General features: G+C 64.6%; 44 protein-coding genes, 1 tRNA gene and 1 pseudogene (1 of these 46 only partly in view). 28 read left to right on the forward strand and 18 right to left on the reverse strand.

Features of this window, described 5'->3' with window-relative positions; translation table 11 throughout:
• Positions 1 to 237: the 3' portion of a formate dehydrogenase accessory sulfurtransferase FdhD gene (fdhD, locus tag AC5RVN_RS16670; protein ID WP_494138668.1), read on the forward strand. Its footprint begins 651 nt before the window's first position; only the last 237 of its 888 coding nucleotides appear in the window; its start codon lies off the left edge, out of view; its stop codon occupies positions 235 to 237.
• 144 nt (positions 238 to 381) lie between these two features.
• Entirely contained in the window at positions 382 to 3,441 is a 3,060-nt protein-coding gene (locus AC5RVN_RS16675) for an alpha-mannosidase (RefSeq protein WP_494138669.1), read from the forward strand.
• A gap of 179 nt (positions 3,442 to 3,620) precedes the next feature.
• Here AC5RVN_RS16675 and AC5RVN_RS16680 read toward each other — a convergent pair whose 3' ends face one another.
• On the reverse strand, positions 3,621 to 4,358 hold the full coding sequence (locus AC5RVN_RS16680; RefSeq protein ID WP_494138670.1) for a hypothetical protein: 738 nt from the start codon (positions 4,356 to 4,358) through the stop codon (positions 3,621 to 3,623).
• Complete coding sequence (locus tag AC5RVN_RS16685) at positions 4,355 to 5,092, reverse strand: hypothetical protein (RefSeq protein WP_494041294.1); 738 nt, start codon at positions 5,090 to 5,092, stop codon at positions 4,355 to 4,357. The genes AC5RVN_RS16680 and AC5RVN_RS16685 overlap by 4 nt, the downstream gene beginning before the upstream one ends.
• 244 nt (positions 5,093 to 5,336) lie before the next feature.
• Between AC5RVN_RS16685 and AC5RVN_RS16690 the strand changes: the two genes are divergently transcribed.
• Both AC5RVN_RS16690 and AC5RVN_RS16695 read left to right on the forward strand, forming a co-directional pair.
• Positions 5,337 to 6,980 (forward strand): ABC-F family ATP-binding cassette domain-containing protein, encoded by a 1,644-nt coding sequence (locus AC5RVN_RS16690; RefSeq protein ID WP_494138671.1) that lies wholly within the window; start codon positions 5,337 to 5,339, stop codon positions 6,978 to 6,980.
• Positions 6,977 to 8,890, forward strand: coding sequence for an ABC transporter ATP-binding protein (locus tag AC5RVN_RS16695; RefSeq protein WP_494138672.1), 1,914 nt, complete (start codon positions 6,977 to 6,979; stop codon positions 8,888 to 8,890). The genes AC5RVN_RS16690 and AC5RVN_RS16695 overlap by 4 nt, the downstream gene beginning before the upstream one ends.
• Here the strand turns inward: AC5RVN_RS16695 and AC5RVN_RS16700 are convergent.
• The 3 genes from AC5RVN_RS16700 to AC5RVN_RS16710 form a co-directional block, all read right to left on the reverse strand.
• Positions 8,887 to 9,324, reverse strand: a complete 438-nt coding sequence (locus tag AC5RVN_RS16700; RefSeq protein WP_494138673.1) for an NUDIX hydrolase — start codon at positions 9,322 to 9,324, stop codon at positions 8,887 to 8,889. The genes AC5RVN_RS16695 and AC5RVN_RS16700 overlap by 4 nt on opposite strands.
• A complete protein-coding gene (locus AC5RVN_RS16705) occupies positions 9,321 to 9,797 on the reverse strand; it encodes a DUF6314 family protein (RefSeq protein WP_494138674.1) in 477 nt (158 codons plus the stop codon). The genes AC5RVN_RS16700 and AC5RVN_RS16705 overlap by 4 nt, the downstream gene beginning before the upstream one ends.
• A gap of 1 nt (position 9,798) precedes the next feature.
• A tRNA-Arg gene (locus AC5RVN_RS16710) sits at positions 9,799 to 9,871 on the reverse strand.
• Between the two features lie 84 nt (positions 9,872 to 9,955).
• Here AC5RVN_RS16710 and AC5RVN_RS16715 point away from each other — a divergent pair.
• Positions 9,956 to 10,735: a DUF998 domain-containing protein gene (locus AC5RVN_RS16715; RefSeq protein ID WP_494041289.1), complete on the forward strand. Its 780-nt coding sequence runs from the start codon at positions 9,956 to 9,958 to the stop codon at positions 10,733 to 10,735.
• Here the strand turns inward: AC5RVN_RS16715 and AC5RVN_RS16720 are convergent.
• Entirely contained in the window at positions 10,732 to 11,364 is a 633-nt protein-coding gene (locus tag AC5RVN_RS16720) for a hypothetical protein (RefSeq protein ID WP_494138675.1), read from the reverse strand. The two genes, AC5RVN_RS16715 and AC5RVN_RS16720, sit on opposite strands and share 4 nt — an antisense overlap.
• 32 nt (positions 11,365 to 11,396) lie before the next feature.
• On the opposite strand from AC5RVN_RS16720, the gene AC5RVN_RS16725 reads away from it, so the two are divergent.
• The 4 genes from AC5RVN_RS16725 to sucD all read left to right on the forward strand — a co-directional run bounded on the left by AC5RVN_RS16725 (position 11,397) and on the right by sucD (position 17,233).
• Entirely contained in the window at positions 11,397 to 12,227 is an 831-nt protein-coding gene (locus tag AC5RVN_RS16725; protein WP_494041287.1) for an inositol monophosphatase family protein, read from the forward strand.
• A 77-nt stretch (positions 12,228 to 12,304) separates the two neighbouring features.
• Positions 12,305 to 14,809 (forward strand): DNA helicase PcrA, encoded by a 2,505-nt coding sequence (gene pcrA, locus AC5RVN_RS16730; protein WP_494138676.1) that lies wholly within the window; start codon positions 12,305 to 12,307, stop codon positions 14,807 to 14,809.
• A gap of 341 nt (positions 14,810 to 15,150) precedes the next feature.
• Positions 15,151 to 16,320, forward strand: coding sequence for an ADP-forming succinate--CoA ligase subunit beta (gene sucC / locus AC5RVN_RS16735; RefSeq protein ID WP_494106173.1), 1,170 nt, complete (start codon positions 15,151 to 15,153; stop codon positions 16,318 to 16,320).
• A 10-nt stretch (positions 16,321 to 16,330) separates the two neighbouring features.
• Positions 16,331 to 17,233, forward strand: a complete 903-nt coding sequence (gene sucD / locus AC5RVN_RS16740) for a succinate--CoA ligase subunit alpha (protein WP_494041284.1) — start codon at positions 16,331 to 16,333, stop codon at positions 17,231 to 17,233.
• 151 nt (positions 17,234 to 17,384) lie between these two features.
• Here the strand turns inward: sucD and AC5RVN_RS16745 are convergent, their stop codons facing one another.
• Both AC5RVN_RS16745 and AC5RVN_RS16750 read right to left on the reverse strand, forming a co-directional pair.
• Complete coding sequence (locus AC5RVN_RS16745; protein ID WP_494138677.1) at positions 17,385 to 17,867, reverse strand: SRPBCC family protein; 483 nt, start codon at positions 17,865 to 17,867, stop codon at positions 17,385 to 17,387.
• Positions 17,864 to 18,223: an ArsR/SmtB family transcription factor gene (locus tag AC5RVN_RS16750; protein ID WP_494041282.1), complete on the reverse strand. Its 360-nt coding sequence runs from the start codon at positions 18,221 to 18,223 to the stop codon at positions 17,864 to 17,866. Before AC5RVN_RS16750 ends, AC5RVN_RS16745 begins: the two co-directional genes overlap by 4 nt.
• Positions 18,224 to 18,381: 158 nt before the next feature.
• Here AC5RVN_RS16750 and AC5RVN_RS16755 point away from each other — a divergent pair, with 158 nt between their 5' ends.
• A complete protein-coding gene (locus AC5RVN_RS16755) occupies positions 18,382 to 19,515 on the forward strand; it encodes an LOG family protein (protein ID WP_494041281.1) in 1,134 nt (377 codons plus the stop codon).
• 29 nt (positions 19,516 to 19,544) lie between these two features.
• On the opposite strand, the gene AC5RVN_RS16760 is transcribed toward AC5RVN_RS16755, so the two are convergent.
• Together AC5RVN_RS16760 and AC5RVN_RS16765 are read right to left on the reverse strand one after the other, a co-directional pair.
• Entirely contained in the window at positions 19,545 to 20,462 is a 918-nt protein-coding gene (locus tag AC5RVN_RS16760) for a matrixin family metalloprotease (protein ID WP_494138678.1), read from the reverse strand.
• A gap of 97 nt (positions 20,463 to 20,559) precedes the next feature.
• Complete coding sequence (locus tag AC5RVN_RS16765; protein ID WP_494041279.1) at positions 20,560 to 21,759, reverse strand: VIT1/CCC1 transporter family protein; 1,200 nt, start codon at positions 21,757 to 21,759, stop codon at positions 20,560 to 20,562.
• Between the two features lie 253 nt (positions 21,760 to 22,012).
• Between AC5RVN_RS16765 and AC5RVN_RS16770 the strand changes: the two genes are divergently transcribed.
• Entirely contained in the window at positions 22,013 to 22,240 is a 228-nt protein-coding gene (locus AC5RVN_RS16770) for a hypothetical protein (protein WP_494138679.1), read from the forward strand.
• Between the two features lie 96 nt (positions 22,241 to 22,336).
• Here the strand turns inward: AC5RVN_RS16770 and AC5RVN_RS16775 are convergent, their stop codons facing one another.
• The gene (locus tag AC5RVN_RS16775) at positions 22,337 to 23,851 is read right to left on the reverse strand and encodes a sodium:solute symporter family protein (protein WP_494106168.1); all 1,515 of its coding nucleotides are present in this window, start codon (positions 23,849 to 23,851) and stop codon (positions 22,337 to 22,339) included.
• Between the two features lie 267 nt (positions 23,852 to 24,118).
• On the opposite strand from AC5RVN_RS16775, the gene AC5RVN_RS16780 reads away from it, so the two are divergent.
• The 11 genes from AC5RVN_RS16780 (at position 24,119) to AC5RVN_RS16830 (ending at position 38,381) form a co-directional block, all read left to right on the forward strand.
• Complete coding sequence (locus AC5RVN_RS16780; RefSeq protein WP_494041276.1) at positions 24,119 to 24,694, forward strand: helix-turn-helix domain-containing protein; 576 nt, start codon at positions 24,119 to 24,121, stop codon at positions 24,692 to 24,694.
• A 144-nt stretch (positions 24,695 to 24,838) separates the two neighbouring features.
• Positions 24,839 to 25,903 (forward strand): agmatinase, encoded by a 1,065-nt coding sequence (gene speB, locus AC5RVN_RS16785; protein ID WP_494138695.1) that lies wholly within the window; start codon positions 24,839 to 24,841, stop codon positions 25,901 to 25,903.
• Between the two features lie 5 nt (positions 25,904 to 25,908).
• Positions 25,909 to 27,603 carry a thiamine pyrophosphate-binding protein gene (locus AC5RVN_RS16790; protein WP_494138680.1) on the forward strand — a complete coding sequence of 565 codons (1,695 nt, stop codon included), beginning with the start codon at positions 25,909 to 25,911 and terminating at the stop codon, positions 27,601 to 27,603.
• 256 nt (positions 27,604 to 27,859) lie between these two features.
• Positions 27,860 to 28,339: a MarR family winged helix-turn-helix transcriptional regulator gene (locus AC5RVN_RS16795; RefSeq protein WP_494138681.1), complete on the forward strand. Its 480-nt coding sequence runs from the start codon at positions 27,860 to 27,862 to the stop codon at positions 28,337 to 28,339.
• Between the two features lie 3 nt (positions 28,340 to 28,342).
• Positions 28,343 to 29,977 carry an MFS transporter gene (locus AC5RVN_RS16800; protein WP_494138682.1) on the forward strand — a complete coding sequence of 545 codons (1,635 nt, stop codon included), beginning with the start codon at positions 28,343 to 28,345 and terminating at the stop codon, positions 29,975 to 29,977.
• Between the two features lie 151 nt (positions 29,978 to 30,128).
• Positions 30,129 to 31,862 (forward strand): ABC transporter ATP-binding protein, encoded by a 1,734-nt coding sequence (locus AC5RVN_RS16805; protein WP_494041273.1) that lies wholly within the window; start codon positions 30,129 to 30,131, stop codon positions 31,860 to 31,862.
• Positions 31,859 to 33,937 carry an ABC transporter ATP-binding protein gene (locus AC5RVN_RS16810; RefSeq protein WP_494138683.1) on the forward strand — a complete coding sequence of 693 codons (2,079 nt, stop codon included), beginning with the start codon at positions 31,859 to 31,861 and terminating at the stop codon, positions 33,935 to 33,937. Before AC5RVN_RS16805 ends, AC5RVN_RS16810 begins: the two co-directional genes overlap by 4 nt.
• Positions 33,938 to 34,086: 149 nt before the next feature.
• Positions 34,087 to 34,503 (forward strand): acyl-CoA thioesterase, encoded by a 417-nt coding sequence (locus AC5RVN_RS16815; RefSeq protein ID WP_494138696.1) that lies wholly within the window; start codon positions 34,087 to 34,089, stop codon positions 34,501 to 34,503.
• 120 nt (positions 34,504 to 34,623) lie between these two features.
• A complete protein-coding gene (locus AC5RVN_RS16820; RefSeq protein WP_494041271.1) occupies positions 34,624 to 34,857 on the forward strand; it encodes a PLDc N-terminal domain-containing protein in 234 nt (77 codons plus the stop codon).
• A 70-nt stretch (positions 34,858 to 34,927) separates the two neighbouring features.
• The gene (locus tag AC5RVN_RS16825; RefSeq protein WP_494138684.1) at positions 34,928 to 37,159 is read left to right on the forward strand and encodes an McrB family protein; all 2,232 of its coding nucleotides are present in this window, start codon (positions 34,928 to 34,930) and stop codon (positions 37,157 to 37,159) included.
• Between the two features lie 49 nt (positions 37,160 to 37,208).
• The gene (locus AC5RVN_RS16830; RefSeq protein WP_494138697.1) at positions 37,209 to 38,381 is read left to right on the forward strand and encodes a 5-methylcytosine restriction system specificity protein McrC; all 1,173 of its coding nucleotides are present in this window, start codon (positions 37,209 to 37,211) and stop codon (positions 38,379 to 38,381) included.
• A gap of 59 nt (positions 38,382 to 38,440) precedes the next feature.
• Here AC5RVN_RS16830 and AC5RVN_RS16835 read toward each other — a convergent pair whose 3' ends face one another.
• A complete protein-coding gene (locus AC5RVN_RS16835) occupies positions 38,441 to 40,096 on the reverse strand; it encodes a sensor histidine kinase (protein WP_494138685.1) in 1,656 nt (551 codons plus the stop codon).
• Between the two features lie 94 nt (positions 40,097 to 40,190).
• Here AC5RVN_RS16835 and AC5RVN_RS16840 point away from each other — a divergent pair, with 94 nt between their 5' ends.
• Complete coding sequence (locus AC5RVN_RS16840; RefSeq protein ID WP_494138686.1) at positions 40,191 to 40,958, forward strand: response regulator transcription factor; 768 nt, start codon at positions 40,191 to 40,193, stop codon at positions 40,956 to 40,958.
• Here AC5RVN_RS16840 and AC5RVN_RS16845 read toward each other — a convergent pair.
• From AC5RVN_RS16845 to AC5RVN_RS16855, 3 genes and pseudogenes are all read right to left on the reverse strand, one after another.
• Complete coding sequence (locus AC5RVN_RS16845) at positions 40,931 to 41,341, reverse strand: Hpt domain-containing protein (RefSeq protein ID WP_494138698.1); 411 nt, start codon at positions 41,339 to 41,341, stop codon at positions 40,931 to 40,933. The genes AC5RVN_RS16840 and AC5RVN_RS16845 overlap by 28 nt on opposite strands.
• 410 nt (positions 41,342 to 41,751) lie before the next feature.
• Positions 41,752 to 42,198 (reverse strand): very short patch repair endonuclease, encoded by a 447-nt coding sequence (locus tag AC5RVN_RS16850; RefSeq protein ID WP_494138687.1) that lies wholly within the window; start codon positions 42,196 to 42,198, stop codon positions 41,752 to 41,754.
• A gap of 17 nt (positions 42,199 to 42,215) precedes the next feature.
• A pseudogene (locus tag AC5RVN_RS16855) lies at positions 42,216 to 42,494 on the reverse strand (pyridoxamine 5'-phosphate oxidase family protein); the annotation flags it as partial.
• Positions 42,495 to 42,990: 496 nt separating this feature from the next.
• On the opposite strand from AC5RVN_RS16855, the gene AC5RVN_RS16860 reads away from it, so the two are divergent.
• The 3 genes from AC5RVN_RS16860 to AC5RVN_RS16870 all read left to right on the forward strand — a co-directional run bounded on the left by AC5RVN_RS16860 (position 42,991) and on the right by AC5RVN_RS16870 (position 45,651).
• On the forward strand, positions 42,991 to 43,413 hold the full coding sequence (locus tag AC5RVN_RS16860; RefSeq protein ID WP_494138688.1) for a DUF6318 family protein: 423 nt from the start codon (positions 42,991 to 42,993) through the stop codon (positions 43,411 to 43,413).
• Complete coding sequence (locus tag AC5RVN_RS16865; RefSeq protein ID WP_494138689.1) at positions 43,377 to 44,399, forward strand: hypothetical protein; 1,023 nt, start codon at positions 43,377 to 43,379, stop codon at positions 44,397 to 44,399. The genes AC5RVN_RS16860 and AC5RVN_RS16865 overlap by 37 nt, the downstream gene beginning before the upstream one ends.
• Positions 44,400 to 44,580: 181 nt before the next feature.
• Positions 44,581 to 45,651, forward strand: a complete 1,071-nt coding sequence (locus tag AC5RVN_RS16870) for an alkene reductase (protein ID WP_494138690.1) — start codon at positions 44,581 to 44,583, stop codon at positions 45,649 to 45,651.
• Positions 45,652 to 45,879: 228 nt separating this feature from the next.
• Here the strand turns inward: AC5RVN_RS16870 and AC5RVN_RS16875 are convergent, their stop codons facing one another.
• On the reverse strand, positions 45,880 to 46,176 hold the full coding sequence (locus AC5RVN_RS16875; RefSeq protein ID WP_494041262.1) for a hypothetical protein: 297 nt from the start codon (positions 46,174 to 46,176) through the stop codon (positions 45,880 to 45,882).
• Positions 46,177 to 46,319: 143 nt separating this feature from the next.
• Here AC5RVN_RS16875 and AC5RVN_RS16880 point away from each other — a divergent pair, with 143 nt between their 5' ends.
• On the forward strand, positions 46,320 to 48,824 hold the full coding sequence (locus tag AC5RVN_RS16880) for a Tex family protein (protein WP_494138691.1): 2,505 nt from the start codon (positions 46,320 to 46,322) through the stop codon (positions 48,822 to 48,824).
• Positions 48,825 to 48,877: 53 nt separating this feature from the next.
• On the opposite strand, the gene AC5RVN_RS16885 is transcribed toward AC5RVN_RS16880, so the two are convergent.
• Positions 48,878 to 49,675, reverse strand: coding sequence for a ZIP family metal transporter (locus AC5RVN_RS16885; RefSeq protein ID WP_494041260.1), 798 nt, complete (start codon positions 49,673 to 49,675; stop codon positions 48,878 to 48,880).
• Positions 49,676 to 49,778: 103 nt separating this feature from the next.
• Between AC5RVN_RS16885 and AC5RVN_RS16890 the strand changes: the two genes are divergently transcribed.
• Entirely contained in the window at positions 49,779 to 50,096 is a 318-nt protein-coding gene (locus tag AC5RVN_RS16890; RefSeq protein ID WP_494138692.1) for a hypothetical protein, read from the forward strand.
• Between the two features lie 17 nt (positions 50,097 to 50,113).
• On the opposite strand, the gene AC5RVN_RS16895 is transcribed toward AC5RVN_RS16890, so the two are convergent.
• The gene (locus AC5RVN_RS16895) at positions 50,114 to 50,857 is read right to left on the reverse strand and encodes a YqjF family protein (RefSeq protein ID WP_494138693.1); all 744 of its coding nucleotides are present in this window, start codon (positions 50,855 to 50,857) and stop codon (positions 50,114 to 50,116) included.
• Positions 50,858 to 51,248: the final 391 nt, after the last annotated feature.

Consider the following 51,248-nt stretch of genomic DNA (forward strand, 5'->3'; position numbering starts at 1 on the left):
GGCACCGTCCTCCAAGTCTCGGGGCGGGCGTCCTTTGAACTGGTGCAGAAAGCGGCGTTGGCGGGAATTCCCGTGCTCGCCGCGGTCAGCGCGCCGTCAAGCCTCGCGGTTGAGCTTGCAGAGGCCAGCGGCGTGACGCTTGCCGGCTTCAGCCGGGGAACCAGCCTCAACATCTATGCCGGTGACCACCGGATCGTCAGGCCCGTTGCCCGGACTGCCGCTGACGCCCGTACCTGAGCCGGTTTCCCCGCCCGCCCTGCGCGGAAAACGTTTTTTAGAGGGATGTTGTCCGCCGGTTATGGCGAGTAAGCTACCAGCGGGTAGTTTTATCCGCCGAATGGACAACATGGTCCACGATTTCAGCGCTGAAGAGGGCCAACATTGCATGACGACCGCCGAATCACGGAAGTCCGCCTCGAAAGATTCGTCCGAGAACGTATCAACCCCGCCGTATACAGCCGGAGCCTCCCCCTCAGCCTGAGCAGTTGGGACGTGCCGGACGAACCCGTGCCGGCCCTCGAGGCCATGCGGCAGAAGTTCCAGCCGCAGGAACACGGCGCTCCCTGGGGAAAGCCGTGGGCTACCAAGTGGCTTCATCTCCAGGGGGAAGTCCCCGAGTCCTGGGGCACGGAGCCGGACACTACCCTTGAAGTGGTGGTCGATCTGGGGTTCACCATCGAAGTGCCGGGTTTCCAGTGCGAGGGCATCGCATGGCGGGCCGACGGCACCATCATCAAAGCGGTGTCGCCGCGGAACCAGTACATTCCGCTCAAGCTTCTGGGCGGCGGCATGGCGGTGGACTTCTATGTGGAGGCCGCCGCAAACCCTGATGTTGCGCAGGGCTGGACGTTCGCCGCCACACCGTACGGCGACAAGTCAACGGCCGGAATGGCACCCCAATACAGGCTGGGAACCATTGCCATCGCCGAGCTGAACCAGGCTGTGTGGGAACTGCAGCAGGACATCTGGACCCTGTCCGGCCTGATGGTGGAGCTGCCCCTGGAGCTGCCGAGGCGGCACGAGATCCTGCGGGCGCTTGAGCGCATGATGGACGTGATGGATCCCGACGACGTCGCCGGCACCGCAGCCGCCGGCAGGGCCGCCCTCGCCGAAGTGCTGGCGCGTCCCGCCTATGCGTCCGCTCACCAGCTCGTTGCCACCGGCCACGCGCATATCGACTCGGCCTGGCTTTGGCCCGTCCGGGAAACCATCCGCAAGTGCGCCAGGACGTTCTCCAACGTAGTGGCGCTGATGGATGAGTACCCGGACTTCGTTTTCTCCTGCTCGTCGGCGCAGCAGCTGGCCTGGATCAAAGAGTTCTACCCTGAACTCTTCGGCCGGATCCGGGAAAAGGTGCGCGCCGGGCAGTTCGTACCCGTAGGCGGCATGTGGGTGGAGTCCGATACCAACATGCCCGGCGGAGAGGCGATGGCGCGGCAGTTCGTGGAAGGGAAAGGCTTCTTCCTTGCCGAGTTCGGCGTGGACTGCCAGGAAGCGTGGCTGCCGGACTCCTTTGGATACTCCGCAGCCCTGCCCCAGATCGTCAAGTCCGCCGGCAGCCGGTGGTTCCTCACCCAGAAGATCTCCTGGAACCAAACCAACAGAATGCCGCATCACACCTTCAACTGGGAGGGCATCGACGGCACCCGGATCTTCACCCACTTCCCCCCGGTTGACACCTACAACTCCCAGCTCAGCGGACGCGAACTCGCCCACGCCGAGCGGAACTACCGCGACCATGGCCGCGGCACCGTCTCGCTGGTGCCCTTCGGCTATGGCGACGGCGGTGGCGGCCCCACCCGGGAGATGCTTGCGGCCGCCGTGAGGACAGCAGATCTGGAAGGATCTCCCAAGGTGCGAATCGGTTCCGCCGCGGGCTTTTTCCAGCAGGCCGAGGATGAGTATCCGTCGCTGCCGGTGTGGGTGGGGGAGATGTACCTCGAACTGCACCGCGGCACCTACACCAGCCAGGCCCGGACCAAGAAGGGCAACCGGCGCAGCGAACACCTGCTGCGCGAAGCGGAGTTATGGTGTGCAACTGCAGCGGTCCGTGCAGGGGACACGTTCACATACCCCGCCGCCGAGCTCAAAAGGCTCTGGCGCCTGGTGCTGCTGCAGCAGTTCCACGACATCCTTCCAGGCAGCTCCATTGCCTGGGTGCACCGGGACGCCGAACGCAATTACGCAACCATCGAAGCTGACCTCGAAATGCTGATCGCCGCTGCCGCCAAGGCAGTGGTTGGCCGCGGGGACCGGAAATTCCTGTTGAATGCAGCACCGCATGCCCTGGGCGGCGTGCCTGCGATGGCTGCCGGCGTCCCTGCGGCGCAGTCTGCGCCCGCCCGCTCCGCAGCGCGGGACGGTGGTTTCGTTCTGGACAACGGCATTATCCGGGCAGTCCTGGATGCGGACGGCCTGCTCACTTCGCTTTGGGATTACGGCACTGGCCGGGAAGCGATTGCGCCGGGAGAACGCGGCAACCTTTTGGAACTTCACCGTGACACCCCCAATGAGTGGGACGCCTGGGACATTGACGAGTTTTACCGCCGCAACGTCACTCCGTTGACCTGCGCGGAGTCGGTGCGGACTGTCGACGAGGACGGCGCGGCTGCAGTAGTGGTGGAGCGGAGGGCAGGGTCCTCGGCCATTACCCAGCGCATCAGCCTCGCCGCCGGAAGTCCTTCGCTGTCGATCACCACGTCCGTGGACTGGCAGGAGAGGGAAAAGCTGTTGAAGCTTGGCTTCGCACTGGATGTGCGGGCGGACCGGTCTGCGGCGGAAACACAGTTCGGTCACGTCTTCCGGGCAACCCACACCAACACGTCCTGGGAAGCGGCGAAGTTCGAAATCTGTGCACACCGCTGGATTCACGTGGGGGAGCCGGGCTACGGCGTCGCCGTTTCCAACTCGTCGACGTACGGGCATGACGTCACCAGAAGCATCAGGGCGTCCGACGGCGGCACCACCACCACAGTGCGTATGTCGCTGCTGCGTGCCCCGAAGTTCCCGGATCCGGATGCGGACCGTGGACGTCACGAGCTGACCGTCACCGTCCGGCCAGGCGCCGGCATTGCCGATGCCGTCGAGGAAGGATACCGGACCAACCTGCCTCCGAGGCTGGTCACCGGAGCCTCGCCGGTGGAGCCGCTGGTTTCGCTGTCAAACCCGGCTTTGGTGGTGGAGGCTGTGAAGCTCGCAGAGGACGGTTCCGGAGATGTCATTGTCCGGTTGTACGAATCGCTGGGGCAGCGTTCCGGGGGAACGCTTACCGCAAATTTCCCCGTACGGCGGGTCATTGCCGTGGATCTGTTGGAACGCCAGGTGGATGCTGCCGGCGTAAAAGCCGGCATGGACGGGGCGGAGCTGCTGCTGCGGCCGTTCCAGTTGGTGACACTGCGTCTTGTTCGCGGACAGGAGCAGGCGGGCGGAAAAGGGCCTTAAATGGCTGAGTGGGGGCGGTCCCCAACGGCCGCCACCACTCATCCCCCCAAAGCGTGCAAAGGCCCCCGGGGGCCGCATTCGTCCAAGAAAGTATCCCCGTTCGTAAACGCCCGGCAGCCCCCACCTTCACACATTCATGATTGTTTCACATTCTAATGATTTTGTGAAAGCGGGAAAGGTTACGTTTCGGTAGATGTCCTTCTCAGCGGGTGGCTCCTGCCGTTTCTGACTCTCGCGACCCAGATGAGCGCCAGGCCGAGGACGAAGCAGAGCACCGCCGCGTAATTGACGATGAACTCCAGGGCGCCCAGCGCGGGCGGCACCACAGGGAACAGCAGGGTGAGGGCTATGGCCATTCCGCCCACTGCCAGCAGCCCGGCGGCCACCCGTACCAGCACGGGAAGTCTGCTGCCTACTGCACGGACCATGGCCGGAAGCAGGACCAAGGACACGTAAGAGGGATAGGCTCGTCCCGCTGCCCCGTAATACTCCACCAGGACGAAGTTCCGCTCGCTTTTGCCCGCTGTTGCCGACAGTCCGGCCGAGGAACCGGTAGTGTCCATCAGGACAAACAGGATGGTCATCACCAGGGAAATGACCAGCAGCACCATCATGCCCAGCCTGCCCGTGATGAGCCGGTAGGCATGGTCCGCTCCAAATCCCCGTGTCACCCGTATCCCCACAAAGTAGATTGCGCCGAAAATGATGAAGCGCAGCAGCAGGTTGGCGAGGTTCGTGCCTCCCAGCGCTCCGTCAACCGCCGCGTAGGGCGCCTCGATGCTCAAAAGGATGGCCGCAGTCAACAGAGCAAAAATATAGAAAAGGGACCGGTTCTCTCCCCGAAGTGCACTCGGTACCCGGGCCGCTGCGATAAGTCCGCAGATGGCCAGCGTGGACCACTGAAGAATTTCGATCATCCCAGGTTCTCCCAAATCTTTTCTGTCTGCGCCTGGTCCTGTTCCTGCCGCCGCAAAACCTTGCCCAACGCCTGCAGCCGGTCGCCGGCCAGGACCGCGAGGTCGCCGTCGGACAGGCTGTCCAATGCGGCCTGGCGTGCGCCGGGAGGCCAACCGGCCTCTTCCTCGGTGATCAAGCCGGTGGCCACCAGGCCGCTGGCCGGGCCCACGCCTGCCGCCCGCGCCGTGGCCACGGCCAGTTCTGCTGAAAGCCGGTTGGCGGTCAACTGGGCTGAATAGTTCTGTGGCGCTATGCCGGTGGCGGCGGAAACACGGTGCCGCACCTCGCCGTCGTCAATGGCATCAACCCAATTTTTGACGGACGTGGCGTGCGGCGCAGGTGACAGCGGGGGCGGCGTGCTTCCCGGGTTCCCGTCGGGGCCCATGCCCGGGCGGGCCAGCATGGCGCGCAGGAGGTCAGCGGTGGAAATCTGGCTGACCAGTTCGCACCGGGCAGGCGGTTGCTGCGGCCCGGCCAGTTCCCGGTACGGTTCGAAGTCGGCCAGGGCAGCCACCGGGTTGATGTTGTAGGCGCGGCTGATGCTGACCACCGTGCTGACAGAAACTTTTCCGCGCACCAATTGCTGGGCCAGAGTGGTCCGCTTGATTCCCGAGATCCGGCAGACATCTGCCGTACTGGCGTCCGGCGCGATTCCTTGCAGCCAGCGCTGGAACGCCTTGGCGGGGAGGGTCATGAAGGGCTCTCTGCAGATCGGATGATTCGTTGATTTTAGCCTGCCCTTGTCCGGCCGATTTTACCCGCACCCCAGTTTCGGCTATGCTTGATGGTCGAGCCCGTTGGTCCGTACACCCCCCAAGTCCGGACCAGCGGGTTCTTTTATGTCCGGGCTCCGGGCGCCGTCCATCTGACGGAATGCAGAGGCTTTGCGGGCCGGAAGGCGCCAGACCTGCTGCGCGCTGCGGTGAAAGGATGACTCCATGACTGCGACCCTTGTTGCGAAGGATCTTTCCGGCGGTCACGACCACCGGCTGCTCTTCTCCGAACTCTCCCTCACGGTCGCCCCTGGTGACGTTGTCGGTGTGGTGGGGGCCAACGGCGCCGGAAAGTCCACACTGCTCCGCCTGCTTGCCGGCGTCGACCAGCCCCAGGGCGGGACCGTCAGCCTGGCTCCCGCTGACGCGTTCGTGGGCTGGCTTCCCCAGGAGCACGAGCGCGTTTCCGGCGAAACGGTGGCGGCGTACATTGCCCGGCGGACCGGCTGCGCCGAGGCCACCGCCGATATGGAGTCCACAGCAGAGGCGCTGGGTTCCGGCGCGCCCGGGGCCGATGATGACTACGCCCGCGCTTTCGACCGCTGGATGGCCTCCGGAGCCGCTGACCTGGACGACCGCATTCCTGCCGTACTGGGTGATCTGGGCCTGGACACCGGCGCTGATGCCGAGATGACCGGGTTGTCCGGGGGCCAGGCCGCCAGGGTGGCGCTCGCGGCCCTGCTGCTCAGCAGGTTCGACGTCGTCCTCCTGGACGAACCCACCAACGACCTGGACCTGGCAGGACTTGCCAAACTCGAGGACTTTGTCCGCGGATTGCGGGGCGGCGTTGTCCTGGTCAGCCATGACAGGGAGTTCCTTGCCCGCTGCGTCACCACCGTAGTGGAACTGGACCTGGCGCAGAACTCCGTAGCTGTTTACGACGGCGGCTATGACGCCTTCCTTGAAGAACGTGCAGTGGCCCGGCGGCACGCCCGTGAGAAGTACGAGGAGTTTGCCACCACCAAGGCGGACCTGGTGTCCAGGGCCCGTACGCAGCGTGAATGGAGCTCCCAGGGCGTTCGGAACGCCATGAAGAAGAGCCCGGACAACGACAAGATCCGCCGCGCCGCCAGCACCGAGTCCTCGGAGAAGCAGGCGCAGAAAGTACGGCAGATGGAATCGCGGATTGCCCGGCTGGACGTGGTGGAAGAGCCACGGAAGGAGTGGCAACTTCAGTTCTCCATCGGCAAGGCGCCGCGCTCAAGCGCCGTCGTGGCCACCCTCCGCGATGCTGTGGTAAAACAGGGCACGTTCACCCTCGGCCCGGTCAACCTCCAGCTCAATGCGGGGGAACGGATCGGCATCACGGGCCCCAACGGCGCCGGCAAGTCCACCCTGCTGCGCCTGCTGCTGGGTGACCTCGCACCGGAGTCCGGCAGCGCAGCCATGGGCGCCTCGGTGGCCATCGGCGAGATCGACCAGGCCCGGGGGCTGCTGGCAGGCCACCTTGCCCTTGCCGACGCCGTCGAAGCTGTCCTGACGGACCTTAACCCGGCAGAGGTCAGGACGCTGCTGGCAAAATTCGGCCTGAAGGCGGACCACACCGCGCGTGCCGTTGATTCGTTGTCACCCGGCGAGCGGACCAGGGCCGCCCTGGCCCTGCTGCAGGCGCGCGGAGTGAACCTCCTGGTCCTGGACGAGCCCACCAACCATCTTGACCTTCCGGCCATCGAACAGCTTGAGGAGGCGCTGGAGAGCTACGACGGCGCCCTGCTGCTGGTGACGCACGACCGGAGGCTGCTGGAAAACGTGCGGCTGGATGTACGTTGGAATGTGGAAAACGGGACCGTAATGGAGCAGCAGCAATGAGCATGGAACGGGTGGCCTGGGGCTCCCTCTACAACATCACCCGCGCCAAGAGCGGTTCCCGGCCGTTCTCCAAGGCCACCCTCAAGCGCGTCCTGGGGTTTGCCCGGCCGCACCGGGGCAAGCTCCTGGCCTTCGTGGCGTTGTCCATCGTGATGGCGTTCCTCGCCGTGGCCACGCCCGTGCTGGCAGGGCAGGTGGTGGATGCGATCGTGGCCAAGGCCGCCGCGGAGGAAGTGGTCCGCCTTGCGGTGCTCATCGCCGTCGTGGCCGTGGCCGAAGCCGGCCTGGGCCTGGTGAGCCGCTGGCTGTCCTCCACCATCGGTGAGGGGGTGATCGTGGACCTTCGCACCAAGGTCTTCGACCACGTGCAGAAAATGCCCATCGCGTTCTTCACCCGGACCCGCACCGGCGCCCTGGTCAGCAGGTTGAACAACGATGTGATCGGTGCCCAGTCGGCGTTCGCCGGGACACTGTCCGGTGTGGTCAGTAACGTGGTGGCTTTGATCCTCACGCTCATCGTCATGCTCGGAACGTCCTGGCAGGTGACAGTCCTGGCCATGATCCTGTTGCCGGTCTTCCTTATCCCAGCGCGGCGGATGGGGTCCAAACTCGCGGACCTGCGCCGCGAGGCGGCGGAGCACAACGCGGCCATGGGCACCCAGATGACTGAACGCTTCTCCGCCCCCGGCGCCACCCTGGTCAAGCTCTTCGGCCGCCCCGATGAGGAGTCCCGGGAGTTCGCCGTCCGCGCCGGCCGCGTCCGCGACATCGGCGTCCGGACCGCCATGCTGCAGTTCACCTTCGTGACCGCCCTGACGCTGGTCTCCGCGCTCGCCCTGGCGCTTGTGTACGCGCTGGGCGGATGGTTTGCCATTACCGGCCAACTGGCGGCAGGCGACGTTGTGGTGCTGGCCCTGCTGCTGACCCGCCTCTACGCCCCACTGACGGCCCTCTCCAACGCCCGGGTGGAAATCATGAGCGCCCTGGTCAGTTTCGAGCGTGTTTTCGAGATCCTGGACCTTAAACCCCTGATCCAGCAAAAGCCGGACGCCGTGCCTGTGCCGCCCGGCCCGGTAGCAGTGGAGTTCGACGACGTCCGTTTCGCCTACCCCTCGGCGGACAAGGTTTCACTCGCCTCGCTGGAGGAGGTGTCCACCCTGGACACCCGCGGCGGGGAAGAGGTGCTCCATGGCATCAGCTTCCGGGTGGAGCCCGGCCAGACGGTGGCGCTGGTGGGATCGTCCGGCGCCGGCAAGTCGACCATTGCCCAGTTGCTGGCCCGGCTTTACGATGTGGACTCCGGCGCCGTGCGCCTGGGCGGAACCAGGCCCGGGACTGGACTGGACCTGCGGGACGCCACCTTCGATTCCCTCCGGGACACGCTGGGCATGGTGACGCAGGACGGTCACCTCTTCCACGAAACCATCGCCTCCAACCTTCGGCTCGCCAAGCCGGACGCCACGGAGGAGGACATGTGGGAGGTCATCCGGCAGGCCCGGCTCGAAGCCATGATCCGGTCCCTGCCGGACGGGCTGGACACCGTGGTGGGCGAACGCGGCTACCGGCTTTCGGGTGGTGAGCGCCAGCGGCTCACGATCGCCCGGCTGCTCATCGCCCAGCCCCGCGTGGTGATCCTGGACGAGGCAACGGCCGCGCTGGACTCCACCAACGAAGCTGCAGTGCAGGCTGCCCTTGGTGCCGCGCTCGAGGGGCGCACCGCCGTCGTGATTGCCCACCGCCTGTCCACCGTCCGTGCCGCTGATGCGATCCTGGTGGTGGAGGACGGCCGGATTGTGGAACGGGGGACCCACACAGAACTGCTGGCCGCCGAGGGACGCTACGCCGAGCTCTACCGGACGCAGTTTGCCGAAGCCACGGCAGTGGCGCAGGAAGCAGTTCCTGAGTTCTAGCCTTCAGGCGGGGTGCCTGCAGACCGGAGGCCTCCAGGCCCTGCGGCCAGCTTCGGAAGGATATGCTCCGTGAGCAGCGGGGCGAGGTCCGCGGGCAGGTCGCCAGCCAGTTCAAGCCAGCGGATCTCCGCTATTTCTGCAGACGGATGGGCCGTCCAGGTACCCGGCGCCATGAAGACGGTTGCCTCGATATCCGTGGCGGCCTCGTTGGCGGCCTCCGCGATCCAGACCCCCATCAGCTGAAGCTCGCGCGGATCGAGGACGATACCCACTTCTTCGGCCAGTTCCCGTGCCGCCGTCTGTGCCGCCGTTTCCCCCGTTTCCGGCTTCCCGCCCGGGTGCATGAACATGGCCGTGCCGCGCTTCCTCACAGTCAGGAGCCGGCCGGCATCGTCGAAGACACAAACCGCGGACACCACGATGCGGTTCTTCATGCGCCCGCCGTAAGCCGCACCAGCACTGAGGTGAGCAGGAGGTCCTTCTGCGGCCCCGTCACGTCCCAGCTGTAGCTGAAGCGGTTCTCGTCAATGTACTTGTAGGCCACGCGGTAGGTGTCAGGATCGCACCAGTGCTGGTCCAGGTTGGCCTTAGGCGTGAAGCTCATGGTGTGGAAGGGGCGCCCGTCCGGAAAAAACACGTCCAGGGCGTCGGGGTGGTCTGTGGTCTTCAGCAGGTATTCACGGGAGGCGGGGCCGGTGAAGGTGGGCCAGCGCATGGTGCCTTCTTCGCGGAGGGCCAGGCCGTCGTCGTCCAGTGGGTCAAAGCGCACGACGCCGGAAAAGGTACCGCGGGTGCCGCTTGCCCTGTCCAGCAGGTCCCGCCGGACAGCCCACTGCCCCGATTCCGCGGGGGCGGCCGGGCCGAGCAGGTAGGCACGGAGTGCGAACTCCGGGGGAGGAAAGTTCAAGTGCCCTCGATTGGAATCGAACCAACGACACCGGCTTTAGGAGAGCCGTGCTCTATCCACTGAGCTACGAGGGCGGGCGTCCGCAGGATCGGCAGGGCCGGTCCGGCTCGGACACGGATACAAGCATACAAGGTACAGAGCCGTACTACGCTCAAGGCATGAGTTCAGCGCCGTCCACAGCCCGCTCCGTGGCGTTCATTCCGGACACCGCGTCCACGCGGCAGTACATCGGCGCCTGGTCCGTGCTGAGCGTGCTGCAGTATTTCGCGGCGGAGGCGGCAGTCATCGCCGCCTGGGCCGGACCCCGCCCGTACGACCTGCGCACGGGCTACATCAGCGACCTGGGTGCCATCAACTGCGGGATTTTCGACGGCCGTGAGGTTTGCTCGCCGCTGAACTGGCTGATGAACGCCTCCTTTGTGGTCCAGGGGCTGGGGATGCTGCTGGGTGCGCTGCTCCTGAGTTCGGGGCTTCTGCGGGTGGCTGCCCTGGCCAACGCACGCGTGCGGCCGGGCCGGCGCGTTCCTTGGCTGGCCGCCGCCGCTGTCCGGGTGCTGACAGCAACGGCGGGAGCCGGAACGGTGATCGTGGGACTGGTTCCGGAGGACATTGGCTCGGGCTGGCACTACGCCGGAGCGGTAATGTACTTTGCGGCCGGGTCGGTTGCCCTGCTGGTCCTGGGGATCCTGTGGCTGCGAAAAACACTTCTGGCCTGGTTCATCCTTGCCGGCGGCACCGTATCCGCTGCCGCCCTGGTAACCGGCGGGCTTACCGGCATGGCTGTGCCGGAGCCCGGGACCTTGGAGAGGCTCATGGCCTACCCGGTCACGGTGGGAATGGCCACCGCCGGGTTGGTGATCGCGCAGCGGGTGCGCCGGCACCGGAAACTGGTCCGCGCCGCGGCTGCCGCCGGGCAGGGGCTGCAGGGGAGTTTTTAGCCCTCGGCGTCTTGAGGCTTCCGCGCCCGCAGGAATACTGCGGCGGCCCCTGCCAGCAGGCTCAGGACCAGCAGGACCCAGCCGGCGACGGTGAGGGTCGATGCCAGGGCGACCTGGCCGGCGTTGGCCGTTTGCGCTGCCAGCACGCCGTCGATGGCCGCGTTGCCCCAGAGCCGGACGGCGACAAACAGCAGGGGGAGAGCCCACAGCGCCCAGCGCAGCGTTTTCCGTGCAACGCTCGTTCCGATCAGCAGCAGCCAGGTGAACCCGAAGATCAGCGGAAACAGGGTCCCCGCCGTTTTGTGCACGTAATTGAGCTGGCCGCGCGCGTCCTCGTCCATGGCCGAGCGCAGCTGGCCGACGTAAGCGGGATCGAAACCGCCGATGAGTGCATCGGGCATGGCCAAACCGGAGGAGAGCTGCCGCAACTGGTCCAGCGTGAGCAGGTGCACGTACCAGAACAGGAACAGGCTGGCCACCACACCGGCGATCAGGATGAGGTTGCCGTTGCTTTCGGCTTTTTGCGGAGTGCGGGCGGTGGTGGAATTAACCACAGGGGGAAGATGGTGCTGCGGTACAACCGCTTTTGAACCATGCTTCTTGATCCGCTGCGCAGGAGTTTTGGCCATGGCACCATTATCCAGCCCCATAAACTGAAGCCATGACCATTGGCCGGCACAGCGCTGCTGAACTTGACCCTTCCCTGGACGACTACCAGCTGGGGGCAGCCCTGGTCCGCGAAGCCGGGCAGCTGGCGCTGCTCATGCGGATGGCCGGCCTGCAGTCCGAGCAAAAGACTTCCATTTCCGATGTTGTGACCGCGGCAGACCATGCCGCAGAGGCTTACGTGCTGGAGCAACTGCAGCGCTGCCGGCCGGAAGACGGCATCGTGGGAGAGGAAGGCGCCTCGGTGCAGGGCACCAGCGGCCGCACCTGGGTCATCGATCCTGTAGACGGCACCTACAACTTCCTGCACGGCTCCACGTACTGGTGCTCCGCCATAGCCCTGAAGGATCCCTCCGACGTGGTTCTCGGCGCCATCTTCCAGCCTGAGGAGGACAAGCTTTGGGTTGGCGGCAAAGAGCGCGCGGCAACCTTGAACGGTGAGCCCCTGACGGCGTTCCATGAAGACGGGGGAGCGCGGAACAGCACTGCCGTTGCAGAGTTTGGCGCGGCCACCTACATTCACCCCAGCTGGCTGATGGACCCCCTGTGTGCCATGCCCTGGCACGCCGCCGCAACCTCGGCCGCGGCCCTGCGGATGCTCGGCTCGGGCTCCTGCGACCTCGGCCGGGTGGCTGACGGGCAGCTCGGGTGCTGGTTCCAGCACAGCTGCCCGGAGTGGGACTGGCTGCCGGGCAAGGCCATTGTCCGTGCCGCCGGCGGAGCCGTGGACACCGTCCGTGTCAACGGCCTGGAATGGTTTATGGCAGGAGGCACGACGGCGGTACGCGAGTTGCGTGCGGCGTTGGAGTCGGGCTCGGTGGCATAAACGTGCGGGTAATCCCGGCCACGTAATCCACAGCCTGGAAGTGAGTGTCGGCCCCACCGCCTAGACTTGTAGGCATCATGGATATGTTGTTCGACCCGTACTCTGACGGACCTTTTAAGGCCGCTTCCGCCGCCGCTGTCCGCACCAAATCGCCCTCCGAGGGTGTAGCTGCGGCTCCGGGGGCAGGCGGCAGCGTCCGTGTGGACCGGGCTCCGGAAGGGCAGGGCCACCGGGGGCACCGCCTGGATGCCGCCCAGCTCCTTGAGGGGTTGAACCCCCAGCAGGAAGAGGCGGTCAAACACACCGGTCCGGCCCTGCTGATCGTAGCCGGTGCCGGTTCGGGTAAAACCCGTGTGCTCAGTAACAGGATCGCCTACCTCATCGCCACGGGACGGGCCCACCACGGTGAAATCCTCGCCATCACGTTCACCAACAAGGCCGCCGCGGAAATGCGGGAACGCATTGAAGTGCTGGTGGGCGGCCGCGCGAAGATCATGTGGATCTCCACCTTCCACTCATCCTGCGTCCGTATCCTGAGGCAGGAAGCGGCAAACGTTGGTCTGAAATCCAACTTCTCCATCTACGACTCCGCGGACTCCCTCCGGTTGGTCACGCAGGTGTCAAAGGCACTGGACCTGGATCCCAAGAAGTTCGCACCCAAGGCCATCCAGCACAAAATTTCCGCGCTGAAAAATGAGCTCATCGACGCTGACTCGTTCGCCGCCTCGGCGAATTACAACGATCCTTTCGACCAGGCGGTGGCGGACGTCTTCAAGGGCTATACGCAGCGGCTGCGCCAGGCCAACGCCATGGACTTCGATGACCTCATCGCGGAAACCGTCTACATGTTCCGTGCCTTTCCGGCGCTGGCGGAGTCCTACCGCCGCCGGTTCCGGCATGTCCTGGTGGACGAGTACCAGGACACCAACCACGCCCAGTACGCTTTGGTCCGCGAAATCGTGGGCGAAGGCCCGGGAGCGTCGGAGCTGACGGTGGTGGGCGATTCGGACCAGTCCATTTACGCTTTCCGCGGCGCGGACATCCGCAACATCGTGGAGTTCGAGAAGGACTACCCCGAGGCGCGGACCATCAAGCTGGAGCAGAACTACCGGTCCACGCAAAACATCCTCAGTGCCGCCAACTCCGTTATCTCGCGCAACCCCAACCGTCCCGAGAAGCGGCTGTGGACGGCCGAAGGTGACGGCCACAAAATCGTGGGTTATGTGGGCGAGAACGAGCATGACGAGGCCCAGTTCATTGCCAAGGAAATTGACCGGCTCCAGGACGAGGACAACCTCCGTCCGGGCGATGTCGCCATCTTCTACCGCACCAACGCCCAGTCACGCTCCATCGAAGACGTGCTGGTCCGGGTGGGCCTGCCCTACAGGGTGGTGGGCGGCACCCGCTTCTACGAGCGCAAGGAAATCAAGGATGCCCTCGCGTACCTTCGTGTCCTGGTGAATCCGGACGACGACGTCAACCTCCGCCGGGTGCTCAACGAACCAAAGCGCGGCATTGGGGACAGGGCCGAAGGCGCCGTCGCAGCCCTGGCACAGCGTGAGCGGATCTCCTTTATGGCCGCAGCCCGCCGTGCCGAGCAGGCCCCGGCCATGGCCACCCGCTCCGTCAACGCTGTCCTGGGATTCGTAAAGCTGCTGGATGACCTCGCGGAAGTGGCGGCGGGTTCCGGTGCGGCCGCGGCCTTGGAAGCCGTTCTTGAACAGACCGGTTACCTGGCAACACTGCGCGCCAGTACCGATCCGCAGGACGAGTCCCGGGTGGAAAACCTGGCCGAGCTCGTGGCAGTGGTGCGCGAGTACGAACAGGAAAACCCGGAAGGAACGCTTGAGGCCTTCCTTGAACAGGTGTCCCTGGTGGCCGACGCCGACCAGATTCCGGATGCGCCCGGCGGCGACGCGGAAGACACAGCCGCCGCCGTGGCGGAAGCGAAACGGCTGGGGGTTGTCACGCTGATGACGCTGCACACCGCCAAAGGACTCGAATTCCCGGTGGTGTTCCTGACCGGCATGGAGCACGGGCTGTTCCCGCACCAGCGCTCAGCGACGGATCCAAAGGAACTTGCCGAGGAACGCAGGCTCGCGTACGTGGGGCTCACCCGTGCCCGCAAGCGGCTCTACGTCACCCGCTCCGAGGTCCGCAGCATGTGGGGCCAAAGCCAGTACAACCCTGCCAGCCAGTTCCTGGAGGAGATCCCGGCCGACCTTGTGGAGTGGAAGCGCGAAGGCACCACCAGGCAGGCAGGCTGGGGCGGCGGATCCATCGGGTCCAGCCGTTACAGCGGGTCCTTTTGGGGCGCCGGAACAGCCCGCGGTGCCGCCGCTGACCCGTCGGCCGGCTTCAATGCCGATGTTCCGGCGGTCGTCGCCCGGACGCGGGTGCAGCCGCAGAAGGAGGTCGTTGCCGTCAGTGTGGGGGACAAGGTCAACCACACGAGTTTCGGCAATGGAACGGTCCTGGCGCTGGAGGGGGCGGGGGACAAGACCGTAGCCAAGGTGAAGTTCGACGTCGGCGAAAAGCGGCTGCTGCTGCGGTACGCGCCGCTGACTAAACTCGACGCATAACGCCTACGGGGGACTGTTTTGGGGATTGTTGCCGCCTGGAGGGTGGCGTTACGAGCTGATTTCCGGACCCGCCAAAAGCGCCTCCCTGGCACCTTCAAAGGCGTCAAAAACCCCGTAATTCCGCGGTTTTTCTACGCACCATAGAATAGTGTGCTTACTCACATAAGCGGTAGTCTTGGACGGGCCGGTCCCTCCAAAGGACTAGAGTTCCCAGTGGAGCATCACGCCGCGTGGCTCGTTTCCAACAGGCCTCCGGTGCGAGCAATTCCGCAGCCCGGTCATCGTCTTCTGATGGTGTCCGACTGTACAGAAACTACTTCGACGTAGAAGGACACTAAACCGTGGACCTGTTTGAATACCAGGCGCGCGATATGTTCGAGGCGCACGGTGTACCCGTGCTTGCCGGCATCGTGGCGCACACCCCAGAAGAAGCTAAGGCAGCTGCCGAGAAAATCGGCGGCGTGACTGTTGTTAAAGCACAGGTCAAGGTCGGCGGCCGTGGCAAGGCCGGCGGCGTCAAGGTCGCAAAGTCCGCTGACGAAGCTCTTGAGCATTCCACCAACATCCTGGGCATGGACATCAAGGGCCACACCGTCAACAAGGTGATGATCGCCCAGGGTGCCGATATCGCTGAGGAATACTACTTCTCCGTCCTCCTGGACCGGGCCAACCGCAACTACCTGGCCATGTGCTCGGTCGAAGGCGGCATGGAAATCGAACAGCTCGCCGTCGAACGCCCCGAGGCGCTCGCCAAGATCGCCATCGACCCCGCCGTGGGTATCGACCAGGCCAAGGCCGACGAAATCGTCGCCGCCGCAGGCTTCGCTGAGGAACTCCGCGGCAAGGTGGCCGCAGTGATCCTCAAGCTCTGGGACGTCTTCAAGAAGGAAGACGCCACCCTCGTAGAGGTCAACCCGCTTGTCAAGACCGGCGCCGGTGACATCATTGCGCTGGACGGCAAGGTCACGCTGGACGAGAACGCAGAGTTCCGCCACGCCAAGCACGCCCTCCTTGAGGACAAGGACGCCGCTGATCCCCTCGAGGCCAAGGCAAAGGCGCAGGACCTCAACTACGTCAAGCTGGACGGCGAAGTGGGCATCATCGGCAACGGTGCAGGCCTGGTCATGTCCACCCTTGACGTTGTTGCCTACGCCGGCGAGAACCACGGCAACGTCAAGCCCGCCAACTTCCTGGATATCGGCGGCGGAGCCTCCGCCGAGGTCATGGCCGCAGGCCTGGACGTCATCCTCGGCGATGAGCAGGTCAAGTCCGTCTTCGTCAACGTCTTCGGCGGCATCACCGCCTGTGACGCTGTTGCCAAGGGAATCGTTGGTGCACTGGCCGAGCTGGGCCACTCCGCGAACAAGCCGCTGGTAGTCCGCCTCGACGGCAACAACGTTGAGGAAGGCCGCCGCATCCTGGCCGAGGCAAACCACCCGCTGGTTACCCTGGCCGCAACCATGGACGAGGGCGCCGACAAGGCCGCCGAGCTCGCCAACGCAGCTAAGTAAGGGACGCACCATGTCTATCTATCTGAACAAGGACTCCAAGGTCATCGTCCAGGGCATCACCGGCGGCGAAGGCACCAAGCACACCGCACTGATGCTGAAGGCCGGCACCAACATCGTCGGCGGCGTTAACGCCCGCAAGGCCGGCACCACCGTCCTGCACGGCGACAACGAGATCACCGTCTTCGGCACCGTCAAGGAAGCCATGGCCGAGACCGGCGCCGACGTCTCCATCGTCTTCGTGCCCCCGGCATTCACCAAGACCGCCGTTGTCGAAGCCATCGAAGCCGGCATCGGCCTCGTCGTTGTCATCACCGAAGGTGTTCCGGTCCAGGACTCCGCCGAGTTCTGGGCACTTGCCCAGGCCACGGTGGACGCTGACGGCAACCAGGTCACCCGCATCATCGGACCCAACTGCCCCGGAATCATCACTCCCGGCGAGGCACTGGTCGGGATCACGCCGAACAACATCACGGGCAAGGGCCCTATCGGCCTGGTTTCCAAGTCCGGAACCCTGACCTACCAGATGATGTATGAACTGCGTGACCTCGGCTTCTCCACGGCCATCGGCATCGGCGGCGACCCCATTATCGGCACCACGCACATCGACGCCCTGGCCGCGTTCGAAGCTGACCCCGAGACCGAGGCGATCGTGATGATCGGCGAAATCGGTGGCGACGCAGAAGAGCGTGCCGCCGACTTCATCAAGGCCAACGTCACCAAGCCGGTTGTTGGCTACGTTGCAGGCTTCACGGCTCCCGAAGGCAAGACCATGGGCCACGCCGGCGCCATCGTCTCCGGTTCCGCCGGAACCGCCCAGGCCAAGAAGGAAGCCCTCGAGGCTGCAGGCGTGAAGGTCGGCAAGACGCCGTCCGAAACCGCCAAGCTGCTCCGCGAAGTCTACGCAGCCCTCTAGGCGGCAGCACCACCAGCAAAAGAAGCGGGGCCACCTGCCGTCTTTCCGGACGGCAGGTGGCCCCGCTCTTTGCTTTTTGCTTTCCTGCCCTCAAGTACGACGACGAAGGGGTCCTTCCAGCCGAAGCTGCAGTCCGTCGTCGCGCGCTGTCCTAGACCTTCGCGCTGCTGAGCAGCTCATCGAGCCGTTCGTAGCCTTCGGTCATGCCGCCTTCCATGCCGGACTGCGCCATCCCGTCCCGCGCCTCCTGGGTGGGGTAGACCGAATGGCCCCGCAGCCGGCACCGGCCGTTGCCCAGATCCTCAAACGTCATGAACTCCAGGCTGACCACGTCCGGGTAGCCGCCGAACTCAAAGATCTGGATGGCGAACTCGTTCTCGCGGACCGTATGGAAGATGCCCTTGAACTCGTAGGGCACCCCTTCCGGGCCCGTGTGCAGGTAGCTGTAGCTGCCACCGGTGCGGAAGTCGTAGTGGTCGATGTCCATTTTGTAGCCCCGCGGCCCAAGCCACTGGACGAGCAGGTCCGGTTCCTTGTGGGCGCGGAACACCTCCGCCACCGGGAAGTCGAACTCGCGCTCGTAGTCGATGAAGGGAAGGCCTTCGGGGACGGTGAGTTTCAGAGAATTGGTCATGACTGTTCCTTTGCCTTGGCGCCGCCATGCCCGGCGCTGGATTCAAGCACGGCATCCAGGCTGCGGAACTGCTCCTCGCGGACCAACCTGTACTGGTCAATCCAGGCGGTGAGTGCCTCCAGCCGTGCGGGGTTCAGGTGGACGGGCCGGCGCTGGGCATCCCTGCTGCGGGTGACCAGCTGCGCCTGCTCGAGTACCTGTATGTGCTTCGAGATTCCCTGCTTGGACATCTCAAAGGGTTCCGCCAGTTCGTTTACGGTGGCCGGTCCCCGGCTGAGCCTTGCGATGATGCTTCTCCGCACGGGATCAGCCAGCGCCATGAATGCGGAGTCGAGGGCCGCGCTTTCGGGAATCATTCCTACCTCTTTAGTCAACCAACAGCTTTATCAACTGCTTGGTTGTTTAAGGGTAGGGCTGGGCACGCTCCAACGCAAGCCCCAGTCCTGAAATAGGCTGAAAGGATGAACGACCCCTCGCAACTCCCCGTCCCCCTGGTCCGTCAGGGCAGGACACCGTGAACCTCTCCGGGAATTTGGGCCCAAGCCCCCGCAGCCTCGAAGTGAACGACCTCGCCGTCTTCGACCAACTGGTCGCCGCGCGCGGAACGGAGCTGGACGGCTGGCACGCCCAGTCGCTCGACCTGCGCGGCCGGGCCCCGGCCCTGGAACAGGTGAAGGTTGAGGGGGCCATCTTCCTTGGCTGCACCTTTGACGACGGGATGGAGGACACCCTGCGACGCCGGGGAGCCCTGATTTTCCCTCGCCTCGAGTCAGTACCCTTCAACCCCTACCGGGCAGAGCTGTACTCTCCCGCCGAGCTTTACGCCGGCTTAAAGGAGGCCCCGTATGAAGAACTGCCGGACGCCCGCATCTACCAGTGGAGCATTCAGCCAGGGCAGCGGCACCGGCTGGACGCCACCCTCGCCTCAGCGCTGCACGACCACGCCATCGGCGATGCGCTGGAGGAAGCCATCCGTTCCGGCCCCTTCACAGCCCGGTCCGTGGTGGGCGTCATGGGCGGGCACGCAGCCCAGCGGGCAAGTGCCGACTATACCCAGGCAGCCCGGCTCGGCAGGCTGCTTGCCCGGGAGGGGCATGTGGTGGCGACCGGCGGGGGACCGGGAGCCATGGAGGCCGCCAACCTGGGCGCCTATCTCAGCCAGGCGGACGACGCCGGGCTGGAGGCTGCGCTGGCAGGGCTCGCCTCCGTCCCGGGGTTCCGTCCCTCGGTGTCCGCATGGGCGCGGGCGGCGGCAGCCGTCGTCGACCGCTATCCGGACGGAACGCCGTCGCTGGGCATCCCCACCTGGTTCTACGGCCATGAGCCGCCCAACTACTTCGCCACCCACACCGCCAAGTACTTCGCCAATGCCATCCGCGAGGCCATCCTGCTGGAGCTTTGCCAAGGCGGCATCATTTTCCTGCCCGGAGCCGCCGGAACCGTGCAGGAGATTTTCCAGGACGCTTGTGAAAACTACTACGGCGCCCGCGAGAAAATTACACCAATGGTGCTGGTGGGCAGGCACCACTGGGAGCACCAGTATCCGGCCTGGCAGATGCTGCGCAGCCTGGCCGCGGGCAGGCCAATGGCGGACCGGATTTTCCTGGTGGACACCGTGGATGAGGCAGTGAAGGTTTTGGGGACCTGACCGCGGCCTGGCCGTTGTTATCCGGCTGCTCAGAGGTCCTTGCGGCACTGGGCTTTGCTCAACGCGTACAAGCCGTTGAGGTCCCCTTCGGACAGCCCCTCGGGAGTGCCGATTTCCGGGTACATCAGCTGGGTGGGATCCTCCACATGGTCCAGCCCCATCACATGGCTGAGCTCGTGCAGGATCACAGCAGTGGCATACAGGTGGCCGTTGGGATTCAACAGCTCATCGGCTATCTGCGGTGCGTCCAGGTCGAGGCCGCCGGTTACAAAGGTCTTCGGGCCGTCGTCGTAGCCGTAGTGGGTGCTGCCTCCGGTGCCAATCACCTTGCCCTTGAGCTGCGGGGCCACCTCCGGGGTAGTCCACGCGATGAGCAGCGGGGCCCAGCGATCGCCGTAGGCGTCCGGCTGGTAGGGCGGCCGCTGCGGCGATGGCAGTTCGCGGGTGGTGCCATCGTAGATGAACGTTATTCCGGTGGCAGCGGAAACAACAGCGATGGCTTCCGGGACCAAGTGCTGCGCGCCCGCGGGCGCCAGCTCGTCATTGATGACGTAGTGCAGCGGCCGGCACGGAGAGTACCCTACCGGGCTGCCGTCGCCGTTAACCGCAAGAAACTGATAGGAATCGTTGGCCACGGCTGGCGGCACAGGCGCGCCCAAGGGGGCGGCTCCTTCCCCGACTCCCGCCGGCGGCGCTCCCGTCCGTGCCCCCGCAGGCTGTCCGACGGATTCCGATGCGGCACCGCCTTGGGGGCCGCCTTCCTGTCCGCCGGCACCCGGCCCAAGGCGAACGTCGAGGAGGTCCTTGAACCGCGGATCATCAAGCACCAGCGCTGCCACCAACAACGCCGCGGAGAACAGGGCACCCGTAAGCACGAACCGAAGGGCCCTTGCGCTGCTTCCAGGGCGTGCCCGCCTTCCGGCACGGCGTGGTGGTTGTCCGTCCACTACAGCACCCCCACATGTCGCCAGCTCATCCGCTGCCGCCAGCGGACCTGTTGCCAGTGCACTTTACAGCCCGTGGTCAATCGACAGCAGGCAACTGCTACTGGACAACCGTGCCGAAGACCAGCCCCAGCAGGTAGGTAACCGCCGCGGCGCCCAGCCCGATGGCGAGCTGGCGCAGCCCGCGGGTCAGCGGGGACGTGCCGGAGAGCAGGCCGACGATGCCGCCGGTGACCAGCAGGGCAACGCCTACAAGCACGCCTGCCACCATCAGGGCGGCTGCGCCGGTCATGCCGAACAGGAACGGCAAAATCGGGACGATGGCGCCCGAGGCAAAGAAGCAGAAGCTGGAGAGCGCCGCACCCCAGGCTGTGCCCACGGCTTCGTGCTGGTCCCCGGCCTCGGGAAGTTCCGGCTGCAGGGACAGGCTGGGGTCACAGTCGCAGGACAGGAGGCCCATGCGTTCGGCAACGCGGTGCTGCGCTGCTTCCTGTGACATACCCCTGGCCAGGTAAACGAGCAGCAATTCGTTGTGCTCAAGGTCCAGTTTGGGGGCCGCGGCCAGGGTGACCTGGGTGGGCCGGGTGGCTGCCAGGAGTTCCCGCTGCGAGCGGACCGAGATGAACTCGCCGGCTCCCATGGACATGGCACCTGCCAGCAAACCCGCAATGCCGCTGAGCAGCACTACGCTGCTGGCCACACCGGATGCGGCCATGCCCATCACCAGGGAAAGGTTGCTGACCAGGCCGTCGTTGGCGCCGAAGACGGCGGCGCGGAAGGTTCCGGCAAGCCGATTGCGGCCGCGCGTGGCCAGTCCACGGACCACTTCCTCGTGGATCTGCTCGTCTGCGGCCATCGCATCCGTTGCGTTGGGGTCCTTGGCGTAGGGGGAGCGCCCCTCCGCACGCTGGGCCAGGGCCAGCACGAACACCGAACCGAAGTGTCGGGCCAGGAAACCGAGCACCTGGCTGCGGATGGAGGCCGGGCGGGGCTTGCCGGCGTGCTGGCCGAGGAGACCCAGCCAGTGGGCTTCGTGCCGTCCTTCCGCTTCCGCAAGGGCCAGGAGGATGTCGCGTTCCTCACCCTGCCGGTTTTGCGCCAGGTCACGGTAGACAGCGGCCTCGGCCCGTTCATCCGCCAGGTACTGGCGCCAGCGCCGGATATCCGCGGCGGAGGGCGGGGGCACCGGCGGGGCTGCCGGTGAAGGCGCTGAGGGGCCGGTGGCGGCAGGGCCGGAATCCGCGGAAAACGGCTCTGACGGGGTGTCACGGTGGCGGTATGCATCGGCGTGCTGAGACACGTAAACTCCTGGGCTGGATGGGGCGTGGTGCGGCCCCATTGCCCCGCCAGCTTACCGCGGAAATCCGCGGTTTTTCGGCCGGCCTCCCTACCTGAGAAGTTTCGGTTCCCCTCAATATGCAGGGGTTTAGGGCCTTCCGGCCGCCGTTCGCCGGCCCTTGACCACGGCAACCCGCGGTGCTGTGATGAAACTGTGGCGCTCGCCGGCGCCCACCAAAAGAGCACGTCAGAGGCGAACAAACGGAGGTAGCACAATGAACACCACCGGACAGCACCCGGACATGCCCCACCTGGATTCGGTGGAAGCCGATCCCGCTTATGACTATGCCGAGGATGTGCCCGTCATCAAGGAAGACTGGGACGCCGAGGATGAATTCCTGGATGCGGAGGAGCCCGTAGTCCAGACGCCGCCCGTAGTCATCGACGCGGAGGAACGCGTGGTTCCCCTGGATGACGACGAGTTCCGCGAGACGACTGAATAGCGCGAAACCGGAAGAGAACTGACGACGGCGGCACCTCACCTTCGCTTGGTAGCGAGGTGAGGTGCCGCCGTCGTCCGGGTGACCGTTAAGCTGCCGTCAGGAGGCCGTAACTGCTTCCGGCGCCTCGGTGTCCTGCCCGGAAACGCGGCGCTGCCAGTTGCGCATCACCTGGGGGTCGGTGGGTTTTGTCAGCAGGGAGACCGTGACGTACACCACGGCGGATGCGAGCAAGCCGTAGTAGATGGGTTCGTTGGCGTAGATGCCGTCCAGCGGCGCCTTTGCGTTGATTTCGAGGATGATCATGGTGCCAAGCGTGACGACCGAGCCCACGGCCATGGAAGCGGCCGCGGCCACGCCGGTGCCGCGCTTCCAGACCAGGCCACCGAGGATGGCGACCAGGAGGCCCCCCACCAGGATGTCGTACGCGATGGTCAGGGCCGCCACCACGTCCTTGGTGATGATGGCGATGACGATGGCAACGATGCCCAAAGTGAGGACCCAGATGCGGTTGGCCTTGACGTCGTGTTCCGGGTTGTCCGTGTCCTCGGTGTTGACCGTCTTGCCGAACCAGCTGGCCACAAACGGCAGGACGTCCGCGCGGGCAACTGTTGCGGCCGCGATGAGTGCCCCTGATGCCGTGGACATCATTGCTGCCACAGCGGCGGCCAGGACCAGCCCGCCGATTCCGATGGGCAGCAGGCTCTGGGCCACTTCAGCGTAGACGTCGTCCTTCGCGGCAATTTCGATGTCGGCCAGTGCCACGCTGGCGGCCATGCCGATCAGTGCGCCGGCAACACCGTAGAGGATGCAATAGATGCCGGCGGTGGCGCCGCCCCACCTGGCCACCTTGGCTGTCTTGGCAGTAAAGACGCGCTGCCAGATGTCCTGGCCGATCAGCAGGCCGAGGGTGTACACCACGAAGTAGGTGATGATGGTCTGCAGGCCGATGCCGTCGATCTGGAAAAAGCTCTCGTCCACCCGGCTGCGGATGCCGTCCATGCCGCCGGCGGCGTTGAGGGTGAACGGGAGCATCAGGAAGAAGATCCCGACCGTCTTGATGATGAACTGCACCTGGTCAGCGAGGGTGATGGACCACATGCCGCCCACCGTGGAGTAGATCAACACGATGGCGCCGCCGACGGCGATGGCCATTGCGCGGTCCCAGTCGAAGAGCACCACGAAGATGGTGGCGTAGGCGCCGGTGGAGGTGGCGCAAAGCATCAGCGTGTACGCGAGCATCACGATGCCCGAAGCCTCGGTGGCCCTGCTGCCGTACCTCAGCGTGAGCATCTGCGACACGGTGTAGATCTTCAGCTTCTGGATGGTCCCGGCAAACAGCAGGCTAAGGAGCAGGACACCGGCGCCAATGGCGACGACCAGCCACATGCCGGAGATGCCGAATTTGTAGCCGAGGCCTACCCCGCCCACTGTCGAGGCGCCGCCCAGGACGACGGCCGCCATGGTCCCGGTGTAAAGGAACGGGCCAAGGCGGCGGCCGGCCACGAGGAAGTCGCTGTTGTTCTTGGTGCGGGACTTCCCCCACCAGCCGAATGCCAGCATTGCGAGAAGGTACACCACCACGATGGCGATGTTGATGACATTTGCGTCCACGAGGACTCCTTGGAGCTGTTGGCAGCCGGGTGGTTCCGGGAAAGGGAGCCGGGAGCCGCTGCACGAGGGGGATGAGGCTGAGAGTCGAATCTCGGATATTGCCCTATAGGCAACAGATGTTTTCCAAAGAGTAGGCTGTGACCGTGGTAACAGTCAAGAGAATGCACGCTTGCCCGGCCACGAGCGCCATGCACGCGTCACAGAAGCCGCTGGCTATTAGTATTGCTCCAGAGTGGGGCCGGGCGGCCGGCCGTGAAAGGTACGCAGATGAAGGCACTGCCAGTTGAGCCCAGCAACGTACCTGTTGCCATTGGCTCCCGGATCCGCGCCGCGAGGCAGTCCCAGCGGCTCACCATTGAGCAGGTTGCTGACGCCACGGGACTCACCAAGGGGTTTCTCAGCCGGGTTGAGCGTGACCTGACATCCCCTTCCGTAGCCTCGCTGGTAACGCTGTGCCAGGTCCTCTCCATCTCCATTGGTGAATTGTTTGCCGCCCCGGAAACGCACCTCACCAAACGCAACGACGGCCCCCGGATCTCCCTCGGCGGCCAGGGGATCGTGGAGCGCCTGCTCACGGCTCGTTCGGAGCGGCGCATCCAGATCATCCAGGCCTGCATCGAACCGCACGGCCGCGGCGAGACGGAGCTCTACGCCGTCGACTGCGACGTCGACGTCCTTCACGTCATCAAAGGCAGCATCCGGCTGATTCTCACCAACGAGGAATATGACCTCACCACAGGGGATACCGTGACCTTCCCCGGCCGGGAACCACACACCTGGGTCAACCCGACGGATAAGCCGGTCGAGGTTCTCTGGGTTCTGGTTCCCGCCGCCAGCCGCTGACAGCCCCTTGTCTTCTTTTGTTGATGCCCTGGGCTGGTCGTGCCTCAAGCCAGGCTTGGCCGGTAAACAACTGGTGCACATATGAAAACAAGCTGTATGATGGCAGTCACATCCATTCTCAACTCCTCGAAGGAGAGGCCTCCATTGGAAGAGCTGCGCATAGAAGCCAACGGCAACCTTGGCCCCATCGATTCATCCCGTATTCCCCGGTACGCAGGGGCAGCCACTTATGCCCGGCTTCCCCGCCTGGACCAGGTGCAAAAGGCGGACATCACGGTGGTGGGCGTTCCTTTCGACTCCGGCGTCTCCTACCGTCCGGGAGCCCGCTTCGGTGCGAACCACGTTCGCGAGGCAAGCCGGCTGCTGCGCCCCTACAACCCGGCCTGGGACGTCAGCCCCTTCGAGAATGTCCAGGTGGCCGACGCCGGGGACATGGCGGTCAACCCGTTCAATATCAACGAGGCCATCGAGACTGTCCAGCAGAACGCGCTGGACCTCACCGCCGGCGGCAGCAAGCTGGTGACCCTTGGCGGCGACCACACCATCGCCCTGCCCTTGCTCCGTGCAGCCGCCGAGCGCGCCGGCGAACCTATCGCCATGCTGCACTTCGACGCCCACCTTGATACCTGGGACACCTACTTCGGTGCCGAATACACCCACGGCACCCCGTTCCGCCGCGCCGTCGAGGAGGGCATCCTGGACACCGAGGCCATCAGCCACATCGGAACCCGCGGGCCGCTCTACGGCAAAAAGGATCTCGACGACGACCACCGCTTTGGGTTCGGTATCGTCACCTCCGCAGACGTCTACTACCAGGGCGTCCTCGAAACGGTGGCCAAGGTCCGCGACCGGATCGGCAACCGCCCCCTCTACATCTCTGTGGACATTGACGTCCTTGATCCGGCACACGCACCCGGAACCGGCACCCCGGAAGCGGGCGGCATCACCAGCCGCGAACTGCTGGAAATCATCCGCGGCTTCCGCGGCATGAACCTGGTGGGCGCCGACGTCGTGGAAGTGGCCCCCGCCTACGACCACGCCGAGATCACCGGTGTTGCAGCAAGCCATGTCGCCTACGAACTGGTGACCCTTCTGGCGGACAACGCCGTCGCCGGGGACCGGTTCGGAGCCGAAACAGGCTATGCAGCGCAAGCCCTTGGCCAGGAAGCCCGCCGCCCCGCAGGCTTCGCCGCAGCCGGCACGGAGTAGCCAGGATGATTGGTTCCGATCCGGGGATGGCAGCTCCGAGGAAAGGCACGGATGCCCGCAACGGCGGGGACCTCGTCGTCGAAACCCTTGAGGCGCTGGGCACGAAAACCGTCTTTGGCATCCCCGGCCAGCATGCACTGGGACTCTTCGACGCGATGGGCAGGGGCAACCTGCAGTTTGTGTCATCCCGGGTGGAGAACAACTCGGCGTTTGCCGCCGACGGGTACTCCCGCGCCACCGGTGAAGTGGGCGTCCTCTTCCTTTCCACCGGGCCCGGAGCCCTGACATCGCTGGCCGGGCTGCAGGAAGCCTACGCGACGGGGGTTCCCATGGTGGTGGTGGCCAGCCAAATCCCGCTCGAGGGCCTCGGCGCCCGGCGCAAGGGCATGCTGCACCAGCTCGATGACCAGAAGGCTTCGGCGGCCAACGTCACCAAGAGCCAGCGGCTGATCCAGCACGCATCGGGCATTCCGTCCGCGATCCAGGACGCATGGACCGAGGCGATTTCCTCGCCGCAGGGACCGGTATGGCTCGAGATCCCGCAGAACGTCCTGCTCGATCCGATCATGGTGCCGCCGGTGGAGGATGCCCTTGCTGAAGCTGCGGACAACCCGCCCCGGGTGGAACTGGTCCGCGAAGCCGTGAAATGGCTGCAGGCCGCGAAGCGTCCGGCCATTATTGCCGGCGGCGGCACACGGCGGGGCCGGGCCGAAAAGCCACTGCTCTCCATCGCGGAGAAACTTCGCGCCCCGGTGATCTGTACTCCTGGCGGCAATGGCGCTTTCCCCTGGAACCATGAGCTGTCGCTGCAGTCCTGGATCGAGGACCGCTACATGACCGATCTTCTGGAGGCCGCCGACGTCCTGGTGGTGGTGGGTTCGTCCCTCGGCGAAGTCACCTCCAACTACTTCACCTTCGAGCCGCGCGGCAGGATCATCCAGATTGACGCCGAACCCCGGGTTCTGGAGTCGAACCGCCCGGGGCTGGGGATCCGTGCTGACGCCGGGCAGGCCCTCGCCGCCCTCGACGAGGCGCTTGCAGCTGGAAGCGGAGCCACCCCCGACTGGCACGGCACCCCGCCCGAGGACCTGGTGAAGGAATCGCTGGCGAAGGTCCGCGCACGCCTCGGGGCCCAGGACCTCGGCAAGGAACTGAAGTTCATGGCCGACATCCGCGAAGCAGTCCCGGCGGACATGCAGACCTTCTGGGACATGACCATTTCGGCCTACTGGGGCTGGAGCTGCTGGGACGCCCGCGAAGGCCAGTTCCACTCCGCGCAGGGCGCCGGCGGGCTGGGCTACGGCTTCCCCGCAGCCATCGGCGCAGCAGTTGGACTGCAAACCGTGGGCAAGCCGGGCCGGGTCCTCGCGGTCTCCGGCGATGGCTCGTCGATGTATTCGATTTCCGAGCTGGCCACCGCCAAGCAGCACAACGTTCCGGTCACGTGGTTGATCGTGGACGATGGCGGCTACGGAATCCTGCGCGAGTACATGGTGGGTGCCTTCGGCAAGGCAACCGCCACCGAACTCGCACGTCCGGATTTCGTCAAACTCGCCGAAGCATTCGGCGTGCCGGCCGCAAGAGTTGCACCGGAGGACGTGGGGGAGGCGCTGAAGGCCGGCTTCGCAGCGGATGGGCCCAACGTCGTCGTCGTCGAAACCCTCCTGAAGATGTTTGCCCCCACCCACCTTCCCGAATAACCCGCCGGGCTCCCAGCCAGGCACAAACAGTCGAAGGCCCCGCAACACGAGTCCGTGTTGCGGGGCCTTCCTGGCAACCGCTCCGCCTGATGGGGGACAGGCGGAGAAGCTGACACCAACCTAATGGAAAGCATGCTTACTTTCAACCTGGGGCGGTTCTGACCCTTAGGGTTCCGACTTCGGGCTGTTAGTTTCCCAAAGCAACCATTCCCCTATATAGTTGCTTCAGGCAAACAAGTAGGGAGCGCCTGAAGCCATGGCAGTAGCACCGGATACAGCAGCGGATCTCGTGTACCAGATATTCGACCTCCAGCGGGCGGTGCGGTGCATTGCCACCGCCAGCGTGCGTGGGCAGGGCACCGGGATCGCGCTCCAGGGCGTCCTGCGCTTCGTCGGCGAAGGGGAATCCCGTGCCACCCGCCTGGCCGAGCGGTTGGGGGTGAGCGCCCCGGTCCTCAGCCGCCACATTGCCGACCTTGAAGAGCATGGGCTCGTGGTCCGCAGGCAGGATCCCGACGACGGCCGGGCCCAGTTGGTTGCCCTCACGCCCCTGGGCGAGGAAAGGCTCCGCCACATCGAGGAGCAGCGGACAGCTGTCCTGCAGGACTACCTGCGCACCTGGAGCGAGGAAGACGCGGGCAACACCGCGAAAATCCTGCACAAACTCACCGAATCACTTCTGCAATCAGCCCGGGCAAAGGCGGCCGGCACCTTCCAACCCATCCCTAGGAGCTGACCCATGGCAACCCAGACCGAAACAAGTAAAACCGCCGCCCCGGCGTTATCCGCCGCACCCCCAGGGACACCTCCGGAGATGTCCCACCGCCAAATCATGGAAGCCCTAACCGGGCTCCTGGCGGCCTTCTTCACGGCAATCCTCAGCAGCACCATCGTGGCCAACGCGCTGCCCACCATCATGTCCGATCTGCACGGAACGCAGACGGACTTCGCCTGGGTCATCACGGCCGCGCTGCTGGCCAACGCCGCCACCACCCCCATCTGGGGCAAGCTTGCAGACCTCTTCAACAAAAAGGTCCTGGTCCAGCTCAGCATCGTGGTCTTCGTGGCCGGTTCCGTGATGGCTGGGCTGTCCGAGACCATCCCGCTGCTCCTCGTGGCCCGGGTCATCCAGGGCGTCGCCATGGGTGGCCTCACCGCCCTCGCCCAAGCCATCATCGGCACCATGATCCCGCCGCGCGACCGTGGCAAGTACTCCGGGTACATGGGCGCGGTGATGGCCGTCGGCACCGCCGGCGGGCCGCTGCTGGGCGGCTTTATCGTGGACAGCCCGCTCGGCTGGCGCTGGACCTTTTTCGTCTGCGTGCCGCTCGCCGTCGTGGCACTGATCCTGCTGCAGGTCACCCTCAAGATCAGCCACGTCCGCCGGCCCGCCAAAATTGACTGGCTCGGGTCCATCCTGCTCACTTCGGGCGTTAGCCTGCTGCTGATCTGGGTCTCCTTCGCAGGCAACCCCGCCTACTACGACTGGATCTCCTGGCAGTCCGCCCTCATGGTGGGCGGCGGCGTCGTTCTGCTCGCGCTGCTGGTCCTGGTGGAATCCAAGGTTGAGCAGCCCATCATCCCGCTCAAGATCATCACCGAGCGCACCACGGCCCTGGCCATCGTCGCGTCCGTGGCTGTGGGTGTCGCGATGTTTGGTTCATCCACGTTCCTCGGCCAGTACCTCCAGGTTGCCCGCGGCGCGACCCCCACCGAGGCCGGGCTCCTCACCCTGCCCATGATCGCCGGAAACCTGGCCGGATCGGTGGCATCCGGCCTGCTGATCAGCCGCACGGGCAAGTGGAAGGGCTACCTGATTGCCGGTTCGGTCCTGCTGATCGGCGGACTCGGGCTGGCCGGCACCATGGACCACACCACGGAGCTCTGGCACGCAGGCGTCTTCACCGCGGTACTGGGCCTGGGCCTGGGCATGCTGATGCAGAACCTCGTCCTGGCGGTCCAGAACACGGTCCGGGCTGCGGACATCGGGACGGCCAGCGCATCGGTGGCATTCTTCCGGTCTGTGGGCGGCGCCATCGGCGTATCGGTTCTCGGTGCCGTCCTGGCCAACAGGGTCAGCGAACTTGCCACGCAGGGACTGACAGCAGCCGGAATTCCGGTGCAGGGAGGCTCCGCCGGCTCCAGCATGGACCTGGCCCACATGCCCGAACCCGTCCGTGAAATCATGCGTGCCGCCTATGGTGACGCCACCGCGGAGGTCTTCCTGATCTCCGCCGCGGTGACCGTTGTCGCGCTGGTATCCGTGCTGTTCATCAAAGAAAAGCCGCTGCGGCGCACGGTGGACATCCAGCCCCTGCAACCGGCGCCGGAGAAGGAAAGCACGACGCCGGTCCCAGCCTCCGCTGCCCGGTGAACCCCGGCATTACTCCTCCGGGATGTTCTTGTGCTGGGCTGTTTCACCGCCGGAAGGAGTTTCGTAGAGTTGGAGGGCTAACGGTGTCAGCCCCAGCTGGTACTACTTAAGCCCTCACCACTTCGCGCACTCTTCCAAAGGACCCGTGGGCATGCTCCTCACCCTTATACGGCGGTACTCCAGGCCGTACAAGCCATACATACTGGCAGTCATCGTTTTCCAGCTGGCGTCCACCATCGCGGCGCTGTACCTTCCCAGCCTGAACGCCCAGATCATCGACGAAGGGGTATCCCGCGGGGACACGGACTTCATCTGGCGCACCGGCGGAATTATGCTTTTGGTCGCCTTCCTCCAGGTGGGCACGGCCATTGCCGGCGTCTACTACGGATCCAAAACGGCCATGGCCGTGGGGCGCGACCTTCGGCGCGGTGTGTTCCGCAAAGTCACCAGCTTCTCCGCCAAGGACGTCAACACCTTCGGCGCGCCCACCTTGATCACGCGCGGCACCAACGACGTCCAGCAGGTCCAGATGCTCGTGCTTATGGGGCTGAACTTCATGGTGGCCACTCCCATCATGTGCATCGGTGGCATCATCATGGCCCTGCGTGAGGACATCAACCTGTCCTGGCTGGTCTGGGTCTCGGTACCCGTGCTGGTTGTGGTGGTGGGCTACCTGGTGGTACGCCTCATGCCTCTTTTCCGGGCCATGCAGAAAAAAATTGACCGCATCAACGGAGTCCTGCGTGAACAAATCATCGGCATCCGGGTGGTCCGCGCCTTTGTCCGCGAACCCTACGAAACCGAGCGCTTTGGCGAAGCGAACAAGGACCTGACGGACGTTTCCCTGAAGATCGGGGCCCTGTTTGTCCTGATGTTCCCCGCCATCGGCATGATCCTGCACTTGTCCACCGCCGCTGTGCTGTGGTTCGGCGGCCAGCGGGTGGACACAGGCGAAATGCAGGTGGGAGCACTCACCGCGTTCCTCCAGTACCTGCTGCAGATCCTCGTGGCCGTCATGATGGGCACCTTCATGGCCATGATGATCCCCCGTGCCTCGGTGTGCGCGGACCGCATCGGTGAGGTGCTCGACGTCGAACCCTCCATCCACGATCCCGAGCGGCCCGAGGCACCGGCCGCACTGGCCGGGGTGGTGGAATACCGGAACGTCACCTTCGCGTACCCGGGCGCAGAGTCGCCGGTGCTGAGCAATATCAGCTTCACCGCAAAACCGGGGGAGACCATCGCCATCATCGGTGCCACGGGGGCAGGGAAAACTTCGCTGGTGTCCCTGCTGCCGCGCCTCTACGACACCGTGGAAGGGGAGGTGCTCCTGGACGGAGTTCCGGTCAGCAAACTGGACCGGGCAGAGATCACCAGGCGAGTGGCACTGGTGCCGCAGCGGCCCTATCTGTTCTCGGGCTCCATCGAACACAACCTCCGCTTTGGCAAGACCGAAGCCACGGACCAGGAACTCTGGGACGCGCTTGAGGTGGCACAGGGCGCCGACTTTGTCCGGAACAAGAAAAACGGGCTGAACTCCCGCATTTCCCAGGGCGGAACCAACGTCTCCGGCGGTCAGCGCCAGCGCCTTTGCATCGCCCGCGCGCTGGTTACCAAGCCCCGGGTCTACCTCTTTGATGACTCCTTCTCCGCCCTTGACGTCGCTACCGACGCCCGCCTCCGGGCGGCGCTCAAGCAGACCACCGCCGACGCCACCGTCATCATCGTGGCGCAGCGCATCTCCACCATCACTGAAGCGGACCAGATCCTGGTGCTGGACAACGGCCGCATCGTGGACCGCGGCACCCATGGGCAACTCCTGGAAACCTCACCCACCTACCAGGAAATTGTTGAATCCCAGCTAAGCGTGGAGGAAATGGCATGAGCCCCCGCAGGAAAAACTCCGCTGACGTGCACGGCTCAACGGACGCCCCAGACCAGGCTGGGGCGGGCCTGATTGAGGACGGCGCGGTTGAGGACGAGGAACTCTTCGAAGAGGAATACAAGCCTTCCGAAGCTGACGGCGACATGTTCGGCGGCATGCCTGCCAAGAAAGCCGAACACTTCTGGCCGTCCGCCAAGCGGCTGATGGGACTGCTGAAGCCAGAGGCCGCGGGCATCTACGCCGTGGTCGCGATGGTGGTGGTCGCGGTGGTCCTGAACGTTATTGCCCCCAAGATCCTTGGCCAGGCCATGGACGTGATCTTCGGCGGTGTGGTTGGCAAGCAGCTCCCAGCCGGCGCCAGCAAGGAAGAGTTCGTGGCGGGATTGCGCCGGCAGGGGCAGGACAACTTCGCGGACATGATCTCCAAGATGGAGCTGGTACCGGGAAGCGGCATCGACTTCCAGAAACTCTCCTTCCTCATAGCTGCAGTGCTGCTGATGTACTTCGTAGCCAACATCTTCCTGTGGCTGCAGGGTTACGTCCTGAACCGCATCGTCATGAAGGTTATCCGCCGGCTCCGTGACGACACTGAACAGAAGCTCAACCGGCTGCCCTTGAACTACTTCGACACCCGCCAGCGCGGAGACGTCCTCTCCCGGGTAACAAACGACGTGGACAACATCCAGCAGGCGCTCCAGCAGGCGTTCGCCCAGCTGATCAACTCGCTGCTCACAGTCATTGGCATCGTGATCATGATGTTCATCGTTTCCTGGCAGCTGGCCCTCATTGCCCTCGTGGCACTGCCGCTGTCCGGCGTCGCCGCCGGGATCATCGGCTCACGCAGCCAGAAGCTTTTTGCCGCCCAGTGGAAAAACACCGGTTCCTTGAACGGCCAGATCGAGGAGTCGTTTTCCGGCCATGACCTGGTACGGGTCTTCGGGCGGGACGCCGACATGCTGGAACGGTTCGAGGAACGCAACGAGGCCCTGTACAAGGCCAGCTTCGGGGCCCAGTTCGTGTCCGGCATCATTTTCCCCGTGATGCAGTTCGTCTCCTACCTCAGCTACGTGGGCATTGCCGTGGTGGGCGGACTTCGGGTGGCTTCGGGCTCCATGTCCCTGGGTGACGCCACCGCCTTCATCCAGTACTCCCGCGAGTTCACCCAGCCGCTGGGTCAGATGGCCGGGATGGCCAACATGCTCCAGTCCGGCGTGGCGTCATCCGAGCGTGTATTCGAATTCCTGGACGCCGAAGAACAGGACTTGGAAACGGCCACCGAGCACCTTCCGGCCAAAACGAACGGGCACGTACAGTTCAGGAACGTCACCTTCAGCTACACGGAAGACAAACCGCTAATTGAAGACCTGTCCTTCAACGCTGAGCCGGGCCACACCGTTGCCATCGTTGGTCCCACCGGTGCCGGAAAGACCACCCTGGTCAATCTCGTGATGCGCTTCTATGAGCTCAATTCCGGATCCATCACCCTTGACGGGGTGGACATTACCCGGCTCAGCAGGTCCGAACTGCGTTCCAAGGTGGGCATGGTGCTCCAGGATGCCTGGCTGTTCGGCGGGTCCATCTACGAGAACATCCGCTACGGCAACCTGGACGCCACCAAGGAACAGGTCATGGCCGCGGCCAAGGCTACCTTCGTGGACCGCTTCGTGCGCGCCCTCCCCGAGGGCTATGACACGGTGATCGACGAGGAAGGCAACAACGTCAGCGCCGGCGAGAAGCAGCTCATCACCATCGCCCGTGCCTTCGTTGCCAACCCGTCGCTGCTGATCCTCGACGAAGCCACCAGTTCCGTTGACACCCGCACCGAGGTGCTGGTGCAGAAGGCTATGGCGGCGCTGCGCACGGACCGCACCAGCTTTGTCATCGCCCACCGGCTTTCCACTATCCGCGACGCCGACACCATTTTGGTGATGGAGAACGGCAGGATTGTGGAACAGGGCAACCACAAGGTCCTCCTTGCCGCCCAGGGCGCCTACCACCGGCTGTACATGTCCCAGTTCGCCGGCGCGAACGCCGGCGAACTGCCGGTGGACGATTCGACGGCGGTGCACAGTTGAGCGCTCAGGAGGCACTTGCGCGGGAGAACGCGGCGGTGCAGCACGGCGCACAAATACAGGAGGATTCCATGCAGCAGGATGCACGGGTGCAGGACGCCCCGCAAAAGCCGGACAGTGACGGCGGGCGGCGGATCGAGGTTCTGGTTCCCATGCGGTGGGGTGACATGGACGCTTACGGGCATATCAACAACGTCCAGATTGTCCGGATGCTCGAAGAAGCGCGGATTGGTGCTTTCGGGCCGCCGCGGGGAGCAGGACTGCCCGGTATCGAGCCCCATGTCTCCCTCTTCAATGACGTCCCCGACGGCACCATGGCGATGGTGGTGGACCATAAGATCCGTTACGTCAGAACCTTGGAGTACCGAAACATTCCGGCTGTGGTCCAGGTGTGGATCGGCGCCGTTAAGGGAGCAAGCTTCGATATCCATTACCTGGTCCAGGATCCCGTCACGGGGGAGGAGTGCGTGAAGGCCAGCAGCCACCTGGCCTTCGTTGACGAAACCACAGGGCGGGTCCAGCGCCTCACCCCGGAACAAAAGGAACGGATGGCGCCGTTCACGGCCTGAGCCGATATCACCGAGGTGTGGACGCGCTGCTCCGGAAACGCCCACTGGGGCGGGTGCAGCCATTGCACTGGAGAAGGGTGGCACCGGAAACTGAAAACCCACACCACAGAGGAGAAGACAATGGCCCAGAAAAAGACCTGGAAAGAAATGTCCCCGTCAGCGAAGGCCGGCACCATATTGGTAGGCATCGGGCAGGTGTCCCTCCTGGTTGCGGCGCAGCGGGACATTTCGAAGCGTCCGGCCGCGATGATCAACGGTCCGAAGGCTGCCTGGCGTGCGGCATCCTTCATCAACTTCATAGGGCCCGTGGGCTACTTCACCTTCGGCCGGAAGAAGCCCGGAGCGGTGTCGTAGCGGGGGTGAAGCCGCGGAGGCGCGGGCGGCTCTGAGCACCGGTTCAGCTTCACCCTGTAAATTTGAATTCATGACCCCCGCCTCCACTGCTGCCATGACCCGCGCCCTCGGCATCTCCAAGGAGATCGAGGACGCGGCGTGGTTCGTGCTTGGTCCGGGGCTCCTCGGCAAACCATCAGCACTTGATGGCCGCACCATGACCTGGACGTCCGAGGCCGCGGCGGAACTCCTGGAAAGGCTGGAACGGGGCACGCCGGATTCGAAGGCGCCCATGATGACGAACCTCCGGCAGAACCTCGACGGCGCGTCCCGGCAAGCAAAGCAGCTGGCCGTCGAACTGTTGTTCCTGCAGTCCCTGCCGCTGGCCCATGAGGTGAAGTCCCTCAAGGTCAAGCGCGCCCGCGTGGCCGAGGCCGCCTCCTGGCTCGAACCCCCGCTTGACCTGCCCGATGAGCTGTATGAGGGCCTGACGGACCATGGTGTCATCCGTGACCGGACGGCTGAGTTCAACTGGACAATCTGGGACCACCTGAAATGGCTGTGCCGTTTTGTGCAGCAGGTGGACCAGCAGCCTACCGCTGACATTGCCGCAGCACTGCAGGACCCGTTGCAGTTCCACCGCCTCGCCGCAGCCACGCCCGGCGACCAGCCGGCCATCCGCCGCAGCATCGAGTTCCTCACCTGGCCCAGCTACTTCGAGCCCGTCGTCGCGGATGTGGAACGCCAGGAGATCCGCGACGCCTTCGCCTCGCTGGTGGGCGGCGCGAAGGGCGACGCCGAGGAGGACGTCACCGCGGACATCCACCGCATCCGCCTGCACCTGGATGAGCAGGCCGGCCAGCGCATCGACTGGCACGCCCGCCAGCTCGTCAGCCAGTGGCGCAAAGTGGGCGACCCGGGCCGGCGGGCGTGGCTGCTGCGCACGCACAGCGACAACACCGAGCTGCTCACAGCCTGGCAGGGCGAGGAGAAGGTGACGCTCGACGTCGAGCATCTCCGCCTGCTGGATCCCGGCGTCACAGCGGGCCTGGTCCAGCACGCAGTGGACGAGGACTACAAGCACCTCGGCTACGTGGAGCGCGAGGACACCAAAACGGCGGTCTTTGCGTTCCTGACGGTCATGAAGCCCGGGGACTTGGTGCTGTACCAGCACTCGGGCGCCGTACGGCTCGGCGTGGTGCTGGGCGAGCCCGAACACAACGCGGACAACCGGCGGTTGCGCCGGAAGGTCCGCTGGTTCGATGAAGGCCACACCACCACGAACCTTCCCCGCCACGTCCAGCGGCAGCTGGCCACACCCGGAATCGTCGTCGACCTGACCCGCGTGGTGCAGGCCCTGCAGGCCCTGTTGCCGGCCGAAGCGGAAACAGAGCCCGACGGCGATGCTGAAGCGGCCGCCGTCGTACCTCCCGTCCAGGACGGCTTCCGTCCGCTGACCCGCGAGTTCGCAGACGCCCTGCACATGGAGCTGGAGCCGCTCCAGGAGATTGCCGAGCTGCTGGAGGAGAACCGCCAACTGGTCCTGTACGGTCCGCCGGGCACCGGCAAGACCTACCTGGCCAAGCACCTTGCCGCAGAGCTGGCGGACGACACCACCGACGAGCGGGTCAAACTCGTGCAGTTCCACCCGTCGTACGCCTACGAGGATTTCTTCGAGGGCTACCGGCCGGACAAAACCGACGAGGGCCAGGTCTCCTTCAAACTGGTGGCCGGCCCGCTCCGCCGGCTGGCTGAAGAAGCAGCCAAGCCGGGCAACGAAAAGAAACCGTACTTCCTCATCATCGACGAGATGAACCGCGCCAACCTGGCCAAGGTTTTCGGCGAACTGTACTTCCTGCTGGAGTACCGCGATGATCGGATTTACCTGCAGTACAGCCCTAACGAGCCGTTCACGCTGCCGGACAACCTTTACATCATCGGCACCATGAACACCGCGGACCGGTCCATTGCCATGATGGATGCCGCCATCCGCCGCCGCTTCGCTTTCATCGAGCTGCACCCGCAGACGGAACCGGTGAAGGGGTCCCTGCTCCGGTTCCTCGAGGCGCGCAGGTTGGACACCACCCCGGCGTTGCTGCTGGATGCCCTGAACAGCGCCATCGACGAGTGGGACCGGGACCTGATGATCGGCCCGTCGTACTTCATGAAGTCCGCCGCCCAAACTCCTGCCGGGCTGCGGCGCATCTGGAAGTACGAGCTGATGCCCCTGCTTGAGGAGCACTATCACGGCCAGCTGACCCGGGCGCAGCTGGAGGAACGCTTCGGACTGGACCGGTTGCTGGAACGCCTTGCGGGCCGGTGACCCCGGCGCATCCGTCCGGCATCTGGTGCTGGACGAACTGTCCCGTGGGATGGTGGAACGGCTGGACCCGGCCAGCGCCGCTTTCCTGAACTCCAGCGGTCTGGCCAAGGCGTCTCCGATGGGCCTCGGACTGTACCGCATCGAGCCGGTGGGGAAGGTGGGCTCGGTGCGGACTCCCACGGTGCAACTCGATGTCCGGCCTAAGGACCGGCTGGGGCTCAGCCGGCTCCTGTTCCTGCTCAGCTACGCCGGCGAACAGGGTTTCCGTCCGGATACCGTTGCGGCGCTGGAAGACAGCGAGCTGTGGAGCGCGCTCGCGGAGTCGCTGGCCCAGCTCGCCGAACGCGCACTGGGCCGCGGCGTCCTGCAGGGCTACCGGACCGTGGACGAGTCCCTCCGCACGGTGAAGGGCCGCATCCGGATCTCTGACCAGATCTCCCGACGGCCGGGGATGCTGGTGCCGCTCGAGGTGTCCTATGACGAGTTCAGCGAGGACATCCCCGAGAACCGCATCCTCCGCGCCGCATTGGAGCGGATGGGCCAGGTGCCGCGGGTCCGGCCGGAGGTGTTGAGCCGGCTGCGCCAGCTCAAGGGAAGGCTCGACGCCGTAACCCGCCTTCCAGCAGGCGCCCCGCTGCCGAGGTGGACGGCAACCCGGATGAACCTGCGCTACCACGTCGTCCTCCGCCTGGCAGAGCTGATCCTTCGCAACGCCTCGGCCGAAGCCGGCCAGGGCCAACAGCAGACGGCGTCGTTTGTAGTGGACATGGCACAGGTCTTCGAGGATTTCGTGGGCACGGCGCTGCGTGAGGCCCTGTCGCCCTACCCGGGGGAGCTGCGGCTGAAATACAACGCGCTCCTGAGCGAGGCGGTCCGGGACTCCGACCGGCTTTCCGTGCAGCCGGACGCCGTTCACCTCCTGGGCGGGCGTCCCGTAGTGGTCTTCAACACGAAGTACAAAGCTGCCTCCGACCTCGGCGCCTCCCTCACGGCCGACCATTACCAGATGCTGGCCCACTGCACCGCTCTGGCGGTCCCCACTGCATGGCTGGTGTACGCAGGAGCCGGCGAGGTTAAGCTGCGCCGCATCCTCAACACCGACATCGACATCGTGGAGTTCCCGCTGGACCTGTCCAGGCCGCCGTCGGAAATCCTCGCCTCCATCTCGGAACTGGCCCGGCAGTCCTGGGGCGAGGTGGTCCGGCAGGCGTCCGCGCGCTAGCCGGGCAGCGCCCGGAGGGCACCCGGGCCCTGCCTGCGGGGTTAGGGTCCGGGTGGGGACTACACCGGCACCCGGAACGTAAACGTGGTTCCCTTGCCCAGGTCGCTTTCCACTTCGATGGTCCCGCCGTGGGCCTCCACGATGGCTTTGCTGATCGGCAGGCCCAAGCCGACGCCAGGGATGGCTGTCCTGCGGACGCTGCTGGTGCGGAAGAACTTTGCGAAGACCTCGGAGGCGTCCTCGGGGCTCATGCCCATTCCGGTATCGCTGACCCGGCAGGCCAGGTGGCCGTCCTCCTGTGCCAGCGTGACCAGCACATTGCCGCCATCGGGGGAGTACTTGAGGGCGTTGGACACCAGGTTGTCCAAGACCTGGGAAATCCGTGCCCCGTCCACGTGTGCCTCCAACCGCTCCGGTGTATCAGCAGCCAGAACCACACCGGAGGCCGCCGCTTTCGGCATGGCGGAGGAGACGCTGCTGCGAACAAGATCAGCCACGTCAACAGTGTGCGGGGAGACGATCAGCTGTCCGTTGCGGCTGGACAGCAGATCCGATACCAGCGTGAGCAGCCGCTCCGAATTCCTCCGGATAATTTCCAGCATGTCCCGCTGGGATTCCTCCGGCTCATCGCTCAATAGAATTTCCACATACCCAAGGATTGATGTCAGTGGCGTGCGGAACTCATGCGAGACGCTGGAGACGAAGTCGTCCTTGGCCGCCAGCGCGTTGACCAGGTCCGTGACGTCGCTGAAGGCGATCACGGAGCCGGAGAATTTCCCGTCGGCGTCCTTCATTGCCCGGGCGGTGGTCACGAAGGCACGTTGCTCATTGCCTGAGCCAAGCCAGACAAGGTAATCGGTGAACGTTTCTCCCAGCACGGCACGGCGGACAGGGCGTTCCTGCACTGGAACCAGCGTTTTGCGGTCCGGTCCGTAAACGAGCAATTGGGACTCGTCCGGGTCCGCTATGTCCTTGGGCCGCGCCAGTTCGTGGTTTACCCGCTGCTTCCGGTTCATCAGCACGTCATGCCCGTCGGCGTCCACCGCCAGGACGCCCAGGTGGACGGTGTCCAAGACCGTATTCAACAGCGCTTCCTGGCGCTGGCTCGTCTGCAGGTTCGCCTGCAGCTGGGCGTCCTTATCCTCCAGCTGCCGCTGTTGCCGCATCATGCTGTGGGTCAGGACACTGACGGACACGCCGATGCCCAGCATAATCACGGGCAGGAGCAGGGCGCGGGTGAATTCCTGGGCTGTGGAGGCACCCTTAAGCAACAAGGGCACCCAGATGATGGCAAGCGGTCCCAAAAAGGAGAGCCACAGTGCAGCCCGCGGGTAATATCCGGAGGCACATAGCCAAATGACCGGGAACACCGAAAGCAAACCCAGGGTGGTCAGGCTTTCCTGCCCGCCCTCCCGGGCAAAACCGATGGAAATGAAGTCCAGCAGTGGAACGATGAGGAAGCTTGTATAGGGCAACCGCTCCCAAGGGGTGACGTAGCAGATGCCCATGATGGCAAGCTGTGAAATGACGAAGACGGCAAACAGGGGATTTTCAAGCGTGCCGGGAAAGAACGCCCACGCCAGGAACACGGTGAAGAGAGTCGTCACAAAGAGCGGCATCTGGCTCAGCGCTACCCGTTGCGTCAGCCGGAGCTCGTGAAAGGGCCGCCGAAAGAACCTTATCCGGCCGGACGACCACGCTACGGGCTTAGTCATGGCGTGGAAACTTGCGGGACAAGGTGTGTAAGGCCATATCAGCAGGATATCCGCAGCCAGCTATACTTCAGACGTTGGCTGCTGAGGGGACGCTATGAGTGATGCACGTGTCGGACTGGTTATTGAGGATGACCACGACATTCGGGAACTGGTTCGCACAGTGTTGACCCAGGCAGGCTTTGACGTGACCGTAGCGAGCAGCGGCGCCGAGGGCGTCCTGACGGCCAAAACACTCAACCCGGATGTCATCACCCTGGACCTCGGGCTGCCGGACATTGATGGTTTTGAGGTCTCCCGGCAGATCCGTGAATTCTCCGATGCCTATATCGTGATGCTGACGGCCCGCACTGAAGAGCTGGATACCCTCATCGGGTTGGAATCCGGCGCGGACGATTACCTCACCAAACCGTTCCGGCCCAGGGAGCTGCGCGCCCGCATCGCTGCGATGATGCGCCGTCCCCGTTCCGTCCCGGAGTCGTCAGACGCAACAGATGCCGAGGCATCAGCGGACGCCCTGGCGCACCCCGAACGTGGGAACTACAGCCATAACGGGCTGGAGTTAAGCTATGCATCCCGTACGGTGACCGTGGACGGCGCCGAGATGAACCTGACCCGCACTGAGTTCGAGCTACTGCACGCACTGCTGGAAGCAGGCAGGACTGTCCGGACCAAATCGGACCTGGTGCGTCGGCTGCGGGACGAGGACTACGACGTCGGGGGTTACATCAGCGAAGCGGACGAACGGTCCGTCGAGGTGCATATGGGGAACCTGCGCAAGAAACTGGGGGATTCGCCGCAGAAGCCGCGATGGCTCCAGACGGTTCGCGGTGTGGGCTACAGGCTGGCTCCGGGCGAACACTGAGTCTGCAGTCTGTCCATCGTTTGCCCGCTGCACCGGCTGATTGGTCGGAGGAACGTTTTAGCAAGCCTGGGCAGGACGACGGCGGCATCATCGTTAAGCCCTTCAGTCCGGATTTCGCCCTCCAGGGCTGTCGCCAGGCCTGCGAGCCGCTCGGCGCCCACCATTTGGCTGGATGTCTTCAGGCTCAGCACAGCGTCGACCGAACCGTCCAGGTCGCCAGAGGTCAGGGCGAGCCTCAGGCGGCCGATGCGATGGGGTAGGTAGTTGATGAAGTTGCCAACAAAAACCCGGCAGTAGCCCTCGTCCTCCCCGAGATCCTCACGAAGCCGGTCCAGGACTGTATGGTTCACCAATGGCCAGCCGGAGTCGTCGGACGGGGTCATCGCTGTCCTTTCGGCTGTGGTCTTCCACTCCGGAAACCGGTGGATTACGTGGGGCATTGGCTCCTTCTCAGATTAGGGCTGCTTCGCCTGCTCACGACGGGTCCGCAGGAGAATTGTGGCTTTCTTGATGAGGCTGTAAGTACAGCCCTGTGCCCGACTTTGCTGCCCGGCCCTTCGTTATGGTCACATGGTTCCGCCTGCAGCAGGAGCCCCACGTGCGTCATCAACAGCGCGTCCTGGCCCGGTTTACCGTTTTGTGCGGCCCCCTTGGCTCGCCGCAGTTAGCTGGCCGCTGCTCCGGACCCTTTCGTGCTGCAGTCCTCCAAGTGGGACAACGAAGTCATCCTTCCGGGCCGATATCAAGAGCTACCGGGGTAAAGGCAAAAGATCGCCTCAAGAATGCTCCCTGTTCAGGCCCGGGCCGGAGGGAGAGGGGCGGCACCAAGAAACTGCACCAGCTGGGCTTCCAGCGCCGAGCCGTCCTTGAGCTCACATTCCCAAACGGTGAGCACCTCCCAGCCGGCGTCCTCCAGCAGGCGGCGCTGGCCCGCGTCGCGCTCCTTGGTGCGTGAACGCTTGGCTGCCCAGAACTCGGCGTTCGCTTTGGGCGCGTGCAGGCCCACCCGGCAGTTGTGGAAATGCCAAAAGCAGCCGTTGACGAAGATGACTTTGCGGCGGCCCGCGAAGACAAGGTCCGGATTGCCCGGCAGGCGGGTTCCGCCCGTGCGTCCGTGCAGGCGGTATCGGTATCCCTTTGCGTGGAGGAGGCGGCGGACCAGCAGCTCGGGCTTGGTGTTTTTGCCGCGGATCCGGGACATGTTCCAGCTGCGCTGCTCCGGGCTCAGCTTGTCCGCCATGCTTCCAGTCTAGGTTCCTAGAAACCGCGCTCCGGCTGGTCCCCGAGCTGGAAATGGCGCCCGGTCACCGATGTGGGTTCGATTTCGACGTAGAAGTCCTTGAGCGTGGGCACCCACGACTTCAGCCCCAGCTCCTCCACGGAGGCGAGTTCGGCCGAGTTGCTCAGGACCCGGGCTTTGCCCCGAAGGACCACGGACCACGCCTCGTCCGAGAGGATGCCGTCGGCCTCGAAAAGCACTGCTGAGTTTATGGTCAGCTGGGCGAGCTTGTTGCCAGGAGCAGTACGCAGGTACAGCATGCCGCCATTCTTCTGTGTCCCTTGGGAAAGTTCCAGGGGCTCGACGCGTTCATTCGTCGTGACCAGCTTGAGTCAACGCCGCGGAGGACTGCTTACGAGTCGGCTTCTTCTACAACGTTCTCCGAGACAAGTGGGTGGTGAATGGAGGGGCCTGCACCTGTGGATAAGTCTTATCGCTGAAATGTGAGGTGGGCTACCCTTAGATCACTGTCCGGAGTATGCCGTCTTGAAACTACGGGGGGATTAGCGGCCCATGACATCGCATAACGTATTCGCATCCAGATTGAAGCGTCTTGGCGGTGTCGCCACAGTGCTCGCCGGAGCGTTGGTGCTGGCTGGGTGTGCGGGCGGAGCGCCTGCAGATCCCGGCGCCGTATCCCCGACTGCTGCACAGTCAGCCTCCTCCAGCCCTTCGGCCACTCCGACGGCGACACCAAGCGCCGCCTACAAACCCGCCGACGCATCCGGCCCCGCCCAAAACGTCCCCGTTCCCGTGCTGCCCGAAGTGGCAAAAACGGAGACGAAGGAAGGGCTGGAGGCGTTTGCTCAGTATTGGTTCAAGCTCCTGAGCTTCGGTTACGAAACAGGTGAAACCGAGGGGGTATCTGCGATAACAAGTCCCAGTTGCACAATGTGTGAACGAACGAAGCAGATACAGAACGGGTGGCACGAGGACGGTCGTTGGCTAGTGGGCGGAAGGATAAGCACGCCTACTGTAAATACCACTTTTCATAAAGGACCAGATGGCCAGTATCAGGTGGCAGTGCAGGTTTCCCAAGAAGCTCTGAGCTACTACAACGCGGACGGTTCGCTAGATAGTACTGACCCTAAACCAGCAGACTCAGGAAGCCTGATGTTTGTGGTTTTTCGCGATGGTGAATGGTTCGTGAACACCGTCGAACCGATCGCTGGCTGAAAGTGAGCGGCGTTCTGCTTCGCTGCATGCTGGGATTCCTAGCGGTCATGCTGGTCCTTTCTGTAACAGGAATGTCCGGCTTTGGGAACGTTAGCTATGAATTCATCGTCCGCACCAGCGATAAGAAATCGGAGCCTCCACAAGCGTCGCCACCAAAAGGCGTATGGTCAAGTACGGGGACTGACATCATTGGTTGGGCCCGGGACTCGCATAGTGGGGATTTTTCTCAATTAGCCCCGGGCTCTGCAAATACCGACCCCAACGAATACAAGTACGAGCTCCAATGCCACCTTGGCGGGGGTGATTTCGATACTCCGTGCCTCGCCCGGCAGATTGAATGCAACGATGGCCCGGAGGGCGAGGAGGGTATTCCCGTCATCTGGCTGTCAAGGCCCCGCGGGGTTCCCGGCGCTGTGTGGGCCCACCACTCGGGCCCGACCTGCCTTTACGATGCTCAGCCGGAAGACCTGCTGCCGCGAATTGCCGCGGACATTCAGCGGCAGTTCGAAAGCCTGCCCGTGAACGCCGGAACGGTCGTTGCCCAACCCAGCCCCCACACGCTAAGGGGTGCCGAAACAAACTTCTATGCCGAAGCAGTTGAACAGCAGTTCGACGTCACGATGTTCGGCCAGCAGGTGCACATTGTGGCCACTCCGGTCCAGTACACCTGGAACTACGGCGACGGCACTGTCTTCGGTCCGCAACCGTCTATGGGAGGCCCGCTGCCGCAGGACCGGTGGGGCGAAAAGACGAGGACGAGCCACGCTTACGGAACTACTGGCGACTTCCAAATCGTGCTGACCACCACCTTCCAGGGAACTTACTCGGTAAACGCAGGCCCTCCGCTGCCCATCCCCGGTCAAGGCCAATTCAGTGCACCACCTCAAACCATCAGCGTCTGGCGGTCACTGACTCGGAACTATGCCGACGATTGCAACGTGAACCCGCAAGGGCAGGGCTGCCCGGGCATCGGGGCGCCGCGCTGATCTCCTTGCGTTGCCGGACGGGCGCGCCGACGGGTGCGATACAACATCCGCCGGTGCCAACACGCCATCTGCGGTGGGTCGGGACGGCACGCTACGGGTGTGATCCGCGCCGCATCCGGAATAGTTGCAGGTGCCTCCCAGTTGGGCCAGACAGTACGTCGAATACTTCGAAAGGACGCGCATGCTGTTTTCCCCTCTGGCCCTTGGTGAACTTGAGCTCCCGAACCGACTGGTGATGGCGCCCCTGACCCGGCTCCGCGCCGGAGAGGATGGTGTTCCCGGACCCCTCATCGCGGAGCATTATCGCCAGCGCGCTTCGCTTGGCCTGATTGTCAGCGAAGGAACCTACCCCAGCCAGGCAGGCCGTTCCTACCCCGGCCAGCCCGGCATCGTCACTGAGGAACAGATGGCCGGCTGGAAGAAGGTCACCGACGCGGTCCACGCCGAAGGCGGCCGGATGTTCGCCCAGGTTATGCATGGCGGCCGGGTCTCGCACCCCGACATCACAGGCGGCAACACCATCGTCGCCCCCAGTGCAGTAGCTATTGAGGGCGACGTTCGCACCCCCTCGGGCAAACAGCCCTACCCCGTGCCGCACGCACTCACCACGGACGAACTGCCTTTGGTGATTCAGGAATTCGTGGCCGCCTCGCTGAACGCCATAGAGGCAGGGTTCGACGGCGTGGAGCTGCACTCGGCCAACGGCTACCTCCTTCATGAGTTCCTGGCACCGAACTCCAACATCCGCACGGACAGCTACGGTGGTTCCCCGGAGAACCGGGCTCGTTTCGTCATTGAGGCGGTCAACGCGGTTGTGGCAGCGGTGGGAGCCAACCGGGTGGGTATCCGTATCTCGCCGGAGCACAACGTCCAGGGCATTGCGGAGGTTGACGCCGCAGATGTCCGGGCAACCTATGAGGTGCTGGTGGACAGCATCGCCCCGCTGAACCTCGCCTACCTCAGCATCCTGCACCACGAACCGGCCGGCGAACTGGTCCAGGACCTACGCGCCCGCTTCGGCGGCACCTTCCTGGTCAACACCGGGTTCAGCGTCGTCACCACCCGGGAGGAAGCGGCTGCGCTGGTGGCCGACGGCCACGCTGACGCTGTGGTGGTGGGCCGTCCCGCCATCGCCAACCCCGACCTGGCACGGCGGTGGAACGAGAGCCTGCCGCTGAACGAGCCCGACCCCTCCACCTTCTACGCCGAAGGCGCCAAAGGCTACACAGACTACCCGGCCTACGCCGGCTAATTGCCCTTCAACGCGATTACGCGATAACAACGACGGCGGCACCCGGCCTGGGTGCCGCCGTCGTTTGCTGTCCGGTGTGCTGTCCCGGCAGCGGGCGCCGAACGCCATCCGACGGCCTTCGGCTACTGAAGTTGGCCCACCGGGCTCCACTGGGGTCCCGGCGGTGATCGAATGCTACTCCAGCAAATGGAGTTTTACTAGGGGCGGGTCCAGCGACAGCAGGAAGTGCTAAAGAAGCGCCTCCCGGCCGGTTCCTTCTGTCATCACGAGCTTGCCGTCCTCGATGGATACAAGCACGCTTTTGGGCTTTCCACTGACCTTCGTGATCGCCTTTAGGCCCTTGTTCGTCACTTCAACTCCGACGTGCGCGCCCTTTGCCGGCAGCTCCACGGACACCTCGGACGCGATGCCGAGTATCGGATTTGTGGAAACGTCCAAGTCCCGCCGCGCCTGCTTGCCGTTCACCGTCACGGTGATGTTCGCTTCCTCGAACCCCTCCTGAAACACAATAAGCAGTTCCCGCATGATGCCCTCTTCCTCGAGCGATGGGTGCCTTGTGACGGTATTCCAACTACAGCACTTTGCGGGCGGCAGCGGAATAGCCAGCTCCCAGGCGGCAGCGTTAAGCGCCAGTGGAGCGGGCCAAGCGCTTAGGGCAAGATGTTCTGGTGACCCAACTGCCGCATGCTCCTTCCCCTGCACCGTCCGCACCCAGCAAAAGGGAGGACGGAATCTATAGCCAGATAGCAGCCGAACTGGGTGTCAAAGCCTGGCAGGCGAAAGCAGCGGTGGAGCTGCTCGACGGCGGCTCCACGGTCCCCTTTATTGCCCGGTACCGCAAGGAAGCCACCGGCACGCTGGACGACACGCAGCTCCGCGACCTCGATGAGCGCCTGCGCTACCTCCGGGAGCTGGAGGATCGCCGTCGTACGGTGCTCGACACCGTTGCATTGCAAGGCCAACTCACCCCCGAGCTGCAGAAAGCGATCCTCGCTGCTGATACCAAGTCCCGGCTCGAGGACATCTACCTGCCCTTCAAATCCAAGCGGCGGACCAAAGCACAGATGGCCCGTGAAGCCGGCCTGGAGCCGCTGGCCGACGCGCTGCTGAAACGGCCGGAGCTTCACCCGGACCGTGAGGCCGCCAAGTACCTCAACCCTGAGCACGCCGTTGGTGATGCAACTGCCGCGCTCGCCGGTGCTAGGGCCATTCTCGTGGAGCGGGTTGCGCAGGATCCCGACCTCGCCGCAACCCTGCGCGAGCGTCTTTGGACACAGGGCCGCATGGTGTCCCGCGTGAAGAAGGGGAAGGAGACCGAGGGGCAGAAGTTCGCTGACTACTTCGAGTTCGCGCAGGCCCCGGCGGGTATGCCGTCGCACCGGGTATTGGCTTTGCTGCGCGGCGAGAAGGACGGCGTCCTTGAGCTCGATCTCGCCGAAGCAGACCCTACAGACGACGCCGCCCTTGCCGCCGCGCGTTCCCGGTACGAGTCAGCGGTGGCCAGGTGCCTTGGGGTCGCCGACCGCGGACGTCCCGCTGACAGCTGGCTAATGGAAACGGCGCAGTTGGCGTGGCGGTCGCGCGTGCTCGCGCGGTTGACGGCCGATCTTCGGGGCAAGATGTTCGCCGCCGCAGAGGACGAGGCCGTCCGCGTTTTCGCCGCCAACCTTCGGGACGTGCTGCTGGCAGCACCTGCCGGGAACCGGGCGACGCTGGGACTGGACCCTGGGCTTCGGACCGGCGTCAAGGTAGCAGTGGTGGACGGCACCGGCAAGGTTGTGGCAACGGACACGGTCTACCCGCACGCGCCGGCCAGGAAGTGGGACGAGGCGCTGGCAACGCTGGTACGGCTGGTACGGCAGCACACCGTCGAACTGGTGGCCATTGGCAACGGAACCGCGTCCCGGGAAACGGATAAGCTCGCCGCTGAACTGATAAAGCGTCTGCCGGACGTGGAGCGCAAGCCGCAGAAGCTTGTGGTTTCTGAAGCCGGGGCATCCGTCTACTCGGCTTCAGCCCTCGCCGCGGCCGAATTGCCGGGGATGGATGTGTCTCTCCGCGGGGCAGTGTCCATTGCCCGCAGGCTGCAGGACCCCCTTGCCGAACTGGTAAAGATTGATCCGAAGTCCATCGGCGTTGGCCAGTATCAGCACGACGTGACGGCATCGAAGCTGGACCGCAGTCTGGACGCAGTCGTGGAGGACTGCGTCAACGCCGTTGGGGTCGACGTCAACACTGCTTCGCCCGCGCTGCTTAGCCGGGTTGCCGGCGTCGGGCCGCTGCTGAGTGAAAACATCGTGGCGTACCGCAACGAGCACGGGCCCTTCACAAAGCGGGCCGAACTGAAGAAAGTGCCGCGGCTCGGAGCCAAAGCGTTCGAGCAGTGCGCCGGCTTCCTCCGGATCACCGGGGGAGCGGAGCCGCTGGACGCGTCCAGCGTGCACCCGGAGTCCTATGCGGTGGCCCGGAAGATCCTGGTTGCCGCCGGTTCTGCTCCCGCATCATCGCTGGACCCACGGGAGTTTGTTGACGATACCGTTGGGCTTCCCACGGTGCAGGACATCCTGGTGGAGCTGGACAAACCGGGGCGGGACCCGCGTCCCGCCTTCGAAGCTGCCGCCTACTCGGAGGGGATTGAGAAGATCTCCGACCTCAAGCCGGGGATGGTTCTGGAAGGGACCGTGACAAACGTTGCAGCGTTCGGGGCATTCGTGGATGTGGGCGTCCATCAGGACGGACTGGTCCACGTCTCGGCGCTGGCGAACCGTTTTGTGTCAGACCCGCGTGAGGTGGTGAAGTCCGGGCAGGTGGTCCGGGTGAAAGTGCTTGAGGCAGACCCCGATCGTAAGCGCATCTCCTTGACGCTGCGGCTTGAGGATGAACCTACTTCGGGTGCCGCTGGTTCCGGTGCCACGGCTGCCGGAAAGCCTGGCGGCCGGCCGCAGAACCAGGAGCGCGGGGGGAAAGACCAGAATGGCCGGCGCGGCGGCAGCCCCGGTGCCGGACAGGGCGCCGCCAGGGGGTCGGAACGGGGGGTTGGCCAGGAGCAGGGACGAAAGGGTGGCAAGCCGGCACGCAGCGCCCCGGCGGCTGGCCGCGGTTCTGCTTCCCAGGCGGCCCCTGTAGATACCGCGATGGCTGAAGCGCTGCGCAGGGCGGGGCTCGGCAAGTAGCCGGACTGGAGGCTGGCGATTGCGTGGCCAGGTGGGGGTGCGGCAGCTGCGCCTTAGGCCAGTGACAGCACGAACGCGAGGATGAATCCTGCGGCCGTGCTCAGGGCGACGGCCGGGCCGCCGTGTTCGTATGCTTCGGGCATTAGGGTGTCCGCGAGCGATGCGATCACGGCGCCGGCGGCAAAAGCCAGGGGGATGGAGATGGCTTTCGGGTCTGTTCCGGACAGCGGTCCCGCACCCACTACGACGGCGATCACCAGCAGGGCCGCACATGCCAGCCAGAGTCCGAGGATGCTTCCGGTTGACCGGCCTTGGCTGCGCATGGATGCCGAACCTACCAGTGCTTCCGGGAAATTTGAGACAAAGATGGCCGCGAGGAGTGCTAAACCGCCGGTTCCTTCACCAAGCGCGATTCCGAGGGCAACGTTCTCCGGCACACCGTCAAGGGTTACTGCTGCCAACAGCGCCAGGCCTGCTGCTCCACGCGTTGATGCAGCTGTGGGCGCCTTATCGCTGGCAGCTGCATCGGTGTCCAGCTTGGCGCTGCCCTGGAGCTCGTCTGCAGGAGTGGCCTGTTTGTCGTCGCCTGCTTGGGCCCATCGGTCCAACAGGGCACTGAGGACCGTGAACACTACTGCCCCGCCCATTAGACCGACGGCCGCGCGGACGATCCCGCCGTGTTCGTAGGCGTCCTCGAACAGTTCGAAAGCGAGTGCTGTAATCAGGGCACCTGCGGCGAAGGCGAGCAACATGGCCAAGAGGCGCTTGGGAAGTTCGAAGCGGACACCGATGAAAGCACCCAGGACCAAAGCACTGGATGCTATGACGCCGAACCACAGCGACATCATCATGCCGCAAGTATAGGAGCAGGTCCTTGACGTGGGAATACTTAACCGGCCCGCGATGCGGTGGGCGCACTTTCCGTGATGAGGGGGTTTCTGCAAAGGTGGGTTCATGACCTTTTTCCTGGAGTACACGATTCCTGCCGCCGACGACGCCGAGTTTGAGTTCCCGCACGATGAGATCAACTCTGGTACCACCATTCCGCTGACTCAGACCAGTGCAGATGTTGTGCACACTCCCGAGCTGCCAGCGCGAACCGGCATCATCGGGGCTACTGTTCCCGAGGCTAAGCTGGAGGCGGAGCAGTTGATCACCCACAGCCGTGCAACTGAGGCATCCTTGTACTTCGACCCGTCCAACTCCCTGAACGCCGGGGTTGGGAACCTTCTGGCAACGTTCAGTAAAGGCCGCGGCTGGCAGGACGTTTAGCGAACCTTCGGGGTCAGTTATCGGCCCACGAACCGGGGCCGGCCGAATTGGGTCCGGACCCCGGGCGAGTACAGTACGGAATCCGGCGGGCCAGCCACTTCCATCCCTGCGGCTCCAAGCAAACCATCTTCTAGTTCGAGCACGTCTGCAACGTACAGGGGCCACGGTTCGTGGGTGTTCGGGATATAGACCGTACGGCCCCTGAAAGTGCTGTGCAGCCCGAAGCGCGCTGTCAGATGAATGGACAGTGGATCGTCCGCAGGCGTGCCAAGATCCGGCGCAGCACGGAAAATGCTGCTGGCGCCCTGCCTGAACCTGCGGACTGAGTAGCTGGTAACTGGGGCCAAAGCCGACGGCGGCGCGTAACCGGTGCGCGACCAAACATAGGGTATGCCCGCCGCCCGAGCGGCCAGGACCACGGGCAGCCGGTTTGCGTCCAGGCTTAGAAAAACCACACCACGCGTGCCGTCGGACTCCCTGGAGTAGAGGCGGACATTGACCTCAGTGAAATTTCCCAGGTGCGGGATGCCTGGTCCCCGTCCTATGCCCGCCTCCTTCATGCGGAAGCCGATAAGGCCGGCCCAGGAGGTTCCGTCGAAGGTATCCGGCTGAACGCCCCGGGGCATAAAACGGGCTGCAACGGGTTCCGGAATGCGCCAGTGCAGGAAAACGGCATCTATCCATCGCTGATCCATGATGACAGGAAGAGGCAGTTCCTCCGGCAGTGGCCACCGTAGCGCCCTGTTTAGGTGTTGGTTCATCGCCCGCTCCTGCCAGTGCTCGAGTACCCCGGGAAAGCCGGCCGACGCCGTGAAGGTGGTTCGGGGGAACCAGCCTTAGCACGGCGGACGTCATGCTGTGAAGCCTAATGGAGGTGATCAAAAGGAAGCAGTGCCTTCCCGCAACCGAGAATACTGGCTTGCGGGCGTGCGCCCACGGGCGGCAGGTCGGTCCTTGCAGCCGCTCGGGCTCCCCGGGGACGAGGCTGTTTACGCAGCATCCCCAGTTGGGGTCCATCTTCATTCCCGCGCGGTGGTGTTTGTTTCGGTGGTGGCTTGGGGTGGTGGGGGTGGTTTGAAGTAGTGGTTTTGTTGGGGTTTTTGGTGGGGGTCGAGGTGTTTTGGGGGTGTGTACCAGGGGGTGCCGTTGATG

The organism is Arthrobacter sp. sptzw32, from assembly GCF_059089735.1.

Bases quoted from the DNA above. Each gene is read 5' to 3' on its own strand.
- AC5RVN_RS16680 (WP_494138670.1), bottom strand. From the start codon at position 4,358: ATGATCGAAATTCTTCAGTGGTCCACGCTGGCCATCTGCGGACTTATC.
- AC5RVN_RS16685 (WP_494041294.1), bottom strand. From the start codon at position 5,092: ATGACCCTCCCCGCCAAGGCGTTCCAGCGCTGGCTGCAAGGAATCGCG.
- AC5RVN_RS16690 (WP_494138671.1), top strand. From the start codon at position 5,337: ATGACTGCGACCCTTGTTGCGAAGGATCTTTCCGGCGGTCACGACCAC.
- AC5RVN_RS16695 (WP_494138672.1), top strand. From the start codon at position 6,977: ATGAGCATGGAACGGGTGGCCTGGGGCTCCCTCTACAACATCACCCGC.
- AC5RVN_RS16700 (WP_494138673.1), bottom strand. From the start codon at position 9,324: ATGAAGAACCGCATCGTGGTGTCCGCGGTTTGTGTCTTCGACGATGCC.
- AC5RVN_RS16715 (WP_494041289.1), top strand. From the start codon at position 9,956: ATGAGTTCAGCGCCGTCCACAGCCCGCTCCGTGGCGTTCATTCCGGAC.
- AC5RVN_RS16720 (WP_494138675.1), bottom strand. From the start codon at position 11,364: ATGGCCAAAACTCCTGCGCAGCGGATCAAGAAGCATGGTTCAAAAGCG.
- AC5RVN_RS16725 (WP_494041287.1), top strand. From the start codon at position 11,397: ATGACCATTGGCCGGCACAGCGCTGCTGAACTTGACCCTTCCCTGGAC.
- pcrA (WP_494138676.1), top strand. From the start codon at position 12,305: ATGGATATGTTGTTCGACCCGTACTCTGACGGACCTTTTAAGGCCGCT.
- sucD (WP_494041284.1), top strand. From the start codon at position 16,331: ATGTCTATCTATCTGAACAAGGACTCCAAGGTCATCGTCCAGGGCATC.
- AC5RVN_RS16745 (WP_494138677.1), bottom strand. From the start codon at position 17,867: ATGACCAATTCTCTGAAACTCACCGTCCCCGAAGGCCTTCCCTTCATC.
- AC5RVN_RS16750 (WP_494041282.1), bottom strand. From the start codon at position 18,223: ATGATTCCCGAAAGCGCGGCCCTCGACTCCGCATTCATGGCGCTGGCT.
- AC5RVN_RS16770 (WP_494138679.1), top strand. From the start codon at position 22,013: ATGAACACCACCGGACAGCACCCGGACATGCCCCACCTGGATTCGGTG.
- AC5RVN_RS16780 (WP_494041276.1), top strand. From the start codon at position 24,119: ATGAAGGCACTGCCAGTTGAGCCCAGCAACGTACCTGTTGCCATTGGC.
- AC5RVN_RS16790 (WP_494138680.1), top strand. From the start codon at position 25,909: ATGATTGGTTCCGATCCGGGGATGGCAGCTCCGAGGAAAGGCACGGAT.
- AC5RVN_RS16795 (WP_494138681.1), top strand. From the start codon at position 27,860: ATGGCAGTAGCACCGGATACAGCAGCGGATCTCGTGTACCAGATATTC.
- AC5RVN_RS16800 (WP_494138682.1), top strand. From the start codon at position 28,343: ATGGCAACCCAGACCGAAACAAGTAAAACCGCCGCCCCGGCGTTATCC.
- AC5RVN_RS16805 (WP_494041273.1), top strand. From the start codon at position 30,129: ATGCTCCTCACCCTTATACGGCGGTACTCCAGGCCGTACAAGCCATAC.
- AC5RVN_RS16810 (WP_494138683.1), top strand. From the start codon at position 31,859: ATGAGCCCCCGCAGGAAAAACTCCGCTGACGTGCACGGCTCAACGGAC.
- AC5RVN_RS16815 (WP_494138696.1), top strand. From the start codon at position 34,087: ATGCGGTGGGGTGACATGGACGCTTACGGGCATATCAACAACGTCCAG.
- AC5RVN_RS16820 (WP_494041271.1), top strand. From the start codon at position 34,624: ATGGCCCAGAAAAAGACCTGGAAAGAAATGTCCCCGTCAGCGAAGGCC.
- AC5RVN_RS16825 (WP_494138684.1), top strand. From the start codon at position 34,928: ATGACCCCCGCCTCCACTGCTGCCATGACCCGCGCCCTCGGCATCTCC.
- AC5RVN_RS16830 (WP_494138697.1), top strand. From the start codon at position 37,209: ATGGTGGAACGGCTGGACCCGGCCAGCGCCGCTTTCCTGAACTCCAGC.
- AC5RVN_RS16835 (WP_494138685.1), bottom strand. From the start codon at position 40,096: ATGACTAAGCCCGTAGCGTGGTCGTCCGGCCGGATAAGGTTCTTTCGG.
- AC5RVN_RS16840 (WP_494138686.1), top strand. From the start codon at position 40,191: ATGAGTGATGCACGTGTCGGACTGGTTATTGAGGATGACCACGACATT.
- AC5RVN_RS16845 (WP_494138698.1), bottom strand. From the start codon at position 41,341: ATGACCCCGTCCGACGACTCCGGCTGGCCATTGGTGAACCATACAGTC.
- AC5RVN_RS16850 (WP_494138687.1), bottom strand. From the start codon at position 42,198: ATGGCGGACAAGCTGAGCCCGGAGCAGCGCAGCTGGAACATGTCCCGG.
- AC5RVN_RS16865 (WP_494138689.1), top strand. From the start codon at position 43,377: ATGGTTCGTGAACACCGTCGAACCGATCGCTGGCTGAAAGTGAGCGGC.
- AC5RVN_RS16870 (WP_494138690.1), top strand. From the start codon at position 44,581: ATGCTGTTTTCCCCTCTGGCCCTTGGTGAACTTGAGCTCCCGAACCGA.
- AC5RVN_RS16875 (WP_494041262.1), bottom strand. From the start codon at position 46,176: ATGCGGGAACTGCTTATTGTGTTTCAGGAGGGGTTCGAGGAAGCGAAC.
- AC5RVN_RS16885 (WP_494041260.1), bottom strand. From the start codon at position 49,675: ATGATGATGTCGCTGTGGTTCGGCGTCATAGCATCCAGTGCTTTGGTC.
- AC5RVN_RS16890 (WP_494138692.1), top strand. From the start codon at position 49,779: ATGACCTTTTTCCTGGAGTACACGATTCCTGCCGCCGACGACGCCGAG.
- AC5RVN_RS16895 (WP_494138693.1), bottom strand. From the start codon at position 50,857: ATGAACCAACACCTAAACAGGGCGCTACGGTGGCCACTGCCGGAGGAA.